Raw genomic sequence first — 56,233 nt, forward strand, 5'->3', positions numbered from 1 at the left:
CACCCGGGCTCAGTGGCCCAACGGACGCCGGTTCCTCGACGCCGGTGCCACGGTGGCCCTCGCAACGGACTGCAACCCCGGCAGCTCCTACACCATCAGCATGCCGCTGTGTATCACCCTAGCGGTGCGCGATATGCATCTCACTCCCGCTGAAGCCCTATGGGCAGCCACAGCAGGCGGTGCAGCAGCACTGCGCCGCAACGATATCGGCGCGCTCACCCCCGGCAGCCGGGCCGACTTCGTACAGCTGCAGGCCCCCACGTACGTGCACCTGGCGTACCGGCCCGGCGTCCCCATCATCGCCAATACCGTCGCAGCCGGCTAAACCCAACCCGAACACACCCTGCCTCGACCCTGACATCCGCGACCGCCCCCGGCCTGTCCGGCGGTGGTCGGTGCAGAAGAAGACGCGGTATGAGAAGTAGACATAGCCACGCTCCCCTCGAAAGCGGCTGCTGATATCGGCCATTCGAAGCCAGCTAGGCTCAGCGCGGCGCTTACCGGTTTGAATCGGCGTGACGTAATGGCGCTCGGCGATCGCGACACCGAAGCGGCGTTGCCGGCAGTGCCCAGCGCAGACAACTCAAATCGCTTCTGCCTGCGGCGTACTGGCTCACTGCCGGTATGCGAGTACGAATCTCACTGTTGCCGAGCTAATTTCATCGCAACCGCGCGACAGTCCCACACCGAAGGTGGATTTCGCCGAATTCCCGGGTGTTACCCACAGCGTCCCACCTCATCGTGCACAATATGAGCTCGCGTGAGTGCCCGTCGCCGCCTGCCACGCCCATCACACCGCCGTTCCCCGGGAGCAAGCTTGGTCACCTGCCTAGTTTCCACACCGCATCCGTCGTATCAGCCGGCTCGCCGTGGACGGCACCGGAAGGCACCGCAGCGCCGTTGGCTGCCTGTCGGCATGGGGGTCGCGGCCGCGGCTGTCGTCAGCTCCATGCTCACGGCATTCGTCATCCTCACCACGCTTGCGTCCAAATTCTCGTCCAGGGATTCGGTGTATGCCGTCGGCGCCAGGACGTACGAGGTGAAACCGACCCGGAAGCCGCTCCCCAGCTTCGCCGAGCGGGCGGCCGCTCCGGCCGTCGCGGCGTTCGCCTCCGACGGCTCCGGATTCGTCGATTCCCAGGCACGCTGCGGCGACAACCAGACGGCCAGGGCCATCGGCCGAACCGAACGCTCGCTGGTGGTGATCTGCCTGGACCGCACCGGCCGGCTCGAGTACCACGGTGTCCGACTCTCCGACCGCGCCGCGCTGGCCGCATCGGCCGATGCCACGTCGGGCCGCCGCTTCGTCGCGAGCAACTATCAGGTCAACTACGCGGTGTCACCGACCGAGTTGCTCGTCACCTCGGGTAGTGCGGTCCTCAAGCGCGAACCGATGGTCGAATACCGCGAGATTCTGTCCACGCCCGTCGTCATCGCACCGCGGTAACCGCGCTAAGCTGGTCGCTCATCGGCCACGCGGCGGGAGATCGATGTCCACATTCTGGCGGTACCTCGGTATCCAGGCCATGGTGTTCGTCGTCGGTATCGTCGGGCCGATCTTCCTGATCGTTTACTTTGCTGCACAACCAGATCCGACTCTCAAGTGGATGTACTTCGCGGGTCTGGTCATCACCGCGGTGGAGGTTCTCATCGCGCTCGAGCTGACCCGCATCAGTTCACCGACAGACACCACCAGCGATCTCCCGGAGTGATGTGAGATGGATTCGTCGTTCGCCTTCGAACTTGCCCGCACCGATGGGATCGGGCAGTCGGCGCTCGCCGCGGACGGTGAGCTGACCGCCGTCGAGTTACTCGACGCCGCGATCACCCGCGTCGAGGCGACCCGCGGTCTCAATGCGGTGCTCACCGACCTGTTCGAGCGGGGCCGGGCGCAGGCCGCGGCCCTCGACGAGTCCGGTGTGCTGCGCACCGGACAGGCCGGGCCGCTGGCCGGCGTCCCCTTCCTGCTCAAGGATCTCGGAGCAGCCCTGGCGGGCGCCCCCGAAGCCATGGGCTCACGCGCGTTTCGCGACCATGTCGCAACGGAAACCGCGTGGACGGTGAACCGGTACCTCGATGCCGGACTCGTCGTGTTCGGCAAGACCAACACGCCGGAGTGGGGCAACCACTGCACCACCGAGCCGTTGTTGTCCGGCGCCACCGTGAACCCGTGGTCCTCGACCGTCACCCCGGGCGGATCCAGCGGCGGTTCGGCCGCGGCCGTGGCTGCCGGCGTGGTTCCCGCGGCCTCGGGTGGGGACGGCACGGGTTCCATCCGGGTACCGGCCTCATGTTGCGGCGTCGTCGGCCTCAAACCACGGCGCGGACGATCCTCCTTCGCGCCAGACGGCGGCCACGGACTCGAAGGCCTGGTGAACAACCACGCACTGACCCGGACGGTGCGCGACTGCGCGGCCCTGCTGGACATCATCGCCGGCACCGCACCCGGTGATCCCTACAGCGCCGCCGTGCCGGCCGTTTCCTACCTCGAGACGGCCGCGCGAACCCCGTCGGCCCAGCGCATCCTGATCGCCACGGCATCGCCGTTTCCCACCGACCGGATCGACCCCGAGGTGGTGTCGGCGGTCGAAGCAACCGGGCGGCTGTTGGAAGGCCTCGGGCATCACCTCACCCCGGGTGCTCCCACGATCGATCCGGACGCGGTCGCCGAGGCCATCGCGGTGCTGCACACCGTCAGCAACGCAGAGCTGCACGAGTTGGCCCGGCAGCACCTGGGCCGGGCGCCCCGCGAGGACGAGTTCGAGCCGAGCACCTGGGTGATGATCCGCGAGGGCTTCACCACCACGGGCCTGGCCTATGCCCAGGCGATCGCAGCGATCCATGCCCAGACCCGTCGGTTCGCAGCGGGAATGGCCGGTCACGACGTGCTGCTGGTGCCGACCCTGCTGACCGGACCACCGCCGTACGGGCTGCTGAATCAGCCCCGGGGGACCACCCGAGCCTTCTTCGACGTCGAGTTCGCCACCACCGGATGGACGGCGCTGGCGAATGTCACCGGCTGGGCGGCGATCTCGCTGCCCCTGGGGCAGACTCGCGACGGTTTGCCGATCGGGGTGCAGCTGATGGCTCCCGACGAATCGGTCCTGCTCAGCCTGGCCGGTCAGCTCGAGCAGGCTGCCCCGTGGGGTGCCCGCACCCCGCCTCGATGGGTGGCCGCTACCGCCGGGACGTAGCCGCATATCCTCTGAGTCGAACTGTCCGCCACCAGCGGTGAGCGCCTCGACGGCACAACAACCGCAGGACGCCGTCTTCAAAGGAGTAGACAACCTCATGGTGAACCAGCAGCAGGCCGACAAGATGACCACGGGCAAGGGCTTCATCGCCGCGCTCGACCAGAGTGGCGGGTCCACCCCCAAGGCCCTGCGTCTGTATGGGGTCGAGGAGAGCGCCTACTCCTCCGAAGAGGAGATGTTCGACCTGATCCACCAGATGCGCTCGCGCATCATCACCTCCCCGGTGTTCAACGGCGACCGGGTCCTGGCCGCCATCCTGTTCGAGCAGACCATGGACCGTTCCATCGAGGGAAAGCCCACCGCCACCTACCTCTGGGAAGACAAGAGCGTGGTGCCGCTGCTCAAGATCGACAAGGGGCTGGCCGACGTCGCTGACGGCGTGCAGGTGATGAAGCCGATGCCCGGCCTGGACGATCTGCTGGCCCGCGCGGCGAAGAACGGCATCTTCGGCACCAAGGAGCGCTCCGTGATCGGCGCGGCCAACGCCGACGGCGTCGCCGCCGTGGTCGCCCAGCAGTTCGAGGTGGCCAACCAGGTGCTCTCGCACGGTCTCATCCCGATCATCGAGCCCGAGGTCACCATCTCGATCTCCGACAAGGCCGAGGCCGAGGACCTGCTCCGCGACGAGATCACCAAGAACCTCGACGCGCTGCCCGCCGACCAGAAGGTGATGCTCAAGCTGACCCTGCCGACTCATGCCAATCACTACCAGTCGCTGGTCGAGCATCCGAAGGTGATGCGGGTCGTGGCGCTGTCCGGTGGCTACTCACGCGATGAGGCCAACAAGCTGCTGGCCGCAAACACCGGCGTGATCGCCAGCTTCAGCCGGGCGCTGACCGAGGGTCTGTCGGCCCAGCAGAGTGACGACGAGTTCAACGCCACGCTGGACAAGTCCATCCAGTCCATCTACGACGCCTCCGTCGCAGGTTAGTCGCGGATCCCGGCGAGCCGAGGCGCACGAAGATGGTCATCCCGATCGATCGCCCCAAACTGGAGGGCAATGTCGCCGTGGGCGACGGCCGGCAGCTCGGGTTCGCCGAGTTCGGTGATCCACAGGGCCGTGCAGTCTTCTGGCTGCACGGCACCCCGGGTGCGCGCAGGCAGATCCCGACCGAGGCCCGCATCTACGCCGAGCGGAACCACATCCGGCTGATCGGGGTCGACCGCCCCGGCATCGGATCCTCCACTCCGTACCAGTACGACCGGGTGCTGGATTTCGGTGACGATCTGCGCACCATCGCCGACACGCTGGGCATCGACAAGATGGCCGTCATCGGGTTGTCCGGTGGCGGGCCCTACACGCTGGCCACCGCGGCCGCCATGCCCGACCGGGTCGTGGCGGCCGGAGTGCTCGGCGGGGTGGCGCCGATGGTCGGCCCCGACGCGATCAGCAGTCCGCTGATGCAGCTCGGTGCGGCGGTCGCACCGATCCTGGAGGTGGCCGGTGCGCCGATCCGGTTGGTCGCATCCGGGCTGATCAGGTTGATCCGTCCGGTCGCCTCCCCCGCCTTGGAGATCTACGCCCGGATCTCCCCCGAGGGCGACCGGCGCATGCTCGGCCGGCCCGAGTTCAAGGCCATGTTCCTCGACGATCTGCTCAACGGCAGCCGCAAGCAACTGGCCGCCCCGTTCTACGACATCGTGGTGTTCGAGCGTGACTGGGGCTTCCGGCTCGACGAGGTCAAGGTTCCGGTGCGCTGGTGGCACGGCGACCACGACCACATCGTGCCGTTCGCACACGGTCAGCACGTGGTCTCCCGGCTGCCCGACGCCGTGATGACCGAGCTGCCCTACGAAAGCCACCTCGGTGGACTGGGCTGCGCGGAGGAGATCATGGGCGCCATGATCTCGACGTGGGACGAGGCGCGCACCGACTGAGCACCCCGGGAGTCGACCTTCGGTACCGGTGACCCGGTGACGTTCGAGTAGCGCACTACTCTAGGCCCGGCTCCGGCCTGCTCCGATACTTCGAACAACTGGCGATGTGCCAGCGGGTCCGGAGGTCGGCAATGGCAACGATCGGCAAACACGCAGTGGTGCTGGGCGCGAGCATGGGTGGGCTCCTGGCCGCTCGGGCACTGGCTGACTTCTTCGACACCGTCACGCTCGTGGAGCGCGACGTGCTGCCCGACGGTCCGGTTCAGCGGCGCGGCGTCCCGCAGGGCCGGCACGCTCACGGGCTGCTCAGCGGCGGACTGCAGGCACTTGCCGAACTGTTTCCCGGGCTCCCAGAGGAACTGGCGGCCGACGGCGCCACGGTGCTCGACGGCGCGAATCTGTCCCTCATCTCCCTGACGTTGAGCGGTCACACCCTCAATCTGAACGGGCAGCCGGCCAAACCGATCGAGTCCTATCTGGCCAGCAGACCGTTCCTCGAGGCCCACGTGCGGGACCGGGTACGCGCCATCGACAATGTCCACATCCTGGACGGCCACGACGCGGTCGAGTTGCTGATGGATGACACCCGCCGCGTGACAAGTGTGTTGGTGGCCGACCGGACCGGTGGCGCCGGACAGGCGATATCCGCCGACCTGATCGTCGACGCCATGGGCCGCGCCGGACGGACACCGGCGTTCCTGGAGAGCGCCGGATTCGGACGTCCACCCGAGCACCAGATAGCGGTGCAGGTGGCCTACTCCAGCCAACTGTTGCGCTTCGGCGACACGGCTCCGCGCGACCGGCTCACCCTCGTCGGAACCATCCCCGAAAGACCTTGTGGTGGTTCATTGTTCGCCTACGAGGACGACACCTGGCTGCTCACCACCGCCGGGATGAGCGGCCGCGAACCGCCCGCCGACCTGGCCGGGATGATCGCCTTTGTCGAGGATGTGTTCCCCGCCGAGACCATCGCAGCCCTGCGCACCGCGCAACCGTTGGGCCCGCCGGCCACCTTCCGCTACCCGGCGAGTGTGCGTAGGCGCTATGAGCGCCTGACCCGGTTCCCCGACGGTCTGCTGGTCTTCGGTGACGCGATCTGCAGCTTCAATCCAGTCTACGGACAAGGCATGTCGGTGGCCGCGCTCGAGGCACTCGCGCTGCGTGACTGCCTGGCCCGCGGCGGCGACGATCTGGGCCGCCGATTCCTGCGGGCCGCCGCCGGCTGCGTCAACACGGCATGGCAGATGGCCTGCGGCGCTGACCTGGCCATGCCCCAGATACCCGGGCCTCGCCCGGTCTCGGTGCGGTTGTCCAACTGGTACACCGAGCGGGTGCTCACGGCTGCCGAAGACGATCCGGTGGTGACCGAGGCGTTCTTCCGGGTGATGAACCTGGTCGATCCGCCGAGCCGCCTGGTGCATCCGTCGATCGTGCGGCGGGTGGCGGCCGGCGCGTCCCGGCGGCGCCGCACGCGACGGCCTGCTCCCGCCGAACCCGCCGTGGCGCCGCTGGGCTGACGACACCCGGGTCAGTCACCACCGTCGGTTAGGGCCCGGCGCAGCAGGTGCATCGCCACCGTCGTGGCCCGCTCCCGGATATCGGATCGATTTCCCGGGAGGCGCAGGGTGCGGGTGATTGCCGCCGATCCGGCCCGGACCGCGAAACACACTGTGCCGACGGGCTTCTCGGGGCTGCCGCCGTCCGGGCCCGCGATACCGCTGATGGCCACCGCGGTATCGGCACCGAAATGGTGAATCGCACCGGTGACCATCGATTCGACCACCGGCTCGGACACCGCGCCGTACTCGGTGATCAGAACCGGATCCACGTTCAGCAGTTCGGCTTTGGCCTCGTTCGAATAGCTGACGACGCCACCGGCGAAGTAGTCCGAGCAGCCGGGGATGTCAGCCAGCCGGGCGGCCAGCAGTCCGGCGGTGCAGGATTCCGCGGTGGCGATCCGGTGCCCGGCCAGCAGGCCGGCCACCTGCTCGTCCACGGTCGTGCCGTCCTCGGAGTACAGCGCAGCGCCGTGCCGGTCGCGCAGCAGCGTCAGCAGTTCCTGATAGGTGCCGGCCGCGTCGGGCTCGTAACGGGTGACGATCTCAAGCTCACCGCGGCGCAGGCAGGTGGTGATCTCCAGTGCGTCGAAACCCGTGATCGTGGCCTCGGCGTCGCGCAGCGTCTCGGCCAGACCGGATTCGGCGAGGCCGAACATCCGCACCATCTCCTGCCGGTACTGCGTGCGGCCCGAAATAGCCTGTTGCACAGCCTCGGTCGCGACGGCGGTGTGCCACATCGGCTGCAACTCCCGCGGCGGGCCGGGCAGCACGACGACCGTCGGACTGCCGCCGACCACGACGCCGGGGGCGGTGCCGACCGGCGCGAGGACCTCCGCACCGACGGGCACCATCGCCTGCTTGCGGTTGGCGGCGCGTACCGCGTCGAAATCCACGCCGGGCCGGTCGCCCATCAGCTTGCGCAGGATCGCGGCGATGCGCTCCTCCATCGCCTCGTCCAGAACGAGTTCGCGACCGCAGAACTCGGCGACCGTCGCCACGGTGAGATCGTCGGCTGTCGGCCCGAGCCCACCGCTCGTCACGATCAGGTCCACGCCCTCGGCGGCCAGGAACCGCAACTGCGCGTCGATGTCGCGAGGACGGTCACCGCAGATGGTGATGTGGGCAAGTTCCACGCCGAGCTCGAGGAGCTGGTCGGCCAGCCACGGACCGTTGCGGTCCTGGACCCTTCCGGTGAGTACTTCAGTTCCGGTAACGACGATGCCTGCACGTGCGCTCACCAGATGAACACTACGCAGCAGGCCCTCGCCCCGGCTCAGAAGCTGTAGCCCAGTTCGGCCGGAACATCGCTCGCGAAGGCCGCACCGAGCCGCCGCACCACCTCTGAGTCCTTGCCGCGCAACCGGTTTGCGGCAACAAACGACTCGGGGTGATGGGCGCCCAGATAGAGGCTGCCGAGCACGTCCAGGTCGAGTTCGATGTCAGCCGGAGCGTCGGTGGGCGTACACCGGGCCCGGCCGTCGCGAATCTGCAGGGCATACCGTCCGCCGTCATCGCGGAAACCGTCGGCGACGTCCAGCACGGTGTCGAGATCGGCCTGATACCGGCGGGCCTCAAGGGCAACCGGGATGTCCATGATCCGGACCCACATGTCATCGCTGCTCGAGGTCACCCGGGCCAGCCGCGGATTCGTCAGCAGGTAGGGCACGATCTCACCGGGATGTGTCCAGATACTCACCTTCTCCATGAGGTCCATCCCGAGCAGCGCCCGCCAGAGTGCGATGTGGGCGTCGGGGGTCACCGCGGTGACCTCGCGTACCCGCAGCGACCGGGACTCCTCGCCGTGCACCCGGTACAGCGCATATCCGTCGGGGTGCAGGAACGCGAACAACTCGGAACCACCGTCGCGGGCGTTCTCCCGATCGGCGAGGACGTCGTCCCACAGAGGCGTCGGGCACGCCAGACCGCCCGGCGTCTGCTGTCGCCAGCGGTCGTAGATCGCGGCGAATGAGTCGCGGTGCTCGGCAGGTTTGACCAGGCGGACGCCGCCCGGGTCTGGGACGGAGGCATGGAACTGGGCGAACCTGCGCTCGATCGTCATCAGGTGCACGGTGGTGGCCGGGCCGTAGCCGAACCGGCCGTAGATCCCGCCTTCGCTCGCGGTGAGCGCGGCGATCGGATACTTCGCATCGGCGATCCGCTGGTGCAACTCGGTGTACATCGAGCGCAGGATCCCCCGCCGCCGATGAGTGGGAGCGACGGCCACGTAGCTGATACCCGCCGCGGGCAGCACAGCGCCGCCCGGAACGGTGAGGGTGAGATCGAGGTAGATCGACTGCCCGACGATGTCGCCTTCGCTGCCGCCGTCACGCATCACCACGCCGCCGTCGGCGGGCACCAGCTGCTGCCACGCCGCCATCGATTCGGGGTGGTTGATCTCGCCGAATGCGGTGTTGCCGAGCAGTGCCATGCCCGCCCAGTCGGCGTCGGTGACGCTGTGCAGAGTGAGAGTTGTTGCCGGGGAAGCCACGTTGTCGATCACGGAGTCCGACGGTGCCACACAATCACCGGACAATGCGACCGAATTTCGGCTCGCACGATCCGGCGGCTAGCAAATCAGCGCTTGAGCCACGCGTTCAAGGTCGCCAGGTCGCGGGTGTAGGTGGTCATGATGTCGTCCTGGTACAGCGTCGCCCCGCTGATCGTGGTCGGGCCCTGCCACACCACCCTGATCCGGTTCGCACCGCGCTGGTAGACATCCACCCGGTCGAGGTCGCGGTGCAGCCATCCGCCGCTCTCGGCCAGCTGTCCGACCTCATGGCGCTCATCGGTTGTGGTCATCAGCCGATCCTATCGCCGTGCCCGCTGGTCGATCGGCACCACCGTCGGTGCACTGTTGTAGCCGCCGACCCGGACCCAGTTGGGGCCGTGCTCCGACCCGGGCACCGTGCCGGTGACCTCCACCGTCTCCCCCGGGTAGACGGTGACGTAATTGTCGGAGTACTCGATCGGCAGGATCTCGTCACCGTCGCGCGTGGTGGTGATCTCGGCGCGCTCGAAGAACGCAATCTGACGGCCGGGGTTGTGCAGCCGGATCAGCACGCTGGCGCCGCCGTCCGCCGACTCGGTCCGGTGCGCGGTCACCTGTAGCGATGCCGGCGCCATGGTGTTGAGCGGGGTCATGTCGGCCCAGCTGCTCTGTACGAGATCGAACGCCTGGTCGTTGACCGGAGGGCCGACGTCGTCGAGTTGTTGCGACTGCCAGTAGGTGTTGTCGGCGACGACGGCGCCGTCCTCGTCGAGCAGTTCAGCGCGGACGAACACCACCGGCGAGTCGGCGGCCAGCCGGGGCAGCGACAACCCGGGCACGACGCCGTTCGACGGCACGGCCGGCACATCGGAGCTCCGGTCGTCGCGCATCCGGCCGGTCAGGTCATAGGTCCGCACCCGCACCCGCAGGCCCGTCTGCTCCTGCGGGGACTGGTTGACCACGCTCACGTAGGCGGTGTCGTGATCGCCGGTGGCATAGGAATCGAACACCACCGACAGCGGACGCAGACCTTTCTTGGCCCCGTAGTAGGCGCCGCCGGGCCGGAGGTAGTAGTCGAAGAGATGACCGAAGAACGATGGCCAGTGGTTGTTGAGCATCCAGTAGATGGTCATCTTGTGGTTGTCCCACCCGCCGGCCGCGAACGCCTCGAACTGCGCGCGGGTCGACTCATAGTGGGCCAGCTGCGCTTTGCGGGCGAATTCCTCTGCACCGCTTGATGATCCGTAGCGCTGGACCACTGCTGTTCGGATGCTCTCCAGCGCGGCGTTGCTGGGGTTGGCCCCGGCATGGAAATACCAGGCCTCGTTGATCGGCCAGAGTTTGTCGGGCGGGATGAACTTCTGCAGGCTGGCGAACGGCGGGACGTGTTCGTTGTCGCCCTGTTCGGCATTGGAGCCGCGGGTGGCCTGATACTGGCCGCTGAACCAGTAGCTGGGCGGGCGCCACGTGTAGGGGCCGGCCATGTGGATGCCGTCCCAGTCAGGTTCCCCGTTGGGGTCGCGGGCCAGGGACGACACCGTGTCGACCATGGTGTTCGGCCAGTGCAGATCGCGCAGGATCCCGTGATAGCCCTCGAGCACCGGCGCCGGGGGCTTGCCGTCGCTGCCGTTGGCCCACAGGAACGCCGACGCGTGCCCGCGCAGAGACAGGATCTGTGAGCGCATGCTCTCGTCGGCCACCCGCCGATCCTCGTCGTCCCACTGCCACCACTTCTCCCACTGGTTGCAACACATCCATCCGTACATCAGCGGGATGCCCAGTTCATCGGCCCGTTCGATGATGTTGTCGCCCGGGAACTTTCCCTCCAGACGCAGCATGTTCAGCCCCAGATCCCGGACGTATCCGAGGATGGCGTCCTCCCGTTGCGGGTCGTACTGGAACAACAGGTCAGGTGTGTACGCCGCACCCCGGACCAGGAAATCGCGCCCGTTGACGGTCAGGTAGAAGCTGCCGCCGCGGCCCAGATCGGGGAACTGCTCGTCGTTGTCGCGATGCTGTGCCACCGTGCGGATACCGAACCGGGAATCCAGGGTGTCGGTGGCGCGGCCGTACCGCAGAAACTCCAACCGCAGGTCGTACAGGTCGGGTTTGCCCATGGTGTAGGGCCACCACAGATCGGGGTTGCTGACCCTCAGGGCCGCGAAAGTGTCCGGTTCGAAACGGATTTCACGGTTCTCCCCCGGCGCCAGGGTGACCGGTTGATCCACCGAGATGGTCGGTTTGCCGGGCCGGCTGATGTGGGCCCGCACCATACCGCGCATCGGCACGTCGGCGGTGTTGCGGATGTCGGAGTAGACGGTGAGCCGGGCCGAATCGGTTGCGGGCAGCGGTAGCTCGGTGGTGACCAACGGGTCACTGAGCACGACCTGGCCCGAGTAGCTCAGGTAGACGGGTTTGAAGATGCCCGCATTGCGGTCGGCCACATAGGAATTGCCCCGTAGCGGGTTCTTGTCCGGGCCCTGGTAGCCGATGCGGTTCCAGTTGAGCCAGTCCCACCAGCTGTCGGCCAGCTCCACACCATCGATGTCCTGCAGCGCCTGCTCGGGCGTCACCTTGACCGCAAGCGTGTTGATGCCCCCGGGGTTGATCCACGGCGTCGCGTCGATCTCGTGGATCGTGTGCATGCCCACCAACAGCGAGCTGCCGGCGATCATCGTGCCGTTGAGCCAGACCTCCGCGCGGTAGTTGATTCCCGGGAAATCGAGCCGGTAACTCGAGCTGCCCTGCGGCGCGGTGAAGGTCGTGCGGTACCACCAGTCCTGGCGGAACAGATCATCCGGCACGTCGGCCAGGTTGTCCCCGACATAGAGGTCCGGAAAGGTGCCGTCGTCCTGCAGCGCCGCCAGCACGGTGGACGGCATCTGCCTGACCGGGTGCCAGTCGGCGTTCACCTCGCCGGGCGTGGACATCGCAGCGCCGTCGGCCGTCACGGTGCGCGCCGAGGCCAGTTGCCACCCCTGTGCCAGTTCCATGCGCCCGGACGGCGGCTCCGGCTTGGCGAAGGGCGGGAAATCGGCGACGCACAGCGACAACAGCAGCACCGCAGCGAGGACGAATCCCACGATCCTGGTCCGAAGGCTCAGGCCGGCGCGGCGATTCCGGGCGGAAATGGGCAGCTCCTCACAGACCGGTGCGGCACCGTGTCGGTGAGTCGATGCCCTGCCGGGTCATTCTGCCGTGGTCCGTACCGCTGCGTGCGGCCGGTGCGCACTCAGAGTTTGTGCGGGACGTCGTTGACGAGGCCCCCGTCCATGACGAACTCGGCGCCGGTGGCGTAGCGGGATTCATCGCTGGCCAGGAACACCACGAAGCTGGATACCTCGTCGGGTTGCCCCGGTCGGCCCAGCGGAATGGTGAGCATGTCCTCGGGGAAGTGCTCGGTCATCGGGGTGCGGATGAATCCGGGGTGGATCGAGTTGACCCGGATCTGCTTGGGGCCCAACTCGAGTGCCGCGGACTTGGTCAGGCCGCGCACCGCCCACTTGGAGGCGACGTACGGGTGCACCATGGCCGCACCGCGCAGTCCTTCGATGGACGAGACATTGATGATCGATCCGCCGCCCGCGGCTTTCATCGCCTTGACGCACGCCTGCATGCCCAGGAAGGTGCCGGTCAGGTTGACGTCGATCACCTTCTGCCACTGGGCCATGTCGAACTTGCCGATCTGGCCGAGGGCGACGATCCCGGCGTTGTTCACCAGCACGTTGAGGAGACCGAACTCCGCGGTGGCGGTGTCCACCGCGGCGTTCCACTGGTCTTCCTGGGTGACATCGAGATGCACGTAGCGGACCGAATCGCCGAGTTCGGCGGCAAGTGCCTTGCCTTCGTCGTCGAGGATGTCCCCGATCACCACCTTGCCGCCTTCGGCGACCAGCGCCCGGGCGTGCTCGGCGCCCATACCCCGCGCACCGCCACTGATGAGTGCCACTTTTCCGTCTACCCGTCCCATGACGGGTGAGGCTACCGGGTGCGGCATCAAATTAGAACCTGTTCCAATTCTTCCATTGAGTAGGCATACTTCGAAGTACAGGCAAACGTGCACTACAACGTGATGCGGAACATCGGTCCGCGTTACAACTCGATGAAGGGATGTCAAGGTATGTCGAGGGCCATCCGCGTCGCCCACATCGGTACCGGAAACGTCGGCCGGTTGGCCCTGACCGGGTTGCTGACCAACCCGGCCTACGAGCTCACCACCCTGTGCGTGTCCACCGAGTCCAAGGTCGGCAAGGACGCCGGAGAGCTCGCCGGACTGGACATCACCACCGGGGTGACGGCCGTCGACGACCTGGATGCGGTGATCGCGGCCAAGCCGGACTGCGCCGTGTACTGCGCGATGGGCGACACCCGCGGACCGGAGGCCATCACCGACGTGGTGCGTTTGCTGGCGGCCGGGATCAACGTCGTCGGATCCGCGCCGGTGGTCCTGCAGTTCCCGTGGAAACTGATGCCGCACAAGTACATCGACGGCATCGAGGAGGCCGCCAAGGCCGGCAACGCCAGCCTGTTCATCACCGGGGTCGATCCCGGGTTCGCCAACGACCTGATCCCGTTCGCGCTGGCCGGCACCTGCCAGAGCATCGAGCAGGTGCGCTGCATGGAGATCGCCGACTACGCCACCTATGACGGCGTCACGGTGATGTTCGACGTGATGGGTTTCGGCAAGCCGCTCGACGAAACGCCGATCCTGTTCCAGCCCGGCGTGCTGAGCATCGCCTGGGGAACCTCGATCCGGCAGTTGGCCGCCGGTCTGGGCATCGAGATCGACGACATCACCGAGGTCTGCGAGAAGGAGCCCGCACCCGAGGCCTTCGACATCGCCGCCGGCCATGTCGCCAAGGGCACCGTGGCCGCATTGCGGTTCGAGATCCGCGGCATGGTCAAAGGGGAACCGGTGATCGTCATCGAGCACGTCACCCGGTTGCGCGAGGATCTGCGGCCCGATTGGGCGCAGTCGGCCCAGCCCGGCGGCTCCTACCGCGTCGAGATCGTCGGCGAGCCCTCCTACGTGGTCGACATCTGCCCGAGCAGCCGCAAGGGCGACCACAACCACGCCGCGATCGTGGCGGCGGCCGGACGGATCGTCAACGCCATCCCCGACGTGGTGGCCGCGGCGCCGGGCATCCGCACCACCCTGGACCTGCCGCTGGTGACCGGCAAGGGCCTCTACAAGTTGAGCTGATCCGGTCCGGTCATGCCCCGGGCCGCAGCCGGCGATCGCCCCGGCGACGGCCACCCGGGCGGGGCACGGTGAGCACCGGCCAATCGTGGTCGGTGGCGGCCGAGGCCAGCCCGGGCCGCGGGTTCACCGGCCGCGGATGGCCCACCAACCGCATGAGTGCGCCGTCCTCGTCACCGTCGGCATAGAAATAGCTGTGCGCCAGGTCGATCCGCTCGGCCTGGCAGAAATTCTGCACCGCATCGGCTTTGCGAGTACCCCAGATGATCGGCTCGACGATCCCGCCGGTCAGCCGGCCCTCGCCGTCGGTCAGGAAGTGATTGCACAGCACGTGCTCGATTCCCAGGTGTCGGGCGACCGGCTCGGCATGGATGGTCAGGGCCGAGGAGCTCAACACGACGGTATGGCCGCGGTCCTGGTGCCGACGCACCACCTCCCGCATGTGGGGATAGACCCGCTGCGCGATCCGATTCTCGAAGAGGTACTCCCCCAGCTCGTCCAGCTCGACAAGGGATTCGCCGCGCAGGTACCCGGCCGCCCGCACCAGGAGCCGCTCGAACGGCATCCGGCCGATCCGGTACCGCACGGAGGCCTCGAGGATGCCGAGGATCTCGCCGGCAGCGGCCTGCCGCCGACGGATCCGATGACCGGCGTGCGCAGTCGCGGTGAATCCGTCCACCAATGTGCCGTCGAGGTCGAAGAAGGCGCCCACCAGCGCGCCGCCCGGACCAGCCTCGATTTCCGCGAGCGACTCGGGTGGCGACAACGTGCGGCCCATGGAGCTACTAAACCAAGCCACCACGACACTCGGCCAATCGAGACTAGATCAGGACTAGAACAGAGGGATGTCCGCACAAGTGCATTCCATCGGGATCAAGGACGTCGCAGCCGTCATCACCACCGGGCGGTTCGAGGAGGCAAAGGCCTGGTACACCCGGCTCGTCGGCCGGGAACCGGACCTGGAACCTGTTCCAGGCGTGGCGGAATGGCAGCTGACCGCGACCGCGTGGCTACAGGTCGTCACCGATCCTGCCGGCGCCGGGCGATCGGCCGTGCGATTCGGGGTCGACGAACTGGGCACCACCGCCGCCTGGCTGCGCGACAATGGTGTTGCCGTCACAGAACCACAGGTCATCGCCGATATTGTCGCCATCATCGATGTCGCCGACCCAGACGGAAATGAGGTGTCGTTCGTAGCCGAGCTCGCGTGAATCTGCCGGGTCGCGACCCAAAACAGCCGAAGATGGCACTAAACTAGAACACGTTTCACTTCCGTCCGGGCCGCAGCGGCCGAGGACTCCCAAACCGCATTGCCATTGAAGGAGCTCCGAATGCACACCGCACTCTGCGACGAACTCGGGATCGACGTCCCGATCTTCGCGTTCACCCACTGCCGCGACGTTGTGGTCGCCGTCAGCAAGGCCGGTGGCTTCGGCGTGCTCGGCGCTGTGGGGTTCAGCCCCGAGCAGCTCGAGATCGAGCTCAACTGGATCGACGAGCACATCGGCGACCACCCCTACGGCGTCGACATCGTGATCCCGAACAAGTACGAGGGCATGGACGCCAACATGTCCCCTGACGAACTCAAGGGCATGCTGCAGTCGCTGGTGCCCCAGGAACACCTGGATTTCGCCAAGAAGATCCTCGCCGACCACGGCGTGCCGGTCGACCACAGTGACGACGACGCCCTGCAGCTGTTGGGCTGGACCGAGGCCACCGCAACCCCTCAGGTCGAGATCGCTCTGAAGCACCCCAAGATGACCCTCATCGCCAACGCGCTGGGCACCCCGCCGAAGGACATGATCGACCGCATCCACGCCGAAGGGCGCAAGGTCGCGGCGCTGTGCGGATCGCCCTCGCAGGCCCGCAAGCACGCCGATGCCGGCGTCGACATCATCATCGCCCAGGGCGGCGAGGCCGGCGGCCACAGCGGCGAGATCGGCTCGATCGTGCTCTGGCCCCAGGTGGTCAAGGAAGTGGCCCCGGTTCCGGTCCTGGCCGCCGGCGGTATCGGCAGCGGCCAGCAGATCGCCGCGGCGCTGGCGCTCGGCGCCCAGGGCGCCTGGACCGGATCGCAGTGGGTGATGGTCGAGGAGAGCGAGCACACCGAGCAGCAGCACGCCGCGTACGCCAAGGCCACCAGCAAGGACACCGTGCGCAGCCGGTCGTTCACCGGCAAGCCGGCCCGCATGCTCCGCAACGACTGGACCGACGCCTGGGAGAACCCGGACAACCCGAAGCCGCTCGGCATGCCGTTGCAGTACATGGTGTCCGGCATGGCCGTGGCCGCCACGCACAAGTACCCCAACGAGAGCGTCGACGTCGCGTTCAACCCGGTGGGCCAGGTGGTCGGCCAGTTCACCAAGGTCGAGAAGACCTCCGCGGTGATCGAGCGCTGGGTGCAGGAATACCTGGAGGCGACGGGCACCCTCAACGCCCTCAACGAGGCTGCCGGCGTGTGATCGAGGCCGCCGGCAGCGGGTTCCTGATCGCCGTCCTGTGGATGGACCTGATCTTCGATGTGCAGGTGCTGCCCCATCGTAGGTCGGCTGAGTTACCGGAACCCGTGCTGGCGTCCATCGCCGGCTACTACCGGCGCGCGACCACCACATCGCGCCCGATGAGCCTGCTGATCGCCGCCGTCATGGTGATCCTGTTGGCGGCATTGACTTTTCACGCGATCGACGGCACCGGCCCGGGTTGGCTGACAGCGGTGTTCGCGGCGCTCGCCGGTGGCCCCGTGTTGCTGGCCTTGCTACGCACCGTCCCCCGGGCCGTGGAACTGGGTCACCGCGGGGGCACCGTTGCCGACCAGTCTCTACTGGCGCGCGCCATCTGCCGCGACCACCTGCTGTGCCTCACGAGCATGTCCACGTACCTCGCGCTGTGGTTGGCCACCAACGGGACGTGAGCTTCCGAGTGCCTGCGCCGAGGATCCCGGCCACCATGTGGCTGCGATCCCCGGCACAAGGGCTCGAGACCGGGCAACCGATGCCCGTCACAGGTATAGACCCATGTCCGTCGGTTATGTATGGTTGCATACATAGACCGTGAATGGGCGTCGGATGACTGGTCCTCGTGAACGCATGGTGGCCTCGGCCGCATTGCTGATCCGGGAGCGCGGTGCGCACCCGACCGCGATTGCCGACGTCCTGGCCCACAGCGGCGCGCCGCGCGGCTCGGCCTATCACTACTTCCCCGGCGGACGCAACCAACTCCTTTGCGAGGCAATCGATTTCGCTAGCGATCAGGTGGCCGCCCGGATCGACAGGGCCGACAGCGCCGAGGTGTTGCTCGACGCCATGATCGCCGGATTTCGGAAACAACTGTCGGCCAGCGACTTCCGCGCCGGGTGCCCGGTGGTCGCGGTTGCCGTCGAGGCCGGCGAACCCGGCGCCGCTGAAACCGCGGCGCTCGACCGCGCCGGGGCGGCCTTTCTCCGCTGGACCGGTCAAATCGCCCGTCGACTACAGGACGACGGAGTCTCCGCCGAGCGCGCCGAGGAACTGGCGATGCTGATCATGACGGCGATCGAAGGTGCGGTGGTGGTGGCGCGCGCGACCCGCGACGTCAAACCGCTCGACCTGATCCACCGCCGGCTGCGCGCGCAACTGGCGGCAGAAATCCCCTGACCCCTTCCGGACCCGAAAGTCCACCGAAAGGATTCCGCCATGACGGTCGACCAATGGCAGCCCACCGCCTGCATCCTCTGCGAGTGCAACTGCGGGATCGTGGTCCAGACGGAAGACCGCGCCATCACCAAGATCCGGGGCGACAAGGACCACCCGGCCTCGCAGGGCTACACGTGCAACAAGGCACTGAGACTCGACCACTACCAGAGCAACGCCAACCGGCTGACCTCACCGCTACGCCGTCGTCCTGACGGCAGCTATGAGGAGATCGGCTGGGACACCGCCATTTCCGAGATCGCGGCCGGGTTCCTCGCCATCAGGGACGAGCACGGCGGGGACAAGATCTTCTACTACGGCGGTGGCGGGCAGGGCAATCACCTCGGCGGCGCGTACAGCGGGGCCTTCCTCAAGGCGATCGGATCGCGGTACCGGTCAAATGCCCTGGCGCAGGAGAAAACCGGTGAGGCGTGGGTCGATGCGCACCTCTACGGCGGGCATACCCGCGGTGAGTTCGAGCACGCCGAGGTCTCGGTGTTCGTGGGCAAGAACCCCTGGATGTCGCAGAGTTTCCCACGGGCCCGGGTGGTGCTCAACGAGATCGCCAAGGATCCGGGCCGCGCGATGATCGTCATCGACCCGGTGATCACCGACACCGCCAAGCTCGCCGACTTCCATCTGCGCGTCCGGCCGGGCACCGACGCCTGGTGCCTGGCCGCGATGGCCGCGGTGCTGGTGCAGGAAGACCTGTGCGACGAGGAATTTCTGGCCGCGCACGTCAACGGTGTCGAACCGGTCCGGGACGCGCTCCGGCAGGTGCCGATCGGCGACTATGCCGCACGGTGCGGTGTCGAGGAATCGCTGCTGCGCCAGGCAGTGCGCCGCATCGCCGCGGCCGGCAGCGTGGCGGTGTTCGAGGATCTCGGCATCCAGCAGGCCCCCAACAGCACCCTGTGTTCCTACCTCAACAAGATGCTGTGGATCCTCACCGGAAACTTCGCCAAACCCGGTGGGCAGCACCTGCATTCGTCGTTCGCCCCGCTGTTCGGCTCGGGCGGGGTCGGCCGTAGTCCGGTCACCGGCGCCCCGGTGATCGCCGGCCTGGTGCCGTCGAATGCGGTACCCCAGGAGATCCTCACCGATCACCCCGACCGGTTCCGCGCCATGATCGTCGAGAGCAGCAACCCGGCCCATTCGGTCGCCGATTCGGCGGCGGTGCGGGCGGCACTCGAATCACTCGAGCTACTGGTGGTCATCGATGTCGCGATGACCGAGACGGCACGACTGGCCGACTATGTGCTGCCCGCCGCCAATCAGTTCGAGAAGCCCGAGGCGACGTTCTTCAATCTCGAATTCCCGCGCAACAACTTCCATTTGCGCCACCCGTTGTTCGAGCCGCTGCCCGGAACCCTGCCCGAACCGGAGATCTGGGCACGCCTGGTCCGCGCCATCGGCACGGTCGACGACGCCGAGCTGGACCCGTTGCGGCGCGCCGCCCGGGAGGGGCTGGACTCCTATGCCGCGGCCTTCCTCGGCGCGGTGGGCGCCAATCCCGGGCTCGGGCGGGTGCTGCCGTACGTGCTGTACGAGACGCTCGGACCGGTATTGCCGGACGGCCTGGCCGGGGCCGCGGCGCTGTGGGGCCTGGCCCAGAAGACCGCGATGACCTACCCCGACGCGGTACGCCGTGCCGGGCACGCCGACGGCAACGCCTTGTTCGAGGCCATCCTTGCCCGCCGGTCCGGGCTCACGTTCACCGTCCATGAATATCCGGACGACTTCGCCCTGATCAGCCACCCGGACCACAAGATCGCGCTGGACATGCCCGAGATGCTCGACGCGGTCGGGGCGCTGCCGACCATGCCGACGGCGCTGACCACCGAGGAGTTCCCCATGGTGCTGTCCGCGGGTGAGCGGCGCGCCTACACCGCCAACGACATCATCCGAGACCCGGGCTGGCGCAAGCGAGACACCAACGGCGCCTTGCGGATCAGCGTCGACGATGCCGAAACCATCGGACTGCACGACGGCGACCGGGCCAGGATCACGACGGCGGCGGGCAGCGCGGAGGCCACCGTGGAGATCAGCGACGCGATGCTGCCCGGGCACATCTCGCTACCCAACGGGTTCGGCCTGGATCACACCGACGGCGACGGGCGGGCCGTCGCGCCAGGGGTGGCACCCAACGAGCTCACCTCGTCACAGTGGCGCGACGAGTACGCGGGCACACCGTGGCACAAGCACGTGCCCGCCCGGGTCGACCGGATTCCGGTCGCCAGCGTGCCGGCCTGATCAACCCGCTGTGGGCCGTCAGGGCAGGGGCGCGGGCGGGGCCGGAACCGGACCGGCCGGGCCGGCTACCGGAACGGGACCACCAGGGCCGGCCGGCGCAACGGCGCCACCAGGGCCGACGGACGGAACCGGAGCGCCCGGTCCGGCGGACACCGGTGCCTCCCCCGGCGCCTGTGGCGCGATCGGAACGTTCGGACCGGGCACCTGGCCCGGCACGGGCGTGTTCATGCCGCGCTGAGCGAGCCCGAGTACCAGTGCTTCCTTGCCGCTGATCTCCTGGTTCTGCACGGCGTGCCACAGATCCTTGAGGTAGCTCAGATTGGGGGTTTCGGCTCCCTGTCCAGTGGGATCCATCGTCGCCCCCGGCGGCAGGGCATCCGGGCTCGCCAGGTGAGGGGTTCCCACCGGGGCCGCGGCAGCCGGCGCCGCCGGATCTCCGGCCGCGGCCTGAGCCGCCGACCCGGGAGCAGGTGCCGGCGCAGGCGCGGGAGCAGGTGCTGGGTTGGCCGGCTCGGCAGCCGCCGCGGCGGCCATCGACAACGCGATGATGGGCCCTGACACACTCCACGCCAAGACGGACGTGAACCTTCGAATGTCGACACTCATCGCGTTGGCCTTCCTGCTGTTGCTCCAGGGACAGATGGTAACGCTGAGTGCATCGTTGCGCTCGTTCAATCGTTACAGAGGACAAATCGGAACACGTTCCAATACCAACGATGTCGGAGTTTCCGAAACCCACTCCATGGGGCCCCACCTGTGGTGTAGCAATGGCTTACGCCACTACACAACGTCGTCGCGAGGAGTGCCCACGTCATGCCGACTCTGAAACTTCCACCCGGATTCGACTTCACCGATCCCGACATCTACGCCGAACGGCTGCCTGTCGAGGAACTCGCGGAGATGCGCAAGCTGGCTCCGATCTGGTGGAACGAACAGCCGGTGGGCCAAGGGGGGTTCGACGACGGCGGGTTCTGGGTCGTCACCAAGCACAAGGACGTCAAAGAGGTGTCGCTTCGCAGTGACGTGTTCTCCAGCCAGGAGAAGACCGCCCTGCCGCGCTATCGGGAGGGCACCGTCCAGCAGCAGATCGACCAGGGCAAGTTCGTGATGCTGAACATGGACGCCCCGCATCACACGCACCTGCGCAAGATCATCTCGCGGGCCTTCACACCACGGGCGGTCGAACGCCTGCGCGCCGACCTGGCCGAGCGGGCCCGCGCGATCGTGGAGGCGGCCGCCGCCGAAGGCTCCGGGGATTTCGTCGAGCAGGTGTCGTGCGAACTGCCGCTGCAGGCGATCGCAGGACTCATGGGTGTGCCGCAGGAGGACCGCAAGAAACTGTTCGACTGGTCCAATCAGATGGTCGGAGACCAGGACCCGGAGTTCGCGTCCAACGATGCGATCAGCGCCTCGGTCGAGTTGATCATGTACGGGATGCAGATGGCGGCCGAGCGGACGAAGAACCCCGGCGAGGATCTGGTCTCCAAGCTCCTGGAGGCCGACGTGGAGGGACACAAGCTCTCCGACGACGAGTTCGGTTTCTTCGTCATCCTGCTCGCGGTGGCGGGCAACGAGACGACCCGCAACTCGATCACCCAGGGAATGATGGCGTTTGCCGATCACCCCGACCAATGGGAGTTGTTCAAGCGGGAGCGCCCCGGCACCGCCGCTGACGAGATCGTGCGGTGGGCCACCCCGGTGACGTCATTCCAGCGCACCGCGTTGGAGGACACCGAACTCGCCGGTGTGCCGATCAAGAAGGGCCAGCGGGTGGTGATGTTCTACCGCTCGGCGAACTTCGACGAGGACGTGTTCGACGACCCGTACAGCTTCAACATCTTGCGGGACCCCAACCCGCACGTGGGTTTCGGTGGCACCGGGGCGCACTACTGCATCGGCGCCAACCTCGCCAGGATGACCATCGACCTGATCTTCAACGCGATCGCCGACGTGATGCCCGACCTGACCCCGATCTCGGCGCCGGAACGGCTGCGGTCGGGCTGGTTGAACGGCATCAAGCACTGGCAGGTGGATTACCGCGGCCACTCGGATAGTCGATGATGGATCGCCAGTAGTCCTCCGGGATTTCGGTGTTCGACCGCAGCACGATCGCCAGACCGGTTGCCATCGCGATGCCGAGCAGGCCGAGCCACAGGCCGGCAAGCGCGATCGCGATCCAGAGCACCGTTGTCAGCGTGGGCCACGGCGACGCCAGAGCGAGCACCGGCGCGAAGAAGAACCCCGTTCCGATGTAGGCGGCCGACCCGGCCCGGTCGGCCGCCATCACGAAGTGCAGCCAACGCGGTATCGACGGGGGCGCCTGAGGTGGCTTACGCATCCTTGCCTCCTTGGTAGGGACGTACTCCACGGTGACGCGGATCAGGTAGCCACTGCAATTACCCTTGAGGTAGTGGTTATCTCGCGTCGTGTGAGTGAGACTCGGACGGTGACGAGTGCGACGACCCAGACACCCATCGGCTCACTGATGCGCGACTGGCGGTTGCGCCGCCGGATCAGTCAACTCGACCTGGCCATCGAAGCCGATGTGTCGGCGCGTCACCTCAGCTTCATCGAGACGGGGCGCTCGGTGCCGAGTCGGACCATGGTTCTGCGGCTTGCCGAAGCCCTCGAGGTGCCGTTACGAGACCAGAACCAACTGCTGCTGGCCGCCGGACTGGCACCGGTATACGCCGAACGCAGGCTGGACGATCCCGAGATGACCGCCGTGCGCGACGGCGTAACCCAGGTTTTGGACGCCTACGACCCGTTTCCCTGCGTGGTCGTCGATCGCACCTGGAACCTGTTGCAGGCCAACGCCGGTACCGCGGTCATGTTGGACGGCGTCGCACCGCATCTACTGGCCCAGCCCAATGCGCTTCGGATCACCCTGCATCCCGAGGGCATGGCCCCGCGCATCCGAAATCTGGCGGAATGGCGCCACCACCTGATCAGCCGGCTGCGCCGCGAGGTCACAGTGAGCGGATCAGCCGAACTGGCCGGCCTCCTCGCCGAGGTCGAGTCCTACCCGGGAGGCATGGAACCGGTCCGCGATCTCGGCGGTGTGGTGGTTCCACTGGAACTGACCTCGCCTCACGGCACCGTGCTGACCTTCCTGAGCACCGTCACGACGTTCGGCACCGCGCTGGACCTCACCGCCGCGGAGCTGAGCATCGAGGCATTTCTGCCGGCGGACGCCGAGACCGCCGCCGCACTGCGCTGATGCCATTGGTCTTACCACTTGACCTCTGACCGTCGGACAGGCAACATGGCCGCATGGCGCTACAACCGGTCAACCGCCGATCCGTACCCGAGGACGTCTTCGAGCAGATCGTTGCCGAAGTGCTCAGCGGCGAGATACAGCCCGGCGAACCGCTACCCAGCGAACGCCGCCTGGCCGAGGTGCTCGGGGTGTCCCGCCCGGCCGTACGCGAGGCGATCAAGCGACTGACCGAGGCCGGCCTGGTAGAGGTTCGGCAAGGCGACTCCACCACAGTGCGGGACTTCCGCAAGCATGCCGGCCTCGACCTGTTGCCCCGACTGCTGTTGCGCGCAGGCGAACTCGACGTCAGCGTGGTCCGCAGCATCCTGGAAACCCGCCTGCACAACGGCCCCAAGGTCGCTGAGCTGGCCGCCGAGCGAGCCCAGGCCGATCTCACAGCCCAACTCGGCCGCACCGTGGATGCCCTGGCGGCCGAACCGGATCCGGTGGAAAAGCAGCGCCAGGCGCTCACCTTCTGGGACCAGGTTGTCGACGGAGCGGACTCGATCGCATTCCGCTTGATGTACAACACCCTTCGGCAGACCTACGAGCCCGCGCTGCCGGCGTTGGCCACCATGATGGCCGCCGAGGTCGGCCGTCCGGACGCCTACCGGCGGATCGTGGAGGCAATCGAAGTTGGTGACCCGGCGGCTGCCCGCGCGGCCGCTCAGGACCTGCTGGAACCGGCCACCAACGCGCTCATGGGCGCCCTCGAGGCGCTGGAGGAAAACCGATGACGCGCAACGTTTTCACATTGGGTGACGCGGCACGGGAATTCGTCAGACACCCCTCCCCCTGGATGCTCGGCACCGCGCTGGTCGGCAGCGTCGCCGCGCGGTGCGCGGCCGGGGACTGGCAATTCACCGATGTACTCGTGCCCGCAGGGATGCTCGCGGCATTTCCGTTCTTCGAATGGATCGTCCACGTTCTCGTACTGCACTGGCGGCCAAGGAGGTTCGGCCGGATCACACTGGATTCGGTGCTGGCCCGTGACCACCGCCTGCACCACGTCGACCCGCGCGACATCCCGCTGATCTTCATACCGTGGCGGGCTCTGCTGTGGATCCTGCCCGTCGCAATGGCCGTCGCACTGCTGGCATTCCCTCGCCTCGGCCTGGGACTGACATTCCTGTCGGTCCTGACGGTGCTGGGTCTGTCCTACGAGTGGTGCCACTATCTGATCCACAGCGACTACAAGCCGAAAAACCGCGTATACCGCGCGGTTTGGCGTAACCACCGCCAGCACCACTACAAGAACGAGCACTACTGGTTCACCGTCACCACCGCCGGAACCGCCGACCGCGTACTGGGGACCTACCCCGACCCGGCGACGGTGTCGACCTCACCGACGTCGAAGAACCTGCACGCGGCTACGCCTGCACGACAATAGGATCGCCCAGGTGCACGGTGTTGAAGTACCAATCGGCGTTGTCAGGGCTCAAATTGATGCAGCCGTGGCTGACGTTCGCATATCCCTGGGATCCCACCGACCAGGGGGCTCCATGCACGTAGACACCACCCCAGGTCACGCGGACCGCGTCGTACACGGTGAGCTTGTACCCCTCAGGGTCGCTCAGCGGAATCCCGATGGTTCGCGAATCCATCACCACGACAGGCTCTTTGGACAATGCGCTGAAGGTGCCGATCGGCGTCGGGTGTTTGGGCTTGCCCATCGAGGCCGGCATGGTACGGGCCACCGCGCCGTCGATGCTGACGGTAAACGTGTGAGCGTCGATGTCGGCGACGCCGAGCACCTCGGACCCGGTCTCGAAGCTGGTCTTGGCGCCGCCGGCCGACACGGAGATCTTCGAGTGAGCCGGCCACAACTGATCGGGCTTCCACTGCATCACGTCATCGCTGAGCCAGGTGAATGTGCCTGTGGGAGTGTGCGGTGAGCTGATCTGCAAGCTGCGCTGCGCCGCGCTGCGGTCGGTCACCGGGTTGTCGAAGGTCACGGTCAGCGGCATGGCGACACCGACCACCGAACCGGCGGCAGGCTCGATCGTCGCCCCAGGCTCGGGCGTGCTCACCGCAGCCGATGCGACATTGACCGTGCTCGCCGCGGCCAGGGTGGCGACACCAATCGCCGCAAACACTTTCAGTACCGACGCTCGAACGGTTCCGAATGACGACGATGGGGCGCTCAGCATTCCACCAGTGTAGGTGCTCGCCGGGACTGTACCTTTCAGGCGCAGCGTGACGGCGGCGAATCGGTGTCGGCGGTAGCGCGATGAGTTGCCCATGGTGAACACATCGACGCGATGCGTCAGAACGTTTCACCGCAGCATTGACGAACTCGCGCGGATCTCAGCAACGTCACAGCGATCAGGGCGCGGCGGGATCGGGCGCAGGTAACTGAGCCTCGGAGGGTAAGGGCTCCGGCATGGGTGCCGTAGGTTCTGTCGCCGGAGCCTGCGCAGCCGTCTGTTGTATCGGTGCCGCCTCTGGCGGCGCACTCGGCGGAGGCGTCGGAACCTCGGATGCCGGCGCCGGCGGAGGTGCCTCCGATGTCGGGGACGGTGCCGGCGACACCATGGTCTCGGTCGGCGGGGCCTGGCCTGCGGGCGGGGATTCTTGTCCCGCTTCGGGCGGAGGGGCACCGGGGACGTGCTCGGGCGTCTGCGGTGACTGCTCCGGTGGCACCAGCTCCAGCTCGGAGCCGGGAGGCGCGAGCTGCCCGTCCGGCAATACGGTGTTCTCAGATGGGGCCGTGACACTTTCGCCGATGACGTATTCCGGCGCGACGTCCTCCACCGGCTCCAGCATCGGCGGCACCTCGGACGGCGCGGGGGTGGCGGCCGCGGGCGGCTGGTGCACGACGGCCGAGTCGCCCGACGTACTCACCACCGGACGGGTGCTCCGATGCGGAGTCGGCTCTGAACCCGGCAGCAGCTGCTGACCCACTGCCAGCGCCAGCGACACTCCGAAGGCCAGCACTCCGCCGAGCAATATTGCCAGCGGGGTCAATTGCGTAGCGGGCCAGCGCCACCCGGCCGGGGCCATGCCGTTGTCGGCCGGCGTCCGGCCCCGGCGCACCGAAGCCAGCGCGGCGCCCCGGGCCAACGGCAATCCGGGTTCGGCGGGCGTGAACACCGGCACCGCCAGGGCCTGTTCCAGCTTCGGCAGCACCGAGTCCAGATCGACGGCAGAGCCCACCACCACGAGCGCATCGGGACGTGGATCAGCCGCGTCGAACGTGTCGGACAGCCAGGTGGTCAGGCCTGCCACGGTCTCGATCCCCCGGCTGACCGTCGTCTGCACGGGAGTGCCGTCACGGACCGTCATTGCCTGCACGACATCGGGTTCCAGGACGCATACGCCGGTCGTGTCGAATCCGACGATGCCGGCGATGCGATGCGCGAGCGCATCCGTGGCCTGCGGCAGCCGAACCGGAACCACGGAGGCGTACCCGGCCTCGGCCACCTTTTTCAGCAGCACCGCGGCCTCGGCGCCTGCGCCCGAACTCCACGTGACACCGATCGTTGTCAGCCGCCGACCATGTTCTGCCGCAACCTTTTCGGCGCGCCGAACCGCGGATACCACATCAGCGCAGATCTCGCCGGTTCGTGATGGCGTATAGCCGCGAATGTCGAAGGCGTCGTGGTCGATGGTCGCCCCGTCAGCCTCGCTGCCCTCGAGCAGGACCAGACCGACGGTGGACGGTGTCAACGAAACACCGAGCACCGCCTCCACATGCACCCCCGAAAGTGTGGCCATCGTCCCAACGTTTCACGATGACATTACCGGGTGGCAGCATCGTATCCATCCCCTGCACCTTCGATGCCCGCATCCGACCCGCGACGAAATGTGCTGTGCCACAGAAGCGCCAGTACACAACGGCGTTCCGGTTTGCCGCTGACGCCGTCAATTTCGACCGACCGGACCGCTCCCGTGGCAAGGTTATGGCCCATGCAGCAAGGGCAGGACTCACCACGCCACCGCACGTTCTTCGGCCATCCCATCGGATTGGCGAACCTGTTCGGGGTGGAATTGTGGGAGCGCTTCTCGTTCTACGGGATGCTCACCATCCTCGGCTACTACCTGTACTACATGGCAGCCGACGGCGGCCTGGGGTTGCCGAAGAGCACCGCCACCGGCATCGTCGGCGCCTATGGAGGACTGGTGTACCTGTCAACCGTCCTGGGCGCGTGGATCGCCGATCGCCTGCTGGGCATGGAACGCACGGTGTTCTACGGCGGGGTGGTGGTGATGGCGGGCCACATCGCACTCGCGGTCGTTCCGGGCATGTCCGGGGTCGGCGTCGGCCTGGTGCTGGTCGCCCTGGGATCCGGCGCGCTCAAGGCCAACGCGTCCTCGCTGCTGGGCACGCTCTACGACAAGGACGACCCGCGCGCCGACGGCGGATTCACCTTGTTCTACCTCGGAATCAATCTGGGCGCCTTCGTCGGGCCGCTGGCCACGGGACTGTTGCAGACCCGAGTCGGCTTTCACTACGGGTTCGGCGCCGCGGCCGTCGGCATGGCGCTCGGCCTCACACAGTACGTGTGGTTCCGCCGCAATCTCGGCGACCACGGACGCATCGTGGCAAACCCGTTGCCGCCCCAGGCAATCGGTAAGGTCATCGGCATCGTCGCCGCACTGGCCGTGGCCGTGACGGCGCTGTTCGCGATGCACGTGGTCGAGCTGGCCAACCTGTCCCAGTTCACCACCGGGGTCATCGTCGTGGCCTCGGTGATGTATTTCGTGGTGATGTTGACCAGCGCCAAGGTGTCCGAAACCGAACGCATCCGGGTCCGTGCCTTCATCCCGCTGTTCATCGCCAACGCGGTGTTCTGGTCGCTGTTCCAGCAGACCTTCACAGTGCTGGCGGTCTACTCCGACGAACGCGTCAACTGGTCCGTCTTCGGCTGGACCGCACCGTCGAGCTGGATCGGGTCGATCGAACCCGTCTGGATCATCCTGCTCTCCCCGTTGTTCGCGATCCTGTGGACCCGGCTGGGCAACCGGGCACCGACCACTCCGCGCAAGTTCGCCTACGGCGTGATCGGCATGGGCGCGGCTTTCCTGCTGTTCCTGCCGATGGCACCGTCCACCGGCAAGGTGGTGCCCGCACTCCTGGTGGCCGGCATCATGGTGGTGTTCGCGGTGTCTGAACTCCTGCTGTCGCCGATCGGCCTCTCGGTGACGACAAAGCTTGCGCCAGAGGCATTCCGGGCTCAGATGATGGCGCTGTTCTTCTTCTCGGTCGGCCTGGGTACGGCGATGTCGGGCGTGCTCGCGCAGCGCTACGATCCCGCACACGAGTTCGCCTACTTCGGCGTACTCGGGGCGCTGGCGATCAGCGTCGGTGTCGTGGTTCTGCTGATGTCACCGCGGATCAGCCGGCTGATGGAAGGGGTTCACTGAGACAAGATCTCGGCCAGCAGCGGTGGCTCGATGTTGCCGCCCGAGACGATCACGACCGCGGGCCCCGGTGGCGCCGCTGCATTCCGGTAGCCCGCCAGCGCCACCGCACCGCTGGGTTCGGCCACCAAGTGCGCGCGATGCGCGAGTTCTCGCACCGCTGCACGGATCTCGTCCTCGGTCACGGTGATGACATCGTCGATCACACGTTGCAGATGGGCGAACGTCAATGCTGACGGCGTCGAGCGCAGTCCGTCGGCGATGGTCCGATTACGTTGCGCCACAGACCAGTCCACTCGGTGACCGGCGGCCAGGCCCTCCGCGGTGTCTGCGGCGAGTTCCGGCTCGACGCCGAAGATCCTGGCCCGCGGGCACAACGCCCGGACCGCGGTGCCCACACCCGAGGCCAAGCCACCGCCGCTGATCGGGATGAATACGGATGCGACATCCGGTAGATCCTGCGCGATCTCCAACCCGATGGTGCCCTGGCCGGCGATCACGTCAGGGTGGTCGAACGGTGGCACCAGCACACCGCCGGTGCGCTCGACCAGTTCGGCGGCAACCGATTCACGCTGCCCGGCCCCACACAACACCACCTGCGCCCCGCGATCCCGGGTGGCCTGCACCTTCACGGCCGGCGTCTCCTCGGGCATCACGATGTGGGCGGCAACGCCATAGGCCGCAGCCGCATACGCCACCGCCTGAGCATGATTGCCGCTGGAGTAGGCCACCACTCCCCTGGCCCGTACGCCGGGATCGAGCCGGCCCAGCGCGTTGAACGCACCGCGGATCTTGAAGGCGCCGATCGGTTGCAGATTCTCGGGCTTGAGCCACAACGGCCGACCGGGGTCGCCCCATCCGGCCGCCAGCAGCGGGGTTCGCACGATGTCGGAGTCGATCCGCCGGGCCGCGGCGTCGATGTCGTCGAGGGTCACCAGCTTCACCACATCAGTCTCTCCTGCGGACCGCACCCGCGAAAGTCCGGGCCGCGGCACCTCCCGTTACCGTGGAGCGGCAGACCCGCCGGCATCGGAGTGCTCACGTGACCCAGTACAGCTTCGGCATCGTTCCGCGTTACGCCGAGATCGACCAGCAGGGTGTGGTGTTCAACGGCCACTACCTCACCTGGTTCGACGAGGCATGTACCGGGCTGTTCGACCACCTGCGGGTGAGTTATGCCGACCTGATCGCCGATGGCCTCGACATGCAGGTGGTGCATACCGAGATCGATTTCCGGGCGCCGGTCCGGTGGCGGGAGTCGGTGCGGATCGCCGTGCGGTGCGAGCGCATCGGTACCACCAGCTTCACCCTGGGCTTCACGGTGCTGGGCACCGACTCCGCCGGTGACGAGCAGCCACGGGTGTGCGGCAGCAATGTCTACGTCGTCGTCTCAACCGGCGACTGGTCCAAGCGAGAAGTCCCCGAAGGTGTTCGCGCAGCGCTCAGTTCCGTTGCCGGCCAATGAATCTTTCGACCCGAGCGTGCCGTGCCGCCCTCGGCGGTAATGTCTGCTCATGGCCGATCAGCACGATCACGGTCCGCAGCGTGAGTTGCCGCCCGGCATGGCCGAGCAACTCGGTCTGCCGCACTCGGGCATGGTCTCATTCGGGCACCGCCCAATCCTGACCGAGACGGCCCAACTCGACGCCTGGCAGCCCGATGTGGCGATCGTCGGTGCGCCGTTCGACATTTCGACGACGAACCGTCCAGGTGCCCGGTTCGGTCCCCGGGCGATTCGGGCCACGGCCTATGAACCGGGCACTTACCACCTCGACCTCGGCTTGGAGATCTTCGACTGGCTCGAAGTGGTCGATTTCGGCGACGCGTACTGCCCACACGGTCAGACCGAGGTATCCCACGCCAACATCCGCGAGCGGGTCCACGCGGTGGCCTCGCGCGGCATCGTTCCCGTGGTGCTCGGCGGCGATCATTCGATCACCTGGCCGTCGGCGACCGCGGTGGCCGACGTGCACGGATACGGCAACGTCGGAATCGTGCACTTCGACGCGCATGCCGACACAGCCGACAACATCGAGGGAAACCTGGCCAGCCACGGCACCCCGATGCGTCGGCTCATCGAATCCGGTGCGGTGCCCGGCACCCATTTCGTCCAGGTCGGCCTGCGGGGTTACTGGCCGCCGCAGGACACGTTCGAATGGATGCTCGAGCAGGGCATGACCTGGCACACCATGCAGGAGATCTGGGACCGCGGATTCAAGGAGGTGATGGCCGATGCGGTCGCCGAAGCCTTGGACAAGGCCGAAAAGCTCTATGTGTCAGTCGACATCGACGTTCTCGACCCCGCGCACGCACCGGGCACCGGCACCCCGGAGCCCGGCGGTATCACCAGTGCCGACCTGCTGCGGATGGTGCGTGAGCTGTGCCGCACCCACGACGTGGCCGGGGTCGACGTCGTCGAGGTGGCCCCGGCCTACGACCACGCCGAACTCACGGTGAACGCCGCGCACCGGGTGGTGTTCGAGGCGCTGGCGGGCATGGCCGCCCGGCGGCGTGACGCCACCCAGACCCCGGCAGGGCCGCCCGCGCGCTGAACGGCCGGAAATTCACGTTGAAACGCCAGTTCACGGGTAGCACAATCGGTATGGACGGCGATGCCGGTCGGTGAGGGGGCAATTATGACGCACGCCAACGGTGACGACTTCGACGACGGTTTCGATGACGACGCCCCGGAGGCCGATGTCGTCGAACAACTGATACCGGTCGGTGTCGACGATGAGGACGACGCGATGTCGGATCTGCGGCGGGTACGGATCTCAACCGATGCCGACGCCACCGAAGCCGATCTGATCGATCAGGCGATCGGGGTGCCGCTGGACGACGAGTCCGATTTCGATCGCTGAGCGGACCGCGCCCGTACCGCCGTCCGCGCCACCATTCCTGCCACGGCCAGGGCCACCAGTGCCATCAGCCATGGCCACGCCCCGTGCCGGTGCACCCACCCCGCGAGCGTGCCCTGCAAGCGCCCGGCGGCGGCGATCACCGGATCTTCGGGATTGCCTCCGGCACTGAATAATTGGATCTCGTACCAGCCGTAGTACGCGACGTAGGCGCCGACGACGATCAACAGCGCTCCGCTGATCCGGCTGACGTAGGGAATGACGCGTCGCAACCGGTCGACCACCACCGTGCCGGCCAGCGCCGTGGCGACGGCCAGCACGCCGACGACGAGGGCGAAACCCGCCGCGTACGCGGCGAACACCGCCAGCCGATGCAGTGCCGTATTCGATTCCAGAGTTGCGCCGGTGACCGCCAGGAACGGTCCCACGGTGCACGACAGTGACGCGAGCGCGTACCCGACGCCGTAACCGGCCATCGAGCCGAGTCGTGCGGTCGGCGCCCAACCGGTGTGGCCCGCCACAGCGTCGGGCAGTAGCAACCCGAGCCGGCGACCGGCCAGCAGCCAGCCGCCGAGAACGATCAGGATGACACCGATGAGCAACGTGACGTACGGCAGGTAGCGCTGGACCGTGCTCGCGGCCGCGACCGTGAGCAGCCCGAATGTGCCGAACACCGCGACGAATCCGGCGGTCATCACCAGGGTGGCGACCAGCGCCCGGCCCAGCGCCGGCAGCGGTCCATGCGGCGAGGTGCCCCGCACCACCAGCGCGAGGTACCCGGGCAACAAGGCGAACCCACAGGGGTTGAGTGCCGCGACGAGTCCGGCGCCGAACGCCAACCCCACCAGGTTGTCTGGCACGCCGGTGACTTAGCTCTTCAGGGCCGCGACCCGATCGGCCAGCTCCTGCTGCGGCATCGCCGACGTCGGGTTGTTGACGAACGTCGATGACCCGTCGGCCCGGTAGAAGACGTAGGCGGGCTGCCAGGGCACGTTGTAGCGGGCCCAGATCGACCCGTCGGCGTCATTGAGATTGGGGAAATTGAGGTGGTACTTGTCGACGAACCCCTGCATGGCTCCGACATCGGAGTGCGCCGCGATGCCTACGAAGCTGACCTGCGGGTTGGCCGCGGCAACTTGACTCACTGACGGCGCCTCGGCGTTGCAGAACGGGCACCACGGCGTCCAGAACCACAGGACGGCGGGCCGCCCGGCCAGGCTCGACCCGTTGAACGGGGCACCCGACAAGGTGGTGCCGGTGAATTGCAGCCGGTCGTCGGCGGCCGCTGCCGGCGCCGCGACCAGTGCGAACACCATCGCGACCGCGGACAGCAGGCCCAGCAGGCCGGGTGTGAACGCCAGGTGCAACCGCGCGAGTCGCATCCTCATGGCACCGTCTCCTTCGCTCAGGGCGCAGGCACAGGTGCGGCGTGCGCATAACCCTGACACGGCGGTAGGCACATCAGAGTTCAACGGTGTGCAGTTTTGCGCACCCGTCAGTTCTGCCGCGGCAACAGTTCGGCGGCGAACCGGTCGAGGAACGCACCGCGGTCGGCGGGACCCGCCGCCCTGATCACGAACTTGGTCAGGCCGGCGGCCACGTAGCGATCGAGTTGGCGGTGCAGATCGGGCCAGTCCGCGGCGATCAGCTCCTCGGAGTCGATGTCTGGTCTGCGGCGGCGGACCGCGGCGAGCAGATCAGCCGGGAGCGCGCCGTCCCCGACGGCGAGGCTGATGCCGAAGTGGTCGGGCTCGATGGTGCGGCCCGCGGCAACCGCCTCAGCCTCGATGCGGCGGCGCGCTGCGGCCGCCTCGTCGGCGGTGAGGAAGCTGCCCAGCCACCCGTCGCCGAATTTGCCGATGCGGGTAAGGGCCGCCGGCGCCGACCCGCCCAGCCAGATGTCGATCGGGGTCGCCGGTACCGGTTGAACCTGCGCGGAGCGGACCGTGAAGTACTCCCCTTCGAACGACACATCGCCGCCGCGCAGAGCTGCTCGCAGCAGGTCCAGCGATTCGTCGAAAACCGCGGCCCGGCGGCCGTCGGGTACGACGAAGATGTCCCGCTCGGGAGACAGTGCCGAATGCAGGCCGAACGCGGGCAGCACCCGCTTGGGCGCCAGTGCCGCCAGAGATGCCAGTTGTTTGGCCACCAGAACCGGATGGCGTCCCGGCAGGATCGCCACCGAGGTCCCGACCTTGAGCCGCCGGGTGCGTGCCAGCGCGTAGGCCATGCCGACGAACGGATCCACTGCCGGGGTGTAGACCAGTTCGGAGAACCACACCGAATCGACCCCGGAACTCTCCAGGTGATCGACGATGCCGCCCAGTTCGTCCGGGGTGGTTTCAGCGCCGAGTCCCACGCCGAAGCGGACCTTCATCGAGGATGTCCCATGCCATTCATATTGGACGTAACACCCAAGGTGCGCCTCTTGTGCCCGGTCAGTCTGCGGTTCAGAGTAAGAAAATGAGCGAACAATGGATTCAAGGGTGCTTGGTCCAGCGGATCACATTTCGTGATGGCCTGGTGCTCAACCTCGACGACTACAACGAACTGGTCATCTCGGTCCCGCTGGAACTGACGCTTCCGCCAACCGGAGCCGACGATCCCGAAGTGGTGTCGCTCGATCCGCGCGCACTTCGCAACGAGGTACGGCCCCTGTTCGATTTCGCCGGCCAACGCTGCACGCATGCCGATTGGGAGAACGACGGCAGCCTCCACCTGTGTTTTTCCGACGGCCACCGGATCGATGTCCGGCCCGACGAACGCCACACTTCGTGGGAGCTGTACGGGAAGTACCACGGCTACGCCGCATGCCTGCCGCACGGGCGGGTCCGGATCGTCCGCCACGATCAGGATGACTCCGATCAAGACGGTGACGCCCGCACCCGCGAGAGCGGCTGACCGGCATACGGCGCGGCCGTTGGTACCTATCGGTGGGGCATCAGCCCACGCCAACCCCGATGATCGGGATCCAGACGCCGAACAGCCACACGCCCCACTGCCGGAACCCGTTGTCCCACACCGGGTTCAAGTTGTAACCCCAGTAGTTCACGGTCGGCGGCAGCGGTCCGCCGTTCCAGTGCATAGCCGGCGGTGGGCCCCAACCCCACGGCGGCGGGCCTCTACGGTCATCCCACCAGTCGTGCCGGTTGTTCGCCCACCAGGGACCCTTGTCGTCCCAGTGATCGCGGTGGTCGAAATCAGGGCCACGATTGCCGAAATCGCGCCCTCGATTGTCGAAATCACGGTCATGGCCGGGCGGCCCGCCATCACAGAACGGGAAGCAGTCGTCGTTGCCGTGCCCCGGCTTGAGCGGTACCGGCACAGCGGGCGATGCCGACGCCACCGGAACCCCCAACCCCGCAGCGCCTATTCCGAACGCACCGACCGTCAACGCAGCCGCCACGAACCTGGTCAGTTTCATACCTGGACCTCCTACAGTCGTGACCCCGGCGCCGGCCATCCCCCAATGGCCCGGCGCCGCAACGCCTTGCAACTCGCCGCTGGACCGAGCGGCGGAACGTGCACCCCGGTGGGGGTATCGCCGCGACGGATCCGAGCGTTACGCGTTCTCCGGTCGGCTCCGGCTCTAACCTGGCGGGGTGGGTATCGCACCGCGGGTCAATGGGGCACCTCCTCCGGACGTGCCGCGCTCGGAGATCGATCTGGGATCGTGGCAGTTCTGGCGCGAGGACGACGACATTCGCGACGGAGCATTCGCCGCGCTGCGACGTGCGGACCCGATCTCGTTTCACCCGGCATGCGTCCTCGGCGGTTTTCCCGAGAGCCCCGGGCACTGGGCGGTGACCAGGTACGACGACGTCTTCCACGCCAGTCGTCATCCGGAGATCTTCAGCTCCGCGTCGGGAATCACCATCGGCGACCAGACAGTGGAACTGGCCGAGTATTTCGGTTCCATGATCGTGATGGACGATCCCCGCCACACCCGCCTGCGCAACATCGTGCGCAGCGCATTCACGCCGCGGGTGGTGGCGCTCATCGAGGATTCCGTCCGTGATCGGGCCCGGCGACTGGTTGCCGACATGGTGGCGAGAAATCCCGACGGCACCGCCGAACTCGTCACCGAACTCGCGGGTCCCCTACCGCTGCAGATCATCTGCGACATGATGGGCATCCCCGAGCCGGACCATCAACGGATCTTCCACTGGACCAACGTGATCCTCGGGTTCGGCGATCCCGATCTGACCACCGACTTCGACGAGTTCCTCAAGGTGGCGATGGACATCGGCGCGTATGCGACCGCGCTGGCAGATGAGCGACGCGCGGTGCCCACCGAGGACCTCACGACAAGCCTGGTTCAGGCCGAGGTCGACGGCGAACGACTTACCTCCGCGGAGGTGGCCTCCTTCTTCATCCTGCTCGTGGTCGCGGGCAACGAGACCACCCGCAACGCCATCAGCCACGGCCTGCTCGCACTCACCCGATTCCCCGAACAGCGCGAGAAGTGGTGGTCGCGGTACCAGGAATTGGCCCCCACCGCGGTGGAGGAGATCGTGCGCTGGGCGTCGCCGGTGAGCTACATGCGCCGCACGGTCACCCAGGACACGGTGCTCGGCGGGACGCCGCTGCCCGCCGGGGCCAAGGTGACGCTGTGGTACGGATCGGCGAACCGGGACGAGTCGAAGTTTGCCGATCCGTGGACGTTCGACGTCACCCGCCACCCCAATCCCCATCTCGGATTCGGCGGCGGCGGTGCACATTTCTGCCTCGGAGCAAACCTGGCGCGCCGCGAGATCACCGTGGCGTTCGAGGAACTGCACCGCCAATTGCCGGACATCGTCGTGACCGAGGAACCCGACCGGCTGCAGTCGCAGTTCATTCACGGCATCAAACGGATGCCGGTGGCCTGGTCCACCCGTTGAGCGGCTACTTCACCGTAAGCGTGCCCAGCATCGCGGGGTGATAGAGGCAGTAGAAGGCGTACTCCCCCGGCTCCTGGGGCGCCGTCAGCGTCGCACGCTGCTTACCCTCGACGTGGACGTCGAACAGTCCCTTGGTCCGCGACGTCACCGAATGCTCGACCTCGTCGTTGTTGATGATCGTGATCTCCGTGCCCGGCGCGACGGGTCCGAGGGCGCCGAATCCCATGCCCTCGATCGTGATGACCGGGCCGGTCGGGACCGACATACCGGGGCTGGTGGTGACCGTTTCGGAATGCTGGCCGTGGCCGGCCGGCGAATTGGCTTGCCCGCACGCAACACTCGCCCCCGCGAGCAGGACCATCGACACCGCCAACGCTGCAAGTCGAGACATCCGGGCCCCCTGAGGTTCGTCCTGACCGCAGACAATTATCGCCCCGTCAGGGCCCGATGTGTCCGATTCCGTCGATCCGAGATCTCAAGTCCGCGTCGGCACCCTCACTGCACCGTTGACCGTCGTGAGGTGCTCCCGACCCGACGACCGGTGACCACACCGGCCGCGAACGCGGCGACGAGCACACCGACGATCACCCAGGCCAGCACGCTGGAACCGCCGACCAGATCGTTGAGGTTGGTCAGGATCAGCACCAGCGCACCCAGCAGACCCGCCAGACCGAGCCCCGGGGCGATGCGCACCCGCCACAGTGAGTGGCCGTGCCGGTCGCGAGCGAAGTAGACCAGGACCGCGACACTGGTGGCGATCATCAGCAGCACCACACCGACCGTCGTCGCCCCGGCGAACCAGGTGTAGAACTGGGCGGCCGGGTCCAGCCCGAACACCACCGCCAGCAGGACGCTGACCGCCACGACACCGGAGATCCACAGCGAAGCCTGATGCGGTGAGCCGTGCCGATCGTGCGGTTGGCTCAGCCGCGCGGGCAGCACGTCGCGCTGCGACAGCGCGAACACGTAGCGCGACGCCACGTTGTGGAACGCCAGGATGCAGGCGAACAGGCTGGTGAAGTACAGCACCGTGATGATGTCGGCGCCGGCCGCACCGATGTACCGGTGCGCGGTGTCGCCGAGGAAGGTGGAGCCGGAGTCGGTGGCGCGGGCGATGGCCTGCTCGTCACCCCAACCCGAGATCAACGCCCAGCTGGTGACCGCGTAGAACACCCCGATCAGGATCAGCGCCAGGTAAGTGGCCCGGGGAATCGTCCGCTCGGGAGTGCGGGCCTCGTCGCGGAAGATCGCGGTGGCCTCGAATCCGACGTAACTGATGATCGCGAAAAGCAGACCGATCCCCAATGACCCGGAGAAGATCGCGCTCGGGTTGACGATGCCCGAGGACAGTCCGTGGTCACCGCCGTTGGCCACGATCACCAGGTCGAGCACCAGAACGATCGCGATCTCGGCGGTGAGCAGCACGCCCAGCAGGCGGCTGGACAGCTCGATGTTGCGGTAACCGAGGTAGGTGGTGACGGCAAAGGCCACCGCGGCGAACACCCACCAGGGCAGAGCCGGCCCGCCGGCCAGCTCGACGACACTGGCCCCGGCTGGCCCGAGCAGTCCGTACACGCCCGCCTCCAGCGCCACGTAGCTCACCAGTGCCACGAAGGCGATACCGATGCCTGCGGGCAACCCGAGTGACTGACGAACATAGGAGAAGAAGGCGCCCGCCTCGTCGACATACGGCGTCATCGCCGTGAAGCCGACCGCGAACAACAGCAGCACCACCGTGGAGGCGATGAACGTGGCGGGGAATCCGGCACCGTTGCCCGACGCGATACCCAACGGCACCACACCACCGATCACCCCCAGTGGTGCGGCCGCGGCCACCACCATGAAAACGATCGAGGCCACCCCGAGGTTGCCGCGCAGCTGCCGGCCGGCCGGCGGCGGTTGGTAGCCCAACGATTCTGGGGCTGTGGTGATTTCGGACATGCTCGACCGTCCTTCAGGCAGCGTGCGCGTAAACATGACCCGGGGAACATAGGGCCGGGGTGTGCCGGCACAACAGGTCTGGCGTCATCGTGCGCAAAAGTCGGTTTGTCTAGCGCGCCCCCAACACATCGAGCATCCCGGCCGCGGATCGCGGCCAGGTGAACTGCTCGGCCCGCTGACGCGCGCTGCTGCGCCGCAACGGTTCGGGGCGGCCGATCACCGAGGTGACGGCGCGCGCGATGGCGTGCGCGTCGTTGTCGGCAGTGGCCCCGCTGTCGCAGGTGAGGATCTCGGCCAGCGCCGAGGTACGTGACACGACCGCCGGAGTTCCACAGGCCAGCGCTTCCAGCGCGGCCAGGCCGAAGGTCTCGTGCGGTCCCGGTGCGAGCGCGACATCTGCCGAGGCCAGAATCGACGCCACCGTATCGCGGCAGCCGATGTACCCCGTGAAGGCCACCGGCAGCCCACTGGCCTGCCGTTCGAGCCGGGCCCGCAACGGCCCCTCCCCGACCACCACCAGCCGCGCATCCACTCCCGAATCACGCAGGGCGGCAACCGTATCGATGCTCCGGTGGGCGTGTTTTTCCACCGACAACCTGCCACAGTGCACCAGGAGGGTCTGCTGCGGTGCGGCCCAGCGGCTGCGCATCTCGGCGCACCGGCGCCTCGGGTGGAACTGCTCGAGGTCCACCCCGAGCGGCACGGTCGCGACGTTGGCCGCGCCGATCCGGTCGAATTCCTCACGCGCGAAGCCCGTGGTGCACACCACTGTGTCGTAGTTGGCCGCGGTGCGACGGTTGGCGATGTCGGCCACCATGACCGCGGCCGACCGCGGCAGCACCTGACCGACCAACCGGTCCAGGCGTTCGTGGGAGATCATCACGGTGGCCACGCCGTGTTTGCGGCCCCACGGACCCAGCGACCTCAGTGTGAGCCGGTCCGATACCTCGATGGCGTCGGGACCGAGCTGCTGCAACAACGCCGTCACCGGACCGGGCAACACCGCGCGGTAGCCGCCGGTGAACGGGATGAGCCTGGCCGGCAAGGAGATCCGCACGACGCCGCTGGTGAGGGCATGGCGCTGCGGGTGCGCACCCGGGACGATGAGATACACCTCATGACCCAGTGCGCAATACTCTGCGCCCAGGCGGTCGACCGCGGTCCGTAGGCCTCCCGATCGCGGGCCGTAGAAGTTGGCTACCTGGACAACCCGCATGCCACGATCAGAACCGGGCCGCGTGTGCGGTCAACAACGCAGCTGGAACCGAGACCTGAACAGTCGCTGAACAAGCCCGGGCGAGGCTCAGGCGAGGTGTGTCGCGAACCAGCCCTGGATGCGGCGCCAGGCATCTGCCGCGGCAGCGGGCTGATAGCGATCACCGGTGTCGTTGAAGAACGCATGGTTGGCGTCGGGTTCGGTGATCAACTCGTGCACCATCCCGGCCTTCTCGAGCGCCGCGCGTACCACTGGTTCTGTTGCGTTGACCCGCTGGTCCAAGGCGCCGTAGAAGGCGAGCACCGCGACATTGCGGGAGCCGGCGAAGTCCGGGTCATCGGGGGCCGGACCGTAGAACGGCACTGCGGCGGCCAGCGCGGGAGTGCCCGCCGCCAAGAGCCGCCAGACCAGCCCACCCCCCATGCAGAAGCCCACGGCGGCGACCTTGCGGCCCGGCGCGCGCCGCTGCACCTCCTCGATGCCCGAATTCAGGTTGGCGATGAACTCCGGTGGTTCGATCTTGCTCAACGCGGCAGTGGCGTTGGCCGGGTCGGCAAATGCGGCGGTACCGCCCTGACCTGAGAGCAGGTCGATCGCCAGGGCCGAGTACCCGGCCCCGGCGAACCGCCCGGCCACCGAACGGATGTGATCGGTGAGCCCCTTGTTCTCGTGGATCACCAGAACGGCGCCCCTGGGTTCCGGCGCGGCGGCCCAGGCACCCTGCAACGCACCGCCGGGGCCGGTCCAAGTCACCGAGCTGGTGGGCAGAGCGCCCTGCAGTCCGGGCGGCTGGGCCGGTGCCGGCGCGGTACTCGGAGCCGCGTCGGGGGTTGCGGTGGTGTTGGCCTGCTTCGCCTCCCCGCAGGCGGCGATCAGCGCGGTCGCCGCGGCGGCGCCGATTCCCAACAGTCCCAGTCGACGCAGCGCCTCCCGGCGCGACAACAACCCGTCGAGGTGATCGGTTGCGATTTCCTCGGCGATGTAGCGCTGCAGTGGAGTCACCTCCGCCAGTATGCGCCGAAATGCCGAACCGCAGCCTTAGAACTGCGCACGGCGGGATACTCATCCGATGGGCTGGACACCGGACCCGGAAGCGCTGCGGGGATACATCGCCGTGGTTGCCGGGGCCACCCGGGGCGCGGGCCGGGGCATCGCCGCGGCGCTGGGCGAGGCCGGTGCGACCGTCGTGTGCACCGGACGCAGCAGCCGATGCGGAAGCCGCGACTCCGACTACGACCGGCCCGAAACCATCGAGGAAACAGCCGAATTGGTCACGGAACTGGGCGGGACCGGCATTGCCGTACAGGTCGACCACCTCGATGTGACCCAGGTGCGCATGCTGGCCGGACGGCTCAAGGCCGACTACGGACACATCGACATCCTGGTCAACGACATCTGGGGCGCCGAGGTGCTCAAGGGACCGCCCGACACCTGGGGCCGGCCGATGTGGCAGCACGATCTCGACGACGGGTTGCGGATGCTCCGGCTGGGACTCGACACCCATCTGATCACGTCGCACTGTGTGCTGCCGCTACTCGCTGACCGACCCGGCGGGATCCTGGTCGAGATCACCGATGGGACAACCGAATTCAACGCCACCAACCCGCGGCTCTCGGTCTTCTACGATCTGGTCAAGACCGCGGTGAACCGACTGGCCTTCAGCCACGGGCACGAGCTCGCCGCGTTCGGGGCCACCGCCGTCTCCGTCACGCCGGGTTGGCTGCGCTCGGAGATGATGCTCGACAACTACGGCGTCACCGAGGCCAATTGGCGGTGCGCCCTCGACCTGGCCCGCACCGACGGCTACCCGGCCGCACCGCCGGGCTTCGCCGAATCCGAGTCGCCGCGGCTCGTCGGTCGCGGGGTCGCCGCGCTGGCCGCCGACCCGCACCGGGCGCGCTGGAACCAGCAGTCCGTCAGCTCGGCCGCCCTGGCCCGCCACTACGGGTTCAGCGACCTCGACGGGCGCGTGCCAGACGTGTGGACCCCGCTATAACCCCAGGTGGGCAGGCGTCCCACCCGAGTAGTAGACATTTTTTGAAATCTGTTCACTATTTTCATTGACAGTGGCGTTACCGGCCTGTTCTATGGCTGGGTGAGCTTCGACACGATCATTCGCAACGGCCGGTGGTTCGACGGCACCGGCGCCCCGTCAGCAGTCCGCAACATCGGAATTCGCGACGGGCACGTGGTTGCCATCTCCCCCGAGCTTCTCGACGAGACGGACTGCCCGCAGGTCATCGACGCCGCCGGGAAGTGGGTTCTGCCCGGAATGCTCGACATCCACACCCACTACGACGTCGAGGTGCTCAACGGCCCGTCGCTGTCGGAGTCACTGCGCCACGGCGTGACCACCGCGATGCTCGGTTCCTGCTCGCTGTCGACCGTGCACGTCGGCGGGGTCGACGCCGGCGACCTGTTCGGCCGGGTCGAGGCGATCCCTCGGGACCAGGTGATCGCCGCGGTGGACGACAACAAGACGTGGACCGACTGCGACGGATACGTGACGGCGCTGGAGAGCCTGCCGCTGGGCCCCAACCTGGCCGCCTTCATCGGGCATTCCGATATGCGGACCGCGGTGATGGGACTCGACCGCGCCACCCGTAAGGACGAGCGGCCGACCGCGGCCGAGCAGGCCCGGATGGAGCAGATGCTCAAAGAGGCCCTTGACGCCGGCTTCGTCGGGATGTCTTCCCAGCAGCTACTTTTCGACAAGATCGACGGCGACACCTGCCGGTCCCGCACCCTGCCGTCGACGTACGCCAAACCCCGTGAACTGCGCCGGCTCAAGTCGATGCTGCGCCGCACCGGCCGGGTGCTGCAGTCCGGTCCCGACATCCAGAACCCGCTCAACCTGGCCTCCCAGGTGGCCCAGTCACTCGGGCTGTTCCGCAACAACCTGAAGACCAGCCTCCTGTCGGCGGCCGACATCAAGGCCAACCCGTACGCGATCCGGATGATGGGTCCGCTGGCCCGGGTGGCCAACGCACTCGGCGGCAACTTCCGGTGGCAGCACCTGCCGGTGCCGTTCGAGGTGTACGCGGACGGTATCGACCTGGTGGTGTTCGAGGAATTCGGTTCCGGCGCGGCGGCGCTGCACCTGCGCGATGAGGTCGAGCGCAATGAACTGCTGCGCGACGAGGAATACCGTCGCAAGTTCCGCAAGGACTACGACAACAAATTCGGGGTGCGGGTCTGGCACCGGGACTTCTTCGATGCCGAAATCGTCGCCTGCCCTGATGAATCCGTGGTCGGCAAGTCGTTCGGCCAGGTCGGTCAGGAGCGCGGCGAGCTACACCCCGTCGACACCTTCCTGGATCTGGTGCTCGAGCACGGCACCGCGCTGCGGTGGCGCACCACGATCTCCAACCACCGGCCCGAGGTGCTCAAGAAGCTGGCCCGCGATCCCGGTATTCAGCTCGGGTTCTCCGACGCCGGTGCGCACCTGCGGAATATGGCCTTCTACAACATGGGATTGCGGCTGCTGCGACATGTCCGCGACGCCGAGCGGGCAGGCACGCCGTTCATGTCGATCGAGCAGGCCGTGCACCGGCTCACCGGTGAGCTCGCCGACTGGTACCGGATCGACGCCGGCCACCTGCGCGTCGGCGACCGCGCCGACGTGGTGGTCATCGATCCGGAGCGTCTCGACGACTCCCTCGATGCCTACGCCGAGGAGACCGTCGACCACTATGGCGGGCTGTCCCGCATGGTGAACCGCAACGACGACACCGTGACCGCGGTGTTGGTCGGCGGACAAACGGTCTTCGCCGGCGGTCAGCTGACCGACCTGGTCGGCAAGCGGCGCACCGGCCAGTTCCTGCGGGCCGCACACCAGACCCAGTCGATCTCCGCCAAAGACAGTGAGCTGACCAGTGTCCGTTGAAGACGTATCAATTGAAGAAACTGTCCACGGAATGTGGAAAGCGCTGTCGGATCGCGACTGGGAAACGCTAAAGACGTACCTGTCCGACGACTGCATCTACCTCGACATGCCGGTGGGTCCCGCCGCTGCTGCCAAGGGCCCCGAGGACATCGTCAAGCGCCTCAAGATCGGTCTCGAACCGCTGGCATCCTACGAGAACTTCCCGGGCCTGCTCGTGGAGAACGGTCGTGATGCCATGTACGAGCATCATGAGGAATGGCATTGGGCCAGCGGCGAATCCGCCGTGCTGAAGTTCGTCACGGTGCACCGGATCGAGAACGGCAAGGTCACGCTGTGGAAGGACTACTGGGACATGAGCGCCCTGGCCAACCACGCCCCGCCGGACTGGCTGGAGAACTTCGCCACCGCCGACATGTCGTGGGTGTTCGACGCCACCGGGCTGGTCTGACGCAGAGGCTCACAAACTCCAAGCCATCCGGAACCGCTCGGTGAGTTGCTCGGCGTCCAGGCCGCCGAAGTGCTCCTGTTCGTAGTCGCGCACCGCGAGTACCGCGTCCACCGCCGGGTCGCCGAGGATTCCGCGGATCAGCGTCGAGGAACGCAGCGCGGCGAGGTTGTCGGCCTGCCGGTTCGGCAGGAGCACAATCCCGTCGTCGGCGCGCTGGGCGTCGGTCAGCGAGTCCGGGTCGACCCGCACCTCGGGTCCCAGCGCCAGCCTTCGCCTGATTCCGTGCTCGGCCAGCCCGAGGATGGTCGCGGTCGCCAGGTAGGGGTTGGCCGAGGGGTCGATGACCTTGACCTCGACGTTGGCGCCATACGGGTTACTGGGGCCGCCGATCAGGAAACGTACGGCGGCTTCCCGATTTTCGGTGCCCCAGCAGTTATAGGCGCCCGCCCAGTAGCCCGGCTGGATGCGCAGCCCGGACAGCACCGATCCGCACAGCACACCCTGCGCGGCGGGCAACCCGGCGAGCAGCCCGGCCAGCGCGGACTCGCCCTCCGGCGTCATTCCTTGCGTCCCGGTCCCGCCGGAGAACAACGGCACACCCGCCAGGTTCAGCGAAAAATGTTGGTGAGCACCAGAACCCACGCCAGTGGCAAATGGCAACGGGGAAAGGCTCACCCGCAGCCCGTAGCGCCGGGCGACCCGGGCCACGATGATCCGCATCAGTACCAGCTGGTCGGCGGCGGCCACCGGCGGCAGCGGCGCCAGCGAGATCTCGAACTGGTTGCACCCGTACTCGGGATGGAATTGCTCGATCCCCACTCCGGAGCCGTTGGCCGCATCGGTGACATCGCGGACGAATCCCTCGAACTCGAGCACCCCGGCCAACCCGTACTGCGCCCACAGCACCGACGGTAGCCGGGCCCCGTCAGGCCCGACGAGTACGAACTCCACCTCATGGCCGACGAGTGCGGTCAGGTCGGCGGCTTCCAGCCGGTCCTGCACGCGCTGCAGCACGCCACGGCTGCAGTACGGATCTCCAGAACCGTCCTGGTTGTAGAAAGCCGCTGGGGCCCAGGCCAATCCGTCGCCGAGAATCCGTAGCGCGCCGAGGTCGATGCGGATCCGCTGATCCCCCACCACCCCGATGGCCTCGCTCATCGCGATACCGGTCTGGTCGATGGTGAACGCGTGAAACACCGGGCTGGCACCCAGACCGGGATCGGAGAAGATCCCCATCCGGCGCAGCGGAACGGTTTTCGCGTGGGTCAACCCGGCCGGGCTGACCACCGTGCCGATCAGCGTCGCGACGCCGTCGGATTCCAGCTGCGCGATAGCTGCCGCAGCCAGGGGTTTCGCCGGTCGTGATGATCCAGCCGTCACAACCTCATTGTGCGCCGAGGCGCGGTGCGCTACAGCGTGATCTTGCAGGTTTGGCCGATGTCGAGCGTCCGCAACATCCGGCCCATACCCAGCCACATCGCACACGACAACGCCAGGTCGGTGAGCAGTTCGGCATCGAACTGCTCAGCGGCGCGGTCCCAGAAGTCCTCGTCGTCCCGCAGTCCGGTGTGATCGCTCGCGAAGCGCTCGGCGAACTCGGCGGCGATCCGCTCCTGCGCGCTGTAACCCGGCCAGGTCCGCCACTCGGCGGCGTGATCGTAGAGATCCTCGTCCACTCCCGCCGCGGCCCCGTCGGAGTCCCGGGTGTTCTGGCACACCACGCATTCGTTGTCGAGGGCGATCACCATCCGGGCCAGCTCGCGTACTCGCAACGGCAACCGCCCCTTGGTGTACACCGCGTTGGTGTAGTTGGCCATGGCGGTGCCGATCTCGGGAGACCTGAGGATCCAGCCGGCCACGTCGTCGTCGGGAAATTCTCCGATACGGCTCATGGCCGAATCGTACGCAAGACTCGGCAATTCTGGAACAAGTTCTAGTTTTTCGGTCCCGAGCTATTCAGCTCGGTGGCCCGGTCCTCGTCACCCCAGTCCCGTTGCACCACGATCCGGTGGGCGATGCGCTCGAGCGCGGCCTCCACCTGGGCCCGGTCCGGGCGGCCTTCGAAGGACGGGGATTCGCCCAGCTTGTCGACGATTCGCCCTACCAGCGCCGCGGACACGCCGTCGACCTGCCGTACCCCACTCTGGGTCAGCCACAGGCTGTCCCCGGTGCGCAACACGTAACCGTCCCGCACCAGCCGGTTGAAGGTCGGCTCGAGCACTTCGAACGGCACAGCGAGCCGGTCCGCGATCTCGGTCAGGCGGGCTGTACCGAAAATCTGGCTGTGCCGGTAAATCTTGAGCAGCGCCCACAACCCGGCCACGTCCAGCTCGCACCCCGGCCCGCCGGCCACGTTTCGCAGCCGGATCTCCGGTGAACTGCGCATCAGCCGGCTGACCACGTTTTCCAGCACCTGGTCGGCAGATTCGGAACTCGGCATGCCGAAGCCCTCGCCGAGATCGGCCGCCAGCGTGGCCTCCGCCTCGAGCAAGGGCACCTCTTTGAGGAACAGCGCCACGATCAGGCCGACCAGTGCCACCGGCGCGGCACACAGGAACACCAGGTCCAGCGCGTCGGCGTAGGCGTTCACGATCGGGGCCGCGACCTCGGGCGGCAGCTCGTGCAAGGCCTTGGGCGACGCACCCGCGACGGGCGGGGCGCCGCTGGCCGCGAGCGCCCCCGGCAGCCGGTCCGACAGGAATCCGACGAACAGCGAGCCGAAAATGGCGGCACCGAAGGAACTCCCGATGGTCCGGAAGAACGTCACCCCGGACGTCGCGACGCCCAGATCCGAGAAATCGGACGTGTTCTGCACGATGAGGACGAGCACCTGCATGCACATGCCGATACCAGCGCCCAGGATCAACAGGTACAGCGATTGCAGCGGGATCGGTGTCGCGGCATTCATCCGCGACAGCAGCACGAAGCCGACGAGCATGATCGCCGTACCGGCGATCGGATAGATCTTGTAGCGACCCGTGCGGCCCACCAGGCTGCCGCTGACGGTCGAGGTGATCAGCAGCCCGATCACCATCGGCATCGTCCGCAGTCCGGATTCCGACGGTGACACACCGTCCACGAACTGCATGAATGTCGGCATGAAGGTCAGTGCACCGAGCATCGCGAAGCCGACCACCAGCGACAGCACGCAGCACATGGTGAAGACCGGGTTCCGGAACAGGCGCATCGGCAGAATCGGTTCGGCTGCCTTGGTTTCCGCCCGCACGAACATCGCCAGGGCCAGGATCGACCCGACCACGAGTCCGACGATCGTCGGTGACGTCCAAGCCAACTCGCCGCCGAGGCTGGTGGCCAGGGTGAGGCCGGACGCCCCGATTCCGACCCAGACGATTCCGGCGTAATCGATCACCGGACGTGCCGGCCGCGACGTCAGTGCCGGGATGGTGGCGGCCGCGACCACGAGCACAACCAGGCCGACCGGGATGCTGAGCCAGAACGCCCACCGCCAGCCGAGGTGATCGGTGACGAAGCCGCCCAGCAGCGGGCCCGCCACGGTCGTGACACCGAACACCGCCCCGAGCGCACCCTGATACCGCCCACGGTCGCGCAGCGGGATGACTTCGGCGATCAGGGCCGAGGAGGTCACCATGATCGCGCCGCCGCCGATCCCCTGCAGTGCCCGCGCCGCCACCAGCATGGCCATCGAACCGGACAGACCGCTCAGGACCGATCCGATGAGGAAGCACAGGACCGCGGCCTGGTACACCACCTTGCGGCCGAAGATGTCGCCGACCTTCCCGACCACGGCGGTGACGACGGTGGAGGCGAGCAGGTAGCTCGTCACGACCCACGCCTGATGGCCCGCACCGCCGAGATCCGCCACCACGGTCGGCAGGGCGGTGGCGACGATGGTCTGGTTCAGCGACGCCAGCAGCATGCCGAGCAGAACGGCGACGAACACGAGGTTGCGCCTGCGCACACTCAGCAGCGCTGCGCCGGAGGTCTGCTCGGCGGTGGTTGATGGGCTCGACATGTCTTCCTTTCACCAGCCTGCCAGTTCAACCATGACTATCGTTAGACAAGCTATGAAAGTTACAGCACGAACAAAACCGCCCTGGGTCACCGGCTACCCAGGGCGGCTTCGATCGAAATGGGTGGCGCTTACCAGGGCTTAATGGGGCGGCCGGGAGACGCACTGCGCGGCATAGAGAGCGTCGCCCAGCTTCTCCATCAGCTCCAACTGGGTTTCCAGATAGTCGATGTGACCTTCCTCGTCCGCCAGGATGGTTTCCAGGATGTTCGCCGAGGTTGCGTCCTGCTTTTCCCGGCACATGATGATCCCGGGCTTCAGCCGGGCGACCACCTCGTACTCGATCGCCAGGTCCGCCTCGAACTGTTCACGAAGCGTCTGGCCGACGCGCAGCGAAAACAGCCGCTGATAGTTGGGCAGACCGTCCAGGATCAGGATTCGGTCGGTGATGGTCTCCGCGTGCCGCATCTCTTCGAAGGACTCGGAGCGGGTGTGCTCCGCCAATTCGGTAAATCCCCAATTGTCCTGCATTTTCGAATGGAGGAAATACTGATTAATTGCCGTGAGTTCGCTTGTCAATTGCTCATTGAGCAATTTCAGAACATCCGGATCGCCTTGCATCGTGACTCCTAAGCACCTTGAGGGCTGGTCAAGTGTTGCCGCATGCCGTGCACATCCAATCTAGTGCAGAAAGCACTGTGGCATGCAATGGTTGGCGGCTAATTCGGCGTGTCCGTGCGGCATTGTCCGACCCTCGCGGCGACCCGGAGCGAGGCGTGGCCACGAAGAGTGGACTGGCTGTCCTAACTAAGGTTAGACTGCACTAATCTGTTGGTGTGCTTCGAAAGAAAGGCCGGTAACGAATGAGTGAGTACGATTTACACTCGCTCATTCTTTCGTGCGATTTCCGCGTCGACGACGTCGAACAAATGTGGAAATGGATGAAGAAACACCGTTCCGGCCTATTGTCGATCGGCGCCCATCATGTCGTGCTCTACAAATCAATTTGGGAACCCGGCCGGGTATTGGTGACGATCGGCATACGGCACGCCCGGTCCATCCGCGACGTGTTGCGTTCACCAGCGATTTTCGAGTGGTTCGATATTTCCGGCGTCGAAGATATTCCGCCGATATTCGGCGGCGAGGTGGTCGAGAAAATCGACCTGACCGAGCCGTCCCCCGAGGGTCACGTGGCCGGGGTGATCGTGGGTGCGGTGGCCACCGTCGACGACGTCCCCACCCTGATGCGCAAAGTGCACGACGGTCTCGACCGCTTCGAGCAGGGCGGCATCCGCAAGATCTGGGTCTACCAGGCGCTCGACGACGGCCAGGAAGTGATGATCCTGCAGGAGGTCTCCGACGAGATCGCCGCCCGGCAGTGGATCGATCACCCCGACGCGGCCGCCGAGTGGATGACCACGGCCGGTTTCGGTGCGTACCCGAGCCTGTTCGTGGGCAAGTTGGCCTACATCATGAACGTCGACGAGCAGGACGACTGATGTTCGTCTGCCTCTGTACCGGCGCGACCAGTCAGGTCGTCAACGAGATCGTGGAATCCGGGGCCACCACATCGAAAGAGGTGGCCGAAGCCTGTGGCGCCGGGGCCGACTGCGGACGGTGCCGGCGCACGATCCGCGCCATCATCGCCGCCCATCAGGCGGCCGACGGGCGTCCCTCGGAGTTCAACGGCTGCCCGTCACGCGTCACCCGCTAGCGCTTGCGATCGGCGAACTGAGCCAGCGCATCGACGTTGGCCGCCGCGCCGACCAGTTCACCGAACAACGCCTTCTCCCGTTCCACGGCCGCCGAGATCTGGTCCCGGATGGGCGCCACCATGGCCTGCTTGACGGCGATCAGGCTCGAAATCGGCTTGGCCGCCAGGGTTTCGGCATACCGGCGGGCATCGGCCAGGAGGTCATCGGGCTCGCAGACCTTCCAGACCAGGCCCATCTCCCGGGCCTCGGCGGCTCCCACCCACTCCGAGGACATCAGCAGCCAGGCGGCGTTCTGCCTACCCAGCAGCCGTGGCATCAGATACGACGAGGCCGCCTCAGGCGCCACCCCCAGGCTGGTGAACGGACACTTCAACCGGGCCGAGGACGACATGAACGCCAGGTCGGCGAACCCGAGGATGGTGGCGCCGATACCCACGCCGACCCCATTTACCGCACAGATCAAGGGCTTCGGGAAATCGGCGAGCACCTCGAGCATCCCGTAGAACCCGTGCTCACCCGGGGTGGATTCCGGGTTACTGATGCGGGTCTGCATCTCGACGAGGTCGTTGCCCGCGCTGAAAGCCCGGCCGGCGCCGGTCAGCAGCACCACGGCCACATCGGGGTCCTCGGCCGCGGCGCGCAGGGCAACCGTCGTCTCGTCATAGAGCGCCTCATTGAACGCATTGAGCGCGTCGGGACGGTTGAGGGTCAGCGTGCGAACCCGGTTGTTGTCCTCGATCAGCAGGATCATCTCTCACTCCTCGCGTACGCGCCGTGGCCGCTGCAGCCTAACTAGAACACGTTCCACTAATGCCGGCCGGGTGCGGACAACCCGCCGCCGAAGGGGCTGACGTAGACGTAACGGCTGGTCGGCACCGTGTCGATATTGCTGCTGGCGCCGAAGGCGTCGGTGCTGGCCACCATGCGGCGCATGCGATCGCCCAGATCGTCGTCGTCGGCTGCGCCGAAGAACGCATGCAGATCCGACACCGCCTCCTGGCGGAACAACTCCTCCACGATGCCGTCGATCGCCGGGGCATCGTCCGTCAACGCACGGACCACGGTGTTCTGGGTGTAGCCGAACGTGTCCTGGGTTTCGATGGCCACCGAGGTGTGGTCGATGTGCCAGCGGTGCAGCCAGGTGGCCCGGTCCAGGTCCGAAGGCCGGCGCAGCAGCGCGATGTTGGCCAGGCCATCGGTCCGGTCCCCCACCCCGGTCGCCGGCGGAGGCATCGGAACCGATTCGGTGACCAGATACGCCGCCAGCGAATCACATTCAGCAGCAAGCACTTCCAAAGCCCGGACGGCCTGTTCGCCGTAGTACTGCTGGACCCACAGGCTGACCACCGCGACCACCGGTGGGTCCAACGTCGTCAACGTCATCAACGACTCCCGCACCGCATCGTCACGGACATTGACCGTCAGGCCCGGTAGCCCGAGCGCCAGCAGCTCGTCGGCGACGCTGGTGCGCAGCCGCTCACACCACCGCTGATCCGATTGTGCGGCGCGCAGCAGGACGATGACTTTCTCCACGGTCTCCAGAACCTACCGGCGTACCGATCCGCGCCACGCGTGGGTGGTTGCCACACGGGCGGCCGGTGCCGAGTGAGAATGGTGGGGTGCACACGGGTGGACAGGCAGCCGACGCGCTCCGGCTGAACACCCCCGACGCCGGTGCGGTGGCCCGAAGCCTGATCGGCGTCCTGGCAGTGACCGCTGTCGCCCTGACGTGGGGTACCGGCGCGACCGCGATGTGGACGCTGGGCGGCGGTGTGATCGCCGGTGCGATCGCGTTGCAGCGCAGTCCCGGCGGCCGGGTCCCACTCGTTGTCACCGGCTCTGTCGAACTGGCCATCGCGGTGCTGCTGGGCACCCTCGCAGGCGGGCACAACCCGGCGTTCATCGCGGTCGTGGCGCTGTGGTGCTTCGCCGCGGGCATGCAATGGTCGCTCGGAGCCAACTCCGGCCTGGTCGCCTCGGCGGCCAGCGCACTGCTCGTGCTGGCACCACCGGTCGCACCGACACTGGGCCAGTCCCTGCTGGCACCCACCCTGGTGGTGGCCGCCGGCGTGGTGCAGGCGGCGCTCATCGCCGTCTGGCCACCACGACGCTGGCGGGCCCAGCGCGAGGGACTCACCCGCGCCTACCGGTCATTGGCCACCGATTCCCGCAACGTCGCGGCGAACAGCGCCGCCGACGTCGACGACGCGCCACTCACGTGGCTGCGTGAGGTGTTCGCCAACAGCCAGGTGAGCCAGAGGCCGCGGGCCTACCACGGCGGATACCGGCTGCCGGAACGCCTCGCCGGCACCCTCGCCTCGCTGCACGCCACCGCAGAACGTGACGACAAGGCCGATGACGAATCAGCGGCGGACACCGGGCTGCCGCAACTGCTGACGGCCGCGGCGGTGCTGCTCGACGCGATCGCCGATCACGGGCACACCGCACGACGGGACGCCGAGCATGCCCTGGTGCGCGTCCAGACTGCTGCGGCCGCCGTGACGGCTCCCGAAGCGGCGCTGGCACAACGGTTCTGTGAACAGCTGCGCGAGGCCGCGGTCCTGCGGTTCGGCCAGTTGCACCGGCCCGATTTGATCGGCTCACTGGCCTCGGCCCCCACCGTGGTGCGCTCCCACCTGACCTGGACCTCCCCGATCCTGCGCCACGCCATCCGACTGTCGGTGACGACGGCACTGGCGGTAGCCGCCGCCCGGTATGGCGGCCTCGAGCACGCCTACTGGATGCCGTTGACCGTCGTGGTGGTACTCCGGCCGGAGACGGCACACACCTACACCCGGTGCGCCGGTCGCATCGCCGGCCTCTGCGTCGGCATCATCGTCGCCTCGATCCTCACCTTCGTCTGGCAACCCGGCCCGATCGGCTCAGCGGTATGCGCGCTGTTGTTCGTCGGACTGGCCTATGGCGTCGCACAGTTCGGTTACCTCGCCGTCGGCGCGGCGGTGGGCGCGATCGTCATGTTCGCCATCGGAGTGAGCGCATCGGAGCCCTGGTCAGGCAATGCCGACAGGCTGTTCGCGGTGATGATCGGCGGCGCGCTGGCCGTGATGGCCCACGTGGCACTACCCGACCACGCCATGATCCGGTTGCGCCAGCGGGCCGGGGAACTGCTGATGACCGAGATCGACTACGCCGCGCTGGTGATCAAGGCCTTCGTGCATGAGATCGACCACCCGGCCGAGATTCTGTCGGCGGCCTGGCAGCGGGCGTTCCGTGCGCGGGCGGCGTTCGAGGCCGCGTGGGGCGCGACCAGTCTGGACCCGCCGATCCTCCGGCGGTGGCTGCGGTCCTATCGCGCCGCGCTGAACTCGGTGACCAGTGCCTGCACCACGCTGGAGGGCAGCCTGCCGACGCATCCGTCGTCGGCACTGCACGGCGAATTCGTCGCCGCGGTGGACGATTACGTGGAGGCGCTGCGCGGAGCCCCGCCGAGCCCCGCCGTGCCGTGGAGCCTGGATACCGCCGAACTGTCGACCGCACTACGCCGCGTGCACAACGTGGCCTCGACACTGTCCGCAGACAACGGCGCCGCCCGCATCCTGATCGGCGAGTTGACCACGATCACCCGCAGCCTCGAGGACATCGCGATCGATCACGTCGAGCCTTCCGGCGGCTCGCGCTAGCTCACCCGCGCGCCCATTTCGGCAGGATGAAAACCCCCTCAGCCTCGGCAGTGATCCCCTCGGCATCTGAAACATGGCCGGAGGCAAAGGCTTTGATCCCATCCGTGCGCGTGATCCGCCCCTCGGCGTGAAGGTCTCCCAACGGGGTGGCCCGCAGATAGCGGATGGTCAGGGTACCGGTGAACCGCGGGCGATCCGAGTCACTGGCAGCCACCTCCCCCAACACGTGATCGAGCACCATCGCCACCATGCCGCCGTGGACATGGCCGGGCGGTCCTTCGTAGGCGGCACCGAGGTGGAAGTCGGTGTGGACACCGCCGTCTGCTTCTTTCACCATCACCAGTGGCGGCGCGATCGGGTTGCGGATACCGATCGCCGGGTTGCCCCACGGCATCCGGTCCCCGTCCGAAGTGAACTGGACGCCGAACGGCCCGTCGATCTGCTTGGCCCGTAACCGCGCGGTCGCGTCCTCGATCTGCGCCTGCACGGCCGCGACCTCGTCGGCGTCGACCTGCGAACGGATGCTCGCGTCGATCAGCGCCCGAACCGAATCGGCCAGCGGCGCCCACACCGACCGCAGACGCTGCACATCCGCAGAACTGAGCCCCTCGACATGGGTGTATCCCGGCATTGGTGAACTAGAACATGTGCGGCGCGCCGGTGTCGAGCCAGCTCGAATTCGGCTCAGCGGTTCCTTCAACGCTACGCACCCGCATCCCTGCTGAACTAACGTCAGCACCGTGACGGATCCCGCCCAGACCGAACCGTATTACCGGCTCGGGAGCTACCACCGGCCGACGGACACGCCCTCACCGCCGGCACAGGTCTGGTTCGACCGCGGCATGGTCTGGTCATATGCCTTCAACCACGAGGAGGCCATCCGCTGCTTCGAGCGTGCATTGCAGCTCGACCCGGATTTCGCCCTGGCCCGCTGGGGCATCGCCTACGCTGTCGGCCCCAACTACAACAAGGCCTGGGACGCGTTCGACCCGACCGACCTGAGCACATCGCTGACCAGGGCTCGCGCCGAACTCGAACACGCCGCCACGGGCCGCGCCTCGGCGCTGGAACGCGACCTGATCGCTGCTCTACACAAGCGATTTCCGACCGCCGACCCCGATGACGCCGAGACGCTGACGGCCGGGCACGCCGACTACGCGGACGCGATGACGGCCCTGGCCGCCGCCCACCCCGAGGACATCGACGTGCAGACGCTGGCCGCCGATGCCCTGCTCAACGTGACCGCGTGGGCGTTGTGGGACGGTCGCACCGGTGACCCCGCCCCGGGATCCCGTGTGGTGGAGGCGAAACGGATCCTCGACGCGGCACTGGCCACCGCTGCCGGACGGCAGCACCCGGGGGTGTTGCACCTGTACATCCACGCGATGGAGATGTCGACGACGCCGCAGGCGGCGCTGCCCGCTGCCGATCTGTTGCGCGGGCTGGTGCCCGACGCCGGCCACCTGCAGCACATGGCCAGCCACATCGATGTGTTGTGTGGCGATTACCACAACTCGGTGACTGCCAATCTCGCTGCGGTACAAGCGGACAGAGAATTCGTCGCCCGCGAGGGTCCCCTCAACTTCTATTCGCTCTACCGGGCGCACGACCTGCATTTCGTGGTGTACTCAGCCATGTTCGAGGGCAGTTCGCAGATCGCCCTGGACGCGGCCGAGGAACTGGCGGCACAGCTCACCCCTGAGGTGCTGTCGGTCTCCTCACCACCGATGGCAGATTGGCTCGAGGCCTTCGCTCCCTTGCGGGTGCACGTGTTGGTGCGGTTCGGCCGCTGGGACGAACTGATCGCCGAACCGCTGCCCGCAGATCCCGAGCTCTACTGCACCACTACCGCGACGATCCACTACGGCCGCGGCGTCGCCTACGCGGCCACCGGACGGGTGGAGCAGGCCCGTGCCGAGCGGGAGAAGTTCCTCGCGGCGTACCGCCGGATCCCCGACACGCGCTACCTGTTCAACAACACCAGCCGGGACATCCTGGCGATCGCCGAGCAGATGCTCAACGGTGAAATCGCCTACCGGGAAGGCGATTACGATACGGCCTTCACGTACCTGCGCCGGGCCATCGAACTCGACGACGCCCTGCCCTACGACGAACCCTGGGGCTGGATGCAGCCGACCCGGCATGCCTACGGCGCCCTGCTGCTCGAACAGGGACGTGTCGAGGAAGCCGCTCGCGTCTACGCCGCCGACCTGGGCCTTGACCCCACACTGAGCCGGTCCAGCCATCATCCGAACAACGTCTGGAGTCTGCACGGCTACCACGAGTGTCTTCGCCGGCTGGGCCGCGGCGCAGAGGCCGTCATCATCGGCCGGCAGCTGGAGTTGGCCCAGGCGCGCGCCGACGTCACGGTGCGGGCCTCCTGCGCGTGCCGCCTCGAGGTGGCGAATCCGTGTTGCGGCGGCGACTGAACGTTCGCGTTTCGGCCCGGGCGTAAACTCGCCCCCGTGGCCATCAGCGAGAACGACCTCGGTCAGCTGCGCAAATGTGTCGAGTTGGCCCGCGAAGCACTCGACAGCGGTGACGAACCTTTCGGATCGATACTGGTCGACCACACCGGGACGACGTTGTTCACCGACCGCAACAGGGTCAAGGACGGGGACGCCACCCAGCATCCCGAATTCGCCATCGCCCGCTGGGCCGTCGAACATCTGAGGCCCGAGGACCGGGCCCGCGCCACGGTATACACCTCAGGCGAGCACTGCCCGATGTG

The 56,233-nt window shown here is 67.2% G+C and carries 57 protein-coding genes (1 of these 57 cut by a window edge); 31 read left to right on the forward strand and 26 right to left on the reverse strand.

The genetic code is table 11. The features are described from left to right. The 7 genes from ACWEFV_RS21170 to ACWEFV_RS21200 all read left to right on the forward strand — a co-directional run. Positions 1-325 (forward strand): amidohydrolase family protein (locus tag ACWEFV_RS21170; protein WP_450071602.1); only part of this gene is annotated, 325 nt, incomplete at its 5' end. A 591-nt stretch (positions 326-916) separates the two neighbouring features. Further along, on the forward strand, positions 917-1,447 hold the full coding sequence (locus ACWEFV_RS21175) for a hypothetical protein (RefSeq protein ID WP_450071603.1): 531 nt from the start codon (positions 917-919) through the stop codon (positions 1,445-1,447). A 43-nt stretch (positions 1,448-1,490) separates the two neighbouring features. Beyond that, the gene (locus tag ACWEFV_RS21180) at positions 1,491-1,712 is read left to right on the forward strand and encodes a hypothetical protein (protein ID WP_135454932.1); all 222 of its coding nucleotides are present in this window, start codon (positions 1,491-1,493) and stop codon (positions 1,710-1,712) included. Positions 1,713-1,718: 6 nt separating this feature from the next. Beyond that, positions 1,719-3,194 carry an amidase gene (locus tag ACWEFV_RS21185; RefSeq protein ID WP_450071604.1) on the forward strand — a complete coding sequence of 492 codons (1,476 nt, stop codon included), beginning with the start codon at positions 1,719-1,721 and terminating at the stop codon, positions 3,192-3,194. A gap of 97 nt (positions 3,195-3,291) precedes the next feature. Beyond that, a complete protein-coding gene (locus ACWEFV_RS21190) occupies positions 3,292-4,185 on the forward strand; it encodes a fructose bisphosphate aldolase (RefSeq protein WP_135454936.1) in 894 nt (297 codons plus the stop codon). 32 nt (positions 4,186-4,217) lie between these two features. Then, on the forward strand, positions 4,218-5,132 hold the full coding sequence (locus ACWEFV_RS21195) for an alpha/beta fold hydrolase (RefSeq protein ID WP_450071605.1): 915 nt from the start codon (positions 4,218-4,220) through the stop codon (positions 5,130-5,132). Between the two features lie 131 nt (positions 5,133-5,263). Continuing rightward, positions 5,264-6,649, forward strand: a complete 1,386-nt coding sequence (locus ACWEFV_RS21200; RefSeq protein WP_450071606.1) for an FAD-dependent oxidoreductase — start codon at positions 5,264-5,266, stop codon at positions 6,647-6,649. A gap of 11 nt (positions 6,650-6,660) precedes the next feature. Here ACWEFV_RS21200 and ACWEFV_RS21205 read toward each other — a convergent pair whose 3' ends face one another. From ACWEFV_RS21205 to ACWEFV_RS21225, 5 genes are all read right to left on the reverse strand, one after another. Beyond that, positions 6,661-7,929 (reverse strand): competence/damage-inducible protein A, encoded by a 1,269-nt coding sequence (locus tag ACWEFV_RS21205; protein WP_450071607.1) that lies wholly within the window; start codon positions 7,927-7,929, stop codon positions 6,661-6,663. Between the two features lie 35 nt (positions 7,930-7,964). Next, positions 7,965-9,191 carry an enhanced intracellular survival protein Eis gene (locus tag ACWEFV_RS21210; protein ID WP_450071608.1) on the reverse strand — a complete coding sequence of 409 codons (1,227 nt, stop codon included), beginning with the start codon at positions 9,189-9,191 and terminating at the stop codon, positions 7,965-7,967. Positions 9,192-9,265: 74 nt separating this feature from the next. Then, on the reverse strand, positions 9,266-9,490 hold the full coding sequence (locus ACWEFV_RS21215) for a hypothetical protein (RefSeq protein ID WP_450071609.1): 225 nt from the start codon (positions 9,488-9,490) through the stop codon (positions 9,266-9,268). Between the two features lie 9 nt (positions 9,491-9,499). Beyond that, positions 9,500-12,226, reverse strand: a complete 2,727-nt coding sequence (locus ACWEFV_RS21220; protein ID WP_450071752.1) for a glycosyl hydrolase 2 galactose-binding domain-containing protein — start codon at positions 12,224-12,226, stop codon at positions 9,500-9,502. A 185-nt stretch (positions 12,227-12,411) separates the two neighbouring features. Then, positions 12,412-13,149 carry a glucose 1-dehydrogenase gene (locus ACWEFV_RS21225; RefSeq protein ID WP_135454947.1) on the reverse strand — a complete coding sequence of 246 codons (738 nt, stop codon included), beginning with the start codon at positions 13,147-13,149 and terminating at the stop codon, positions 12,412-12,414. 150 nt (positions 13,150-13,299) lie between these two features. On the opposite strand from ACWEFV_RS21225, the gene ACWEFV_RS21230 reads away from it, so the two are divergent. Beyond that, positions 13,300-14,382 carry an NAD(P)H-dependent amine dehydrogenase family protein gene (locus tag ACWEFV_RS21230; protein WP_450071610.1) on the forward strand — a complete coding sequence of 361 codons (1,083 nt, stop codon included), beginning with the start codon at positions 13,300-13,302 and terminating at the stop codon, positions 14,380-14,382. A gap of 10 nt (positions 14,383-14,392) precedes the next feature. Here ACWEFV_RS21230 and ACWEFV_RS21235 read toward each other — a convergent pair whose 3' ends face one another. Beyond that, a complete protein-coding gene (locus ACWEFV_RS21235) occupies positions 14,393-15,157 on the reverse strand; it encodes an HAD family hydrolase (protein ID WP_450071611.1) in 765 nt (254 codons plus the stop codon). Between the two features lie 67 nt (positions 15,158-15,224). Here ACWEFV_RS21235 and ACWEFV_RS21240 point away from each other — a divergent pair, with 67 nt between their 5' ends. The 5 genes from ACWEFV_RS21240 to ACWEFV_RS21260 all read left to right on the forward strand — a co-directional run bounded on the left by ACWEFV_RS21240 (position 15,225) and on the right by ACWEFV_RS21260 (position 20,300). Beyond that, positions 15,225-15,590, forward strand: coding sequence for a VOC family protein (locus ACWEFV_RS21240; protein WP_450071612.1), 366 nt, complete (start codon positions 15,225-15,227; stop codon positions 15,588-15,590). A gap of 120 nt (positions 15,591-15,710) precedes the next feature. Beyond that, complete coding sequence (locus ACWEFV_RS21245; RefSeq protein WP_135454954.1) at positions 15,711-16,841, forward strand: nitronate monooxygenase; 1,131 nt, start codon at positions 15,711-15,713, stop codon at positions 16,839-16,841. Beyond that, complete coding sequence (locus ACWEFV_RS21250) at positions 16,838-17,290, forward strand: hypothetical protein (RefSeq protein WP_450071613.1); 453 nt, start codon at positions 16,838-16,840, stop codon at positions 17,288-17,290. Before ACWEFV_RS21245 ends, ACWEFV_RS21250 begins: the two co-directional genes overlap by 4 nt. A 154-nt stretch (positions 17,291-17,444) precedes the next feature. Then, positions 17,445-18,011, forward strand: coding sequence for a TetR/AcrR family transcriptional regulator (locus ACWEFV_RS21255; RefSeq protein ID WP_450071614.1), 567 nt, complete (start codon positions 17,445-17,447; stop codon positions 18,009-18,011). A 39-nt stretch (positions 18,012-18,050) separates the two neighbouring features. Further along, positions 18,051-20,300: a molybdopterin-dependent oxidoreductase gene (locus ACWEFV_RS21260; protein ID WP_450071615.1), complete on the forward strand. Its 2,250-nt coding sequence runs from the start codon at positions 18,051-18,053 to the stop codon at positions 20,298-20,300. A gap of 18 nt (positions 20,301-20,318) precedes the next feature. Here the strand turns inward: ACWEFV_RS21260 and ACWEFV_RS21265 are convergent, their stop codons facing one another. Continuing rightward, positions 20,319-20,861, reverse strand: a complete 543-nt coding sequence (locus ACWEFV_RS21265) for a hypothetical protein (protein ID WP_450071616.1) — start codon at positions 20,859-20,861, stop codon at positions 20,319-20,321. A 252-nt stretch (positions 20,862-21,113) separates the two neighbouring features. Between ACWEFV_RS21265 and ACWEFV_RS21270 the strand changes: the two genes are divergently transcribed. Continuing rightward, entirely contained in the window at positions 21,114-22,361 is a 1,248-nt protein-coding gene (locus tag ACWEFV_RS21270; protein WP_450071617.1) for a cytochrome P450, read from the forward strand. Here ACWEFV_RS21270 and ACWEFV_RS21275 read toward each other — a convergent pair. Beyond that, entirely contained in the window at positions 22,315-22,638 is a 324-nt protein-coding gene (locus ACWEFV_RS21275) for a hypothetical protein (protein WP_450071618.1), read from the reverse strand. The two genes, ACWEFV_RS21270 and ACWEFV_RS21275, sit on opposite strands and share 47 nt — an antisense overlap. Before the next feature lie 147 nt (positions 22,639-22,785). Here ACWEFV_RS21275 and ACWEFV_RS21280 point away from each other — a divergent pair, with 147 nt between their 5' ends. The 3 genes from ACWEFV_RS21280 to ACWEFV_RS21290 are packed head-to-tail and all read left to right on the forward strand — an operon-like array spanning position 22,786 to position 24,949. Next, positions 22,786-23,520: a helix-turn-helix transcriptional regulator gene (locus ACWEFV_RS21280; RefSeq protein ID WP_135460074.1), complete on the forward strand. Its 735-nt coding sequence runs from the start codon at positions 22,786-22,788 to the stop codon at positions 23,518-23,520. 53 nt (positions 23,521-23,573) lie between these two features. Beyond that, entirely contained in the window at positions 23,574-24,296 is a 723-nt protein-coding gene (locus tag ACWEFV_RS21285) for a FadR/GntR family transcriptional regulator (protein WP_450071619.1), read from the forward strand. Beyond that, entirely contained in the window at positions 24,293-24,949 is a 657-nt protein-coding gene (locus ACWEFV_RS21290; protein WP_450071620.1) for a sterol desaturase family protein, read from the forward strand. The genes ACWEFV_RS21285 and ACWEFV_RS21290 overlap by 4 nt, the downstream gene beginning before the upstream one ends. On the opposite strand, the gene ACWEFV_RS21295 is transcribed toward ACWEFV_RS21290, so the two are convergent. After that, positions 24,930-25,709 (reverse strand): L,D-transpeptidase, encoded by a 780-nt coding sequence (locus tag ACWEFV_RS21295; RefSeq protein ID WP_450071621.1) that lies wholly within the window; start codon positions 25,707-25,709, stop codon positions 24,930-24,932. The two genes, ACWEFV_RS21290 and ACWEFV_RS21295, sit on opposite strands and share 20 nt — an antisense overlap. 175 nt (positions 25,710-25,884) lie before the next feature. After that, the gene (locus ACWEFV_RS21300) at positions 25,885-27,276 is read right to left on the reverse strand and encodes a DUF7159 family protein (RefSeq protein ID WP_450071622.1); all 1,392 of its coding nucleotides are present in this window, start codon (positions 27,274-27,276) and stop codon (positions 25,885-25,887) included. A 192-nt stretch (positions 27,277-27,468) separates the two neighbouring features. On the opposite strand from ACWEFV_RS21300, the gene ACWEFV_RS21305 reads away from it, so the two are divergent. Next, positions 27,469-28,926, forward strand: a complete 1,458-nt coding sequence (locus ACWEFV_RS21305) for a peptide MFS transporter (protein WP_450071623.1) — start codon at positions 27,469-27,471, stop codon at positions 28,924-28,926. On the opposite strand, the gene ACWEFV_RS21310 is transcribed toward ACWEFV_RS21305, so the two are convergent. Continuing rightward, positions 28,920-29,867 (reverse strand): threonine ammonia-lyase, encoded by a 948-nt coding sequence (locus ACWEFV_RS21310; RefSeq protein WP_450071624.1) that lies wholly within the window; start codon positions 29,865-29,867, stop codon positions 28,920-28,922. The two genes, ACWEFV_RS21305 and ACWEFV_RS21310, sit on opposite strands and share 7 nt — an antisense overlap. A 98-nt stretch (positions 29,868-29,965) precedes the next feature. Here ACWEFV_RS21310 and ACWEFV_RS21315 point away from each other — a divergent pair, with 98 nt between their 5' ends. The 3 genes from ACWEFV_RS21315 to ACWEFV_RS21325 all read left to right on the forward strand — a co-directional run bounded on the left by ACWEFV_RS21315 (position 29,966) and on the right by ACWEFV_RS21325 (position 31,784). Beyond that, positions 29,966-30,388: an acyl-CoA thioesterase gene (locus ACWEFV_RS21315; protein WP_135454975.1), complete on the forward strand. Its 423-nt coding sequence runs from the start codon at positions 29,966-29,968 to the stop codon at positions 30,386-30,388. Between the two features lie 97 nt (positions 30,389-30,485). Further along, complete coding sequence (gene speB / locus ACWEFV_RS21320) at positions 30,486-31,475, forward strand: agmatinase (protein WP_450071753.1); 990 nt, start codon at positions 30,486-30,488, stop codon at positions 31,473-31,475. 84 nt (positions 31,476-31,559) lie between these two features. Next, positions 31,560-31,784 (forward strand): hypothetical protein, encoded by a 225-nt coding sequence (locus ACWEFV_RS21325; RefSeq protein WP_135454976.1) that lies wholly within the window; start codon positions 31,560-31,562, stop codon positions 31,782-31,784. Here ACWEFV_RS21325 and ACWEFV_RS21330 read toward each other — a convergent pair. The 3 genes from ACWEFV_RS21330 to ACWEFV_RS21340 form a co-directional block, all read right to left on the reverse strand. After that, entirely contained in the window at positions 31,736-32,641 is a 906-nt protein-coding gene (locus ACWEFV_RS21330; protein ID WP_450071625.1) for a cytochrome c biogenesis CcdA family protein, read from the reverse strand. The two genes, ACWEFV_RS21325 and ACWEFV_RS21330, sit on opposite strands and share 49 nt — an antisense overlap. Before the next feature lie 9 nt (positions 32,642-32,650). After that, positions 32,651-33,169 (reverse strand): protein disulfide oxidoreductase, encoded by a 519-nt coding sequence (locus ACWEFV_RS21335; protein WP_135454980.1) that lies wholly within the window; start codon positions 33,167-33,169, stop codon positions 32,651-32,653. Between the two features lie 107 nt (positions 33,170-33,276). Continuing rightward, positions 33,277-34,158: a TIGR03854 family LLM class F420-dependent oxidoreductase gene (locus tag ACWEFV_RS21340; RefSeq protein WP_450071626.1), complete on the reverse strand. Its 882-nt coding sequence runs from the start codon at positions 34,156-34,158 to the stop codon at positions 33,277-33,279. 86 nt (positions 34,159-34,244) lie between these two features. Between ACWEFV_RS21340 and ACWEFV_RS21345 the strand changes: the two genes are divergently transcribed. After that, positions 34,245-34,682 carry a DUF6188 family protein gene (locus ACWEFV_RS21345; protein ID WP_135454985.1) on the forward strand — a complete coding sequence of 146 codons (438 nt, stop codon included), beginning with the start codon at positions 34,245-34,247 and terminating at the stop codon, positions 34,680-34,682. 40 nt (positions 34,683-34,722) lie between these two features. Here ACWEFV_RS21345 and ACWEFV_RS21350 read toward each other — a convergent pair whose 3' ends face one another. Further along, positions 34,723-35,205: a hypothetical protein gene (locus ACWEFV_RS21350; protein ID WP_135454987.1), complete on the reverse strand. Its 483-nt coding sequence runs from the start codon at positions 35,203-35,205 to the stop codon at positions 34,723-34,725. A 178-nt stretch (positions 35,206-35,383) separates the two neighbouring features. Between ACWEFV_RS21350 and ACWEFV_RS21355 the strand changes: the two genes are divergently transcribed. Beyond that, positions 35,384-36,664 carry a cytochrome P450 gene (locus tag ACWEFV_RS21355; RefSeq protein ID WP_450071627.1) on the forward strand — a complete coding sequence of 427 codons (1,281 nt, stop codon included), beginning with the start codon at positions 35,384-35,386 and terminating at the stop codon, positions 36,662-36,664. Between the two features lie 4 nt (positions 36,665-36,668). On the opposite strand, the gene ACWEFV_RS21360 is transcribed toward ACWEFV_RS21355, so the two are convergent. The 4 genes from ACWEFV_RS21360 to ACWEFV_RS21375 all read right to left on the reverse strand — a co-directional run bounded on the left by ACWEFV_RS21360 (position 36,669) and on the right by ACWEFV_RS21375 (position 40,823). Further along, positions 36,669-37,055, reverse strand: a complete 387-nt coding sequence (locus ACWEFV_RS21360) for a cupredoxin domain-containing protein (RefSeq protein WP_450071628.1) — start codon at positions 37,053-37,055, stop codon at positions 36,669-36,671. Between the two features lie 104 nt (positions 37,056-37,159). Further along, entirely contained in the window at positions 37,160-38,605 is a 1,446-nt protein-coding gene (locus ACWEFV_RS21365; protein ID WP_450071629.1) for an APC family permease, read from the reverse strand. 109 nt (positions 38,606-38,714) lie between these two features. After that, positions 38,715-39,821 carry a glycosyltransferase gene (locus ACWEFV_RS21370; protein WP_450071630.1) on the reverse strand — a complete coding sequence of 369 codons (1,107 nt, stop codon included), beginning with the start codon at positions 39,819-39,821 and terminating at the stop codon, positions 38,715-38,717. 87 nt (positions 39,822-39,908) lie between these two features. Further along, a complete protein-coding gene (locus tag ACWEFV_RS21375) occupies positions 39,909-40,823 on the reverse strand; it encodes a dienelactone hydrolase family protein (protein WP_450071631.1) in 915 nt (304 codons plus the stop codon). Positions 40,824-40,890: 67 nt separating this feature from the next. On the opposite strand from ACWEFV_RS21375, the gene ACWEFV_RS21380 reads away from it, so the two are divergent. From ACWEFV_RS21380 to ACWEFV_RS21390, 3 genes are all read left to right on the forward strand, one after another. After that, positions 40,891-41,817, forward strand: a complete 927-nt coding sequence (locus ACWEFV_RS21380; protein WP_450071632.1) for an SDR family oxidoreductase — start codon at positions 40,891-40,893, stop codon at positions 41,815-41,817. Positions 41,818-41,916: 99 nt separating this feature from the next. Then, complete coding sequence (locus tag ACWEFV_RS21385; RefSeq protein WP_450071633.1) at positions 41,917-43,707, forward strand: N-acyl-D-amino-acid deacylase family protein; 1,791 nt, start codon at positions 41,917-41,919, stop codon at positions 43,705-43,707. After that, entirely contained in the window at positions 43,697-44,155 is a 459-nt protein-coding gene (locus tag ACWEFV_RS21390; protein WP_450071634.1) for a nuclear transport factor 2 family protein, read from the forward strand. Before ACWEFV_RS21385 ends, ACWEFV_RS21390 begins: the two co-directional genes overlap by 11 nt. 9 nt (positions 44,156-44,164) lie before the next feature. Here the strand turns inward: ACWEFV_RS21390 and ACWEFV_RS21395 are convergent, their stop codons facing one another. The 4 genes from ACWEFV_RS21395 to bfr form a co-directional block, all read right to left on the reverse strand. Further along, a complete protein-coding gene (locus tag ACWEFV_RS21395) occupies positions 44,165-45,535 on the reverse strand; it encodes a glutamine synthetase family protein (RefSeq protein ID WP_450071635.1) in 1,371 nt (456 codons plus the stop codon). A 29-nt stretch (positions 45,536-45,564) separates the two neighbouring features. Beyond that, complete coding sequence (locus ACWEFV_RS21400) at positions 45,565-46,047, reverse strand: carboxymuconolactone decarboxylase family protein (RefSeq protein ID WP_135455003.1); 483 nt, start codon at positions 46,045-46,047, stop codon at positions 45,565-45,567. Positions 46,048-46,088: 41 nt separating this feature from the next. Continuing rightward, positions 46,089-48,149, reverse strand: coding sequence for an MDR family MFS transporter (locus ACWEFV_RS21405; RefSeq protein WP_135455005.1), 2,061 nt, complete (start codon positions 48,147-48,149; stop codon positions 46,089-46,091). Positions 48,150-48,287: 138 nt separating this feature from the next. Next, positions 48,288-48,767: a bacterioferritin gene (bfr, locus tag ACWEFV_RS21410; RefSeq protein ID WP_135455007.1), complete on the reverse strand. Its 480-nt coding sequence runs from the start codon at positions 48,765-48,767 to the stop codon at positions 48,288-48,290. 242 nt (positions 48,768-49,009) lie between these two features. Between bfr and ACWEFV_RS21415 the strand changes: the two genes are divergently transcribed. Next, positions 49,010-49,645, forward strand: coding sequence for a fatty-acid--CoA ligase (locus ACWEFV_RS21415; protein ID WP_135455010.1), 636 nt, complete (start codon positions 49,010-49,012; stop codon positions 49,643-49,645). Beyond that, positions 49,645-49,860 carry a (2Fe-2S)-binding protein gene (locus tag ACWEFV_RS21420; protein ID WP_135455012.1) on the forward strand — a complete coding sequence of 72 codons (216 nt, stop codon included), beginning with the start codon at positions 49,645-49,647 and terminating at the stop codon, positions 49,858-49,860. The genes ACWEFV_RS21415 and ACWEFV_RS21420 overlap by 1 nt, the downstream gene beginning before the upstream one ends. On the opposite strand, the gene ACWEFV_RS21425 is transcribed toward ACWEFV_RS21420, so the two are convergent. Both ACWEFV_RS21425 and ACWEFV_RS21430 read right to left on the reverse strand, forming a co-directional pair. Further along, positions 49,857-50,612 carry an enoyl-CoA hydratase/isomerase family protein gene (locus ACWEFV_RS21425; protein ID WP_450071636.1) on the reverse strand — a complete coding sequence of 252 codons (756 nt, stop codon included), beginning with the start codon at positions 50,610-50,612 and terminating at the stop codon, positions 49,857-49,859. The genes ACWEFV_RS21420 and ACWEFV_RS21425 overlap by 4 nt on opposite strands. 56 nt (positions 50,613-50,668) lie before the next feature. Continuing rightward, entirely contained in the window at positions 50,669-51,394 is a 726-nt protein-coding gene (locus ACWEFV_RS21430) for an EthD domain-containing protein (protein WP_450071637.1), read from the reverse strand. A gap of 86 nt (positions 51,395-51,480) precedes the next feature. On the opposite strand from ACWEFV_RS21430, the gene ACWEFV_RS21435 reads away from it, so the two are divergent. Continuing rightward, positions 51,481-53,502, forward strand: a complete 2,022-nt coding sequence (locus tag ACWEFV_RS21435) for an FUSC family protein (protein WP_450071638.1) — start codon at positions 51,481-51,483, stop codon at positions 53,500-53,502. Between the two features lies 1 nt (position 53,503). Here the strand turns inward: ACWEFV_RS21435 and ACWEFV_RS21440 are convergent, their stop codons facing one another. Further along, positions 53,504-54,133, reverse strand: coding sequence for a PaaI family thioesterase (locus ACWEFV_RS21440; RefSeq protein ID WP_450071639.1), 630 nt, complete (start codon positions 54,131-54,133; stop codon positions 53,504-53,506). A 109-nt stretch (positions 54,134-54,242) separates the two neighbouring features. Between ACWEFV_RS21440 and ACWEFV_RS21445 the strand changes: the two genes are divergently transcribed. Both ACWEFV_RS21445 and ACWEFV_RS21450 read left to right on the forward strand, forming a co-directional pair. Beyond that, positions 54,243-55,931 (forward strand): tetratricopeptide repeat protein, encoded by a 1,689-nt coding sequence (locus tag ACWEFV_RS21445; RefSeq protein WP_450071640.1) that lies wholly within the window; start codon positions 54,243-54,245, stop codon positions 55,929-55,931. 36 nt (positions 55,932-55,967) lie between these two features. Then, positions 55,968-56,233 carry the 5' portion of a nucleoside deaminase gene (locus ACWEFV_RS21450; RefSeq protein WP_450071641.1) on the forward strand. Its footprint extends 214 nt past the window's final position, so only the first 266 of its 480 coding nucleotides appear in the window; the start codon lies at positions 55,968-55,970; its stop codon lies beyond the right edge, outside the window.

This window comes from Mycobacterium sp. NPDC004974, assembly GCF_053600815.1.

Excerpts from the sequence above, each read along its gene's own strand:
- ACWEFV_RS21440 (WP_450071639.1), bottom strand. The coding sequence starts at position 54,133 with ATGCCGGGATACACCCATGTCGAGGGGCTCAGTTCTGCGGATGTGCAG.
- ACWEFV_RS21290 (WP_450071620.1), top strand. The coding sequence starts at position 24,293 with ATGACGCGCAACGTTTTCACATTGGGTGACGCGGCACGGGAATTCGTC.
- ACWEFV_RS21255 (WP_450071614.1), top strand. The coding sequence starts at position 17,445 with ATGACTGGTCCTCGTGAACGCATGGTGGCCTCGGCCGCATTGCTGATC.
- ACWEFV_RS21270 (WP_450071617.1), top strand. The coding sequence starts at position 21,114 with ATGCCGACTCTGAAACTTCCACCCGGATTCGACTTCACCGATCCCGAC.
- speB (WP_450071753.1), top strand. The coding sequence starts at position 30,486 with ATGGCCGAGCAACTCGGTCTGCCGCACTCGGGCATGGTCTCATTCGGG.
- ACWEFV_RS21285 (WP_450071619.1), top strand. The coding sequence starts at position 23,574 with ATGGCGCTACAACCGGTCAACCGCCGATCCGTACCCGAGGACGTCTTC.
- ACWEFV_RS21245 (WP_135454954.1), top strand. The coding sequence starts at position 15,711 with ATGCACACCGCACTCTGCGACGAACTCGGGATCGACGTCCCGATCTTC.
- ACWEFV_RS21215 (WP_450071609.1), bottom strand. The coding sequence starts at position 9,490 with ATGACCACAACCGATGAGCGCCATGAGGTCGGACAGCTGGCCGAGAGC.
- ACWEFV_RS21370 (WP_450071630.1), bottom strand. The coding sequence starts at position 39,821 with ATGCGGGTTGTCCAGGTAGCCAACTTCTACGGCCCGCGATCGGGAGGC.
- ACWEFV_RS21300 (WP_450071622.1), bottom strand. The coding sequence starts at position 27,276 with ATGGCCACACTTTCGGGGGTGCATGTGGAGGCGGTGCTCGGTGTTTCG.
- ACWEFV_RS21335 (WP_135454980.1), bottom strand. The coding sequence starts at position 33,169 with ATGAGGATGCGACTCGCGCGGTTGCACCTGGCGTTCACACCCGGCCTG.
- ACWEFV_RS21425 (WP_450071636.1), bottom strand. The coding sequence starts at position 50,612 with ATGATCCTGCTGATCGAGGACAACAACCGGGTTCGCACGCTGACCCTC.
- ACWEFV_RS21235 (WP_450071611.1), bottom strand. The coding sequence starts at position 15,157 with ATGGGCCGCACGTTGTCGCCACCCGAGTCGCTCGCGGAAATCGAGGCT.
- ACWEFV_RS21345 (WP_135454985.1), top strand. The coding sequence starts at position 34,245 with ATGAGCGAACAATGGATTCAAGGGTGCTTGGTCCAGCGGATCACATTT.
- ACWEFV_RS21360 (WP_450071628.1), bottom strand. The coding sequence starts at position 37,055 with ATGTCTCGACTTGCAGCGTTGGCGGTGTCGATGGTCCTGCTCGCGGGG.
- ACWEFV_RS21185 (WP_450071604.1), top strand. The coding sequence starts at position 1,719 with ATGGATTCGTCGTTCGCCTTCGAACTTGCCCGCACCGATGGGATCGGG.
- ACWEFV_RS21240 (WP_450071612.1), top strand. The coding sequence starts at position 15,225 with ATGTCCGCACAAGTGCATTCCATCGGGATCAAGGACGTCGCAGCCGTC.
- ACWEFV_RS21225 (WP_135454947.1), bottom strand. The coding sequence starts at position 13,149 with ATGGGACGGGTAGACGGAAAAGTGGCACTCATCAGTGGCGGTGCGCGG.
- ACWEFV_RS21260 (WP_450071615.1), top strand. The coding sequence starts at position 18,051 with ATGACGGTCGACCAATGGCAGCCCACCGCCTGCATCCTCTGCGAGTGC.
- ACWEFV_RS21275 (WP_450071618.1), bottom strand. The coding sequence starts at position 22,638 with ATGCGTAAGCCACCTCAGGCGCCCCCGTCGATACCGCGTTGGCTGCAC.
- ACWEFV_RS21405 (WP_135455005.1), bottom strand. The coding sequence starts at position 48,149 with ATGTCGAGCCCATCAACCACCGCCGAGCAGACCTCCGGCGCAGCGCTG.
- ACWEFV_RS21420 (WP_135455012.1), top strand. The coding sequence starts at position 49,645 with ATGTTCGTCTGCCTCTGTACCGGCGCGACCAGTCAGGTCGTCAACGAG.
- ACWEFV_RS21175 (WP_450071603.1), top strand. The coding sequence starts at position 917 with ATGGGGGTCGCGGCCGCGGCTGTCGTCAGCTCCATGCTCACGGCATTC.
- ACWEFV_RS21380 (WP_450071632.1), top strand. The coding sequence starts at position 40,891 with ATGGGCTGGACACCGGACCCGGAAGCGCTGCGGGGATACATCGCCGTG.
- ACWEFV_RS21400 (WP_135455003.1), bottom strand. The coding sequence starts at position 46,047 with ATGAGCCGTATCGGAGAATTTCCCGACGACGACGTGGCCGGCTGGATC.
- ACWEFV_RS21190 (WP_135454936.1), top strand. The coding sequence starts at position 3,292 with ATGGTGAACCAGCAGCAGGCCGACAAGATGACCACGGGCAAGGGCTTC.
- ACWEFV_RS21180 (WP_135454932.1), top strand. The coding sequence starts at position 1,491 with ATGTCCACATTCTGGCGGTACCTCGGTATCCAGGCCATGGTGTTCGTC.
- ACWEFV_RS21415 (WP_135455010.1), top strand. The coding sequence starts at position 49,010 with ATGAGTGAGTACGATTTACACTCGCTCATTCTTTCGTGCGATTTCCGC.
- ACWEFV_RS21295 (WP_450071621.1), bottom strand. The coding sequence starts at position 25,709 with ATGCTGAGCGCCCCATCGTCGTCATTCGGAACCGTTCGAGCGTCGGTA.
- ACWEFV_RS21325 (WP_135454976.1), top strand. The coding sequence starts at position 31,560 with ATGACGCACGCCAACGGTGACGACTTCGACGACGGTTTCGATGACGAC.
- bfr (WP_135455007.1), bottom strand. The coding sequence starts at position 48,767 with ATGCAAGGCGATCCGGATGTTCTGAAATTGCTCAATGAGCAATTGACA.
- ACWEFV_RS21280 (WP_135460074.1), top strand. The coding sequence starts at position 22,786 with ATGCGCGACTGGCGGTTGCGCCGCCGGATCAGTCAACTCGACCTGGCC.
- ACWEFV_RS21365 (WP_450071629.1), bottom strand. The coding sequence starts at position 38,605 with ATGTCCGAAATCACCACAGCCCCAGAATCGTTGGGCTACCAACCGCCG.
- ACWEFV_RS21200 (WP_450071606.1), top strand. The coding sequence starts at position 5,264 with ATGGCAACGATCGGCAAACACGCAGTGGTGCTGGGCGCGAGCATGGGT.
- ACWEFV_RS21305 (WP_450071623.1), top strand. The coding sequence starts at position 27,469 with ATGCAGCAAGGGCAGGACTCACCACGCCACCGCACGTTCTTCGGCCAT.
- ACWEFV_RS21195 (WP_450071605.1), top strand. The coding sequence starts at position 4,218 with ATGGTCATCCCGATCGATCGCCCCAAACTGGAGGGCAATGTCGCCGTG.
- ACWEFV_RS21230 (WP_450071610.1), top strand. The coding sequence starts at position 13,300 with ATGTCGAGGGCCATCCGCGTCGCCCACATCGGTACCGGAAACGTCGGC.
- ACWEFV_RS21350 (WP_135454987.1), bottom strand. The coding sequence starts at position 35,205 with ATGAAACTGACCAGGTTCGTGGCGGCTGCGTTGACGGTCGGTGCGTTC.
- ACWEFV_RS21340 (WP_450071626.1), bottom strand. The coding sequence starts at position 34,158 with ATGAAGGTCCGCTTCGGCGTGGGACTCGGCGCTGAAACCACCCCGGAC.